The organism is Streptomyces sp. NPDC001135 (assembly GCF_053598395.1).
This window is the reverse complement of sequence record NZ_JBSFKD010000031.1, coordinates 56,070-112,910: the sequence shown is the minus strand read 5'-3', so window position 1 is coordinate 112,910 and position 56,841 is coordinate 56,070. Positions and strand designations below refer to the sequence as shown.

Genomic DNA, 56,841 nt, shown 5'->3' with positions numbered 1-56,841 from the left:
GCAGGATCTGTTCCTCGTCAGTCTCGACGTGCCCGGCGATCAACCCGTCGAACAGGGTGATCTGTCGCTGGCGCTCGCGGGGGCCGAGCTGATCGATCTGCTCGGCGCACGGGCTCTCACCCTGGACGGTGGGCGCATCGTGCCCGGCCCGGTCCTGACCACGGGTGACCGGATGCTGGACGAGGCCGGGGCGGCGCTGGTGCGGGAGGAACCGTACGAGACGGTCGAGGACTGGCTGTGGCGCCGGGGGGAGGGACTGGCCGTGGCCTACCGCGACGTGCTGGACGCCGAGGGGCAACTCTCCGGGAAGCGGCACCGCTGGCCGCACCGTGCCGACAAGGCAGCGGCGGCCGACACCCCGGCCCGGCGGCACGCCGCCGACCGCTGGTGGTCCCGTGAGCCGGTGCTCGCCGGGCTCGGCGCCACCCTGGGCATCCGGGGCGAGGGGCCGCCCGAGGAGGAGCCCGGCGACGAGGCGGTCCTCACCGTCCTGGTGGCGGTCGGTGACGCGGTGACCGAGCTGGAGGCGGTGCGCGAACGGCGGCGCATCGAGAACGTGGCCTTCGACAACATCTGGCGGGCGCCCTGAACCCCGCAAGACCCGGCTGGGCATCAGAAGACCGGCTGTCCGATGCCCAACAGATTGCCCTCACTGTCCCGGAACCAGGCGGCTCGCTCCCCGCGCGCACCCTTGCTCGGATAGTTGCCCTCGATGTCGGCGATGCCGTCCCGGGTGCGGAAGCCGGGCACGTCCACGTCCTCGAACACCACCCCGCGCCGCCTCAGCTCCGCCACGACCGCGTCCAGGTCGTCGACCTCGAAGCCCATCTGGGTGAAGGTGCCGGGCGAGACCCCGGTGGAGCGGAACACCACGAAGTCGATCCCGCCACACCGGTACAGCAGCCCGCCGGGGCGTTCGTCGACGGGCTCGAGGCCGAGCTTGTCGGCGTAGAAGCGCCGGGCCCGCTCCAGGTCCCCGGCGGGCAGCCGGGTGGCCGGGCGGGCCCGGGACAGCGGATCGGCGTTGTCTGAGGTCATGCCTCCACTGTGACTACTCCGCCGGCTCCACGCCCGCCCGCAGCAGACCGTACGTGTACGCGTCCTCCAGGGCCTGCCAGGACGCGGCGATGACGTTGTCGGCCACGCCGACCGTGGACCACTCGCCGGAGCCGTCCGAAGTGGAGATCAGGACCCGGGTGGTGGAGGAGGTGCCGTGCTTGCCCTCCAGGATGCGGACCTTGTAGTCGACCAGTTCCAGCTTGGCGAGCTGCGGGTAGATCTTCTCCAGGGCCACCCGCAGGGCGCGGTCCAGGGCGTTGACGGGACCGTTGCCCTCGGCCGTGGCCACGATCCGCTCGCTCTTGGCCCACAGCTTGACGGTGGCCTCGTTGGCGTGGGTGCCGTCCGGGCGGTCCTCGACGATCGCCCGCCAGGACTCCACGTCGAAGTACTTCAGCGGGCGGCCCTCGACCTCGGTGCGCAGCAGGAGTTCGAAGGAGGCGTCGGCGGCCTCGTACGTGTAGCCGTTGAGCTCCCGCTCCTTCACGCGCTCGACCACCCGGCCGACCAGCTCACGGTCGCCGCCGAGGTCGATGCCGAGCTCCTTGCCCTTCAGCTCGATCGAGGCGCGGCCGGCCATGTCGGAGACCAGCATCCGCATGGTGTTGCCGACCAGTTCGGGGTCGATGTGCTGGTACAGGTCCGGGTCGACCTTGATCGCGGAAGCGTGCAGGCCGGCCTTGTGCGCGAAGGCGGAGACCCCGACGTAGGGCTGGTGGGTGGACGGGGTGAGGTTGACGACCTCGGCGATGGCGTGCGAGATCCGGGTCGTCTCGCGGAGCCTGCCGTCGGGCAGCACCTTCTTGCCGTACTTGAGCTCCAGGGCGGCGACGACCGGGAAGAGGTTGGCGTTGCCGACGCGCTCGCCGTAGCCGTTGGCCGTGCACTGCACATGGGTGGCGCCCGCGTCGACGGCGGCGAGTGTGTTGGCGACCGCGCAGCCGGTGTCGTCCTGGGCGTGGATGCCGAGCCGGGCGCCGGTGTCGGCGAGGACGGTGGAGACGACGGCGTGGATCTGGGCGGGGAGCATGCCGCCGTTGGTGTCGCACAGGATGACGACGTCGGCGCCGGCCTCCGCCGCCGTACGGACGACCGCCTTGGCGTACTCGGGGTTGGCGCGGTAGCCGTCGAAGAAGTGCTCGCAGTCCACGAACACCCGGCGGCCCTGGTCCTTCAGGTACGACACGGTGTCGCGGACCATGTCCAGGTTCTCGTCCAGGGTGGTGCGCAGCGCCAGCTCCACATGCCGGTCGTGCGACTTGGCGACCAGGGTGATCACCGGGGCGCCGGACTGCAGCAGGGCCCTGACCTGGGGGTCCTCGGCGGCTTTGGCGCCGGCGCGGCGGGTGGCACCGAAGGCGACCAGCTGGGCGTGCTTGAAGTCGATCTCCGCCTGCGCCCGGGCGAAGAACTCGGTGTCGCGCGGGTTCGCGCCGGGCCAGCCGCCCTCGATGAAGCCCACGCCGAAGTCGTCCAGGTGCCGTGCGATGGCGAGCTTGTCCGCGACGGTGAGGTTGATGCCCTCGCGCTGCGCGCCGTCGCGCAGCGTGGTGTCGAAGACGTGGAACGAGTCGTCGAGCTCGCTGGTTGCCGTCTCGGTCATGGTCTCAAGGCTCCTGTTGTGAATCTTCGGTCTTACCGGAATGACCGGCTCCACCGTCCCCCCAATGGTCCCTCGCGCTGCGCTCCCGGCTGTAGGTGGGCCGGAAAACGAAAAAACCCCTCGCGGGTGCGAGAGGTCTGCGCGCGGGTCGAGGACGACGGTGGCCACCCGCACCTGTTCGTACGAGGTGGTCACTGCGGACCGGCGCGCCTGCTGCCCATAATCATGGCGAACGAGAGCACGGGGGCAGTCTGGCACAAACCCGCCCCCGGCTCGTCGCCCGTCTCAGGATGCGGGCGTCAGGCTGGACTCCCCGGAGCCCGCCGCGGCTTCCTGGCCGGCCTTCACCCGGGTCAGATCCAGGTCCCTCGTCTCCCGCATGGTGACGTACACCACGAGGGACACGGCGGCACAGCCCGCCACGTACCAGGAGAAGCCGGACTCGGTCCCGGCCTTCTTGAACCACAGGGCGATGTATTCCGCGGTGCCGCCGAAGAGGGCGTTGGCGAGGGCGTACGGCAGGGCCACGCCGAGCGCGCGGACCCCGGTCGGGAACAGCTCGGCCTTCACGCAGGCGTTGATCGAGGTGTAGCCGGTGACGACGACCAGCGCGAGCAGGGCGAGCCCGAGGGCCGGCCAGTAGCCGTCCACGTGCTTGAGCAAGGTCATGACCGGCACCGTGAGGAGGGTGGAGCCGACCGCGAAGGCGATCAGCAGCGGGCGCCGGCCGATCCGGTCGGAGAGGGCTCCCGCGAGGGGCTGGAGGGCGGCGAAGACGATCAGCGCGGTGAACGAGACGAGCGTGGCGGTCTGCTTGGACAGGCCGGCCGAGTTGGAGAGGTACTTGGTCAGATAGGTGGTGTACGTGTAGTACGCGACCGTGCCGCCCATGGTGAGGGCGATGACGAGGAACGCCTCCCGCCTGTGCGCCCACAGCGCGCGCAGGGTGCCGCGCTCCTCGGCGTGCGAGGCGTCCTCCGCGTACACCTCGGTCTCCAGCATGGTGCGCCGCAGGTAGAAGACGACGGCGGCGCCGAGGGCGCCCACGACGAACGGGATGCGCCAGCCGTAGCTGTGCAGGGCGCTGTCGGACATGGTCCGCTGCAGGATGATCTGCAGGCCGAGGCCGGCGATCTGGCCGGCGGTCATGGAGACGTACTGGAAGCTGGAGGCGAACCCGCGCCGCTTCGGGTCCGAGGCCTCCGTCAGATAGGTGGCGCTGGCCGCGTACTCGCCGCCCACCGACAGGCCTTGCAGCAGACGGGCGACGAGCAGCACGAGCGCGCCGCCGTAGCCGGCGACCGTGTAGGTGGGGGCGACCGCGATGAGGATCGCCGACGCCGACATCAGCGTGACGGTCAGCGTCAGCGCCGCCTTGCGGCCCTTGCGGTCGCCGACCCTGCCGAGCACCCAGCCGCCCACGGGCCGCATGAAGAATCCGACGGCGAAGATGCCGGCGGTGTTCATGAGCTGGGCCGTGGGATTGCCCTTCGGGAAGAACGCGCCGGCGAAGTAGGTGGCGAAGCTCGCGTACACGAACCAGTCGAACCACTCGACCATGTTGCCCGCCGAACCGACCCAGATCCTCTTCCACTGTTGTCGTCCCATGGGCCGGTACATGCCCGGCGGTGGAGGAAACGATTCCTTTACCCGGCGCGGGAGTTGGGGCCCGTTACGAGGACCGGCTCAGCGGCGGATGACGCCGAGGTCGGTGGCGGTGGCGACGGCGGCGGTGCGGGACTCGACGCCGAGCTTGGCGTACACCCGGGCCAGATGGGACTTGACGGTGCCCTCCGTGAGATGCAGCCGGGCACCGACTGCCTGGTTGGACAGGCCCTCGGCGACCAGGGTGAGGACCTCGGTCTCGCGCCGGGTCAGGGCGGTCGCAGGGGCGCGCAGCCGGTCCATGAGCCGGTCGGCGACCACGGGGGCGAGGATGGTGCGGCCGGCCGCGGCGGTGCGCACGGCGGCGGCCAGGTCCTCGGGCGGGGCGTCCTTGAGGAGATAGCCGGTGGCCCCGGCCTCGATGGCGGCCAGGGTGTCGGCGTCGGTGTCGTACGTCGTCACGATCAGGACGCGGGGAGCGCCCGGCCGAGCGGTGATGGCGGCGGTGGCCGCGGCGCCGTTCATGCCCTTGCCGAACTGGAGGTCCATCAGGACGACGTCGATCCCGCCCGCGGCGGCACGGGCCACGGCGTCCTCGGCGGTGGCCGCCTCGGCCACCACGGTCATTCCGGCCTCGGTCTCCAGCACGGCACGCAGCCCGGCTCGCACCACCGGGTGGTCGTCGGCGAGGAGCAGTCGGATGGAGGTCTCGGTCACGGGCGGCCCTCGGATTCGGGGTGGGTGCGGATGTGGGTGCGGGTGCCGGTTCGGGTGCCGGTGGACGGGGCGAGGCGGGACGCGGCCCGGGGAGCCGGGCTCGCGGGGAAACCGGCGGTCAGCGCGGTACCGCGGCCGGGGGCGGAGTCGAGCGTCAGGGTGCCGCCGAGGCTGTGGATCCGGGTGCGCATCGCCCTCAGGCCGAAGCCGCCGCTGTGCGGGTCGGGTTCGGGGAGACACGAGGGGTCGAATCCCCTGCCGTCGTCGGTGATGTGCACGGCGACCCGGTCGGCGAACTGGTCGAGGCCGACCACGGCGGTCGTGGCGTCGGCGTGACGGACGGTGTTGGCGAGGGCCGACTGGGCCGTGCGGAGCAGTGCGACCTCCTGGGCGGTCGGCAGTGGCCGCGGGTCGCCGGTGAGGCGGAAGCGGACGGCGATCCCGTGCCGGGCGGCGGTGGTCGCGCACAGCCGCTCCAGCGCGTCGGCCAGGGTGCTGCCCTCAAGGGCGGGCGGGGTGAGGGCGGCGACGAAGCGGCGGGCCTCGGCGAGGTTGTCCACGGACGCCTGCCGGGCCTGGCCGACGAGGCGGGCCGCGTTCTCCGGCGCCTGGGGCAGGGCGCGTTCGGCGGCGCGCAGCAGCAGCTGGATGCTGGTCAGGCCCTGGGCGAGGGTGTCGTGGATCTCCCGGGCCAGCCGCTCCCGCTCGGCGAGCACCCCGGCCGTGTGCTGGGCCTCGGCCAGGTCGGCGCGGGTGGCGGTGAGTTCCTCGATCAGCCGGCGGCGCTGTTCGCTCTCCCGGTACAGGGCCTGGTAGCCCCACACCACGGCCACCGCGACGGCGGCGCCGAGCGCCGGGCCGATGGCCATGGCGGGGGCGAAGGACCCGGTGTGGAAGGCATAGGCCGTGATCGCGGCGAGCGCGGTGGTGGCCACGGCGGTCAGTGCGCCGCGGCGCGGAAGCAGGTGCAGTTGGAGGAAGTACAGCGGGAAGGCGACCCAGACCCCGTCGGCGGACAGGGCCAGCAGCACCAGCCACGTCGCGCCCGCGGCGGCCAGCCACCAGGCGGCGGCCGGGCGCGAGGCGCGGACGCGGGGCAGCAGGGGGCCGGCCGCGTACACCGCCGCGCAGGCCGCCGCGACGACGACGATCCACCCGGTGTGCGGCAGGCCGTCGACGACGGCCCGGACGGCGGCCAGCACCAGCAGGCCCGCGATCAGCAGGTGCAGGCACCACGCCAGGGCCCGGGTGGTCGGGGTCGGGGAGAGGGTGTTCGCGTTCACGGTCCTCCCAGACTAAGGAAGCGAGCGGCGGCCCGGCCTCTGCCGAAAGTTGGAAGCCGCGGGCTCCCTTTCGATCCGGGAAGTACGGTCCCCCGCCAGATGTCCGGGCGGGGGCCCGGCGGCGACGGTGGAGACCGACCGTTTCCCCCGCGCAGAAAGCAGGCCGAGCCGTGTTCGTCGCCTTCCGGGACCTCAGGTTCGCCAAGGGCCGCTTCGCCCTCATGGGCACGGTGATCGCACTGATCACCCTGCTGGTCGGGTTGCTGTCCGGGCTGACCGCCGGGCTCGGCCGGCAGAACGTCTCCGCGATCACCTCTCTGCCCGCCGACCGGATCGCCTTCGAGGCGCCCGGCGGCGGGCAGGACCTGGCGTACGCGCACTCCACGGTCACCGAGCGGCAGTGGCGGCGGTGGGCCCGCACGCCGGGCGTCCGCAGCGCCGAACCGCTGGGCATCACCACCACCGAGGCCACCGCCGGAACCAGGAGCACCGGGGTGTCCGCCTTCGGCGTGCGGCCCGGTTCCCCGCTGGCTCCCGACAGCGGCCGGATCGAGGACGGTTCGGCGGTGCTGACCGTCCCTGCCGCCGACCGCCTCCGGCTGCGGACCGGCGACACCTTCACCCTGGCCGGTCGGAAGCTGACCGTGGCCGCCGTACGGGGTGACGCCTCCTTCAGCCACACCCCTGTGGTCTGGATCAGTCTCGGCGTGTGGCGCAGGACAGCACCACCGGCCGGCCCCGGCACCGCCCCCGGCGCGAGCGTGATCGCCCTCGACACCGCCCCCGGCACCGACGTACGGGCCGCCGACCGGGCCGCGCACACCAGAACCGTCACCAGGGACGACTCGCTGTCCGCGATCGGCTCCTACACCTCCGAGAACGGCTCGCTCCAGCTGATGCGCGGCTTCCTGTTCGCCATCTCCGCCCTGGTCGTCGGCGCGTTCTTCACCGTGTGGACGATCCAGCGCAGTGCCGACGTCGCCGTGCTCAAGGCGCTCGGCGCGTCCACCGCCACCCTGCTGAAGGACGCGCTCGGTCAGGCGGTCGTCCTGCTGGTCGGCGGCACCCTGGTCGGCACCGGCATCGCGGCGGCGCTCGGTGCCGGGCTCGCCGGGGGTGCGGTGCCGTTCCTGCTGACGCCGTCGACCGTTCTGCCACCGGCCGTCGTGATGGTCGTGCTGGGGATGCTCGGCGCCGCGCTGTCCATCCGCCGCATCACCTCCGTCGACCCGCTGACCGCCCTGGGGAGTGCCCGATGAGCCTGAACCTGACCGCCGTCACCCTCACCTATCCCGACGGCGAGGACCGGCTGACCGCCCTCGACCAGGTCACCCTGGACGTCCCCCGGGGCAGCCTGACCGCGGTGGCCGGGCCCTCCGGCTCGGGCAAGTCCAGTCTGCTCGCGGTCGCCGCCACACTGGTGACGCCCGACTCCGGCACCGTCACCGTCGACGGCACCGGCACGACCGGGATGAGCCGCCGTGAACGCACGGAACTGCGCCGCCGCGCGATCGGCATCGTCTTCCAGCAGCCGAACCTGCTGGCCTCACTGACCGCTGTGGAACAGCTCCAGGTCATGGCTCGGCTCGACGGCCGCCGCCCGGCCCGGGCCCGCGGCCGGGCGATGGAGCTGCTGGAGGCGGTGGGCCTGTCCCCCCAGGCCGGGAGGCGCCCGCACCAGCTCTCCGGTGGCCAGCGGCAGCGCGTGAACATCGCCCGCGCCCTGATGAACGACCCCGCCGTGCTGCTCGTCGACGAGCCGACCAGCGCCCTGGACCACGAACGCGGGGCCGCCGTCATCGGCCTGCTCGCCCGGCTCACCCACGAGCGGGGCACGGCCACGGTCCTGGTCACCCACGACCGCGCCCACCTCGCCGCCGCCGACCAGGTCGCCGAGGTCGAGGACGGCCGACTGACCCGGTCCGCGCTCAGGCCCCCGGTACCAGCAGCGAATCGGCGATGAACTCCCGTACGTGGGTGAGGACCTGCTCGCGGTCCGTGCCGCGCAGGCCCACGGCCACGTGGATGGAGAAGCCGTCGAGGAGCGCGCGCAGGCGGGCGGCGAAACGGTCGGCGTCGACGGGGCGGAACTCGCCGCGCGAGACGCCCTCGGCGAGCAGGGCGACCAGGTCCCGGTGCCAGGCGCCCTCGATGGCGGCCTGGCGTCCGCGGGCGTCGTCGTCGGCGTTCTGCGAGCGGCTCCAGACCTCCAGCCACAGCGTCCAGTGCGGATCGCGGTGGCCGTCGGGGACGTACAGGTCGACGTAGGCCTCGAGGCGTTCGCGGGAGGTCCCCGCGCGGGTGAGGAGCCGGCCGCGCTCCGCGCCGAGCCTGCCCTCGCTCCACTCCAGGGTCCGCAGCAGCAGCTCGTCCTTGGAGCGGAAGTAGTAGAGCAGATGCCCGCTGCTCATCCCGACCTCGCGGCCGAGCGCCGCCATGGTGAGCTTCTCCAGCCCGCGCTCGGCGATCATGTCCATGGCGGCGGCGAGCACCTCCTCGCGCGGCGGGGCGGGGCTGCGGCGGCGGGGGGACGGGGTCGCGCTCATGCCGGCACCGTCCGTACGGCGCCGGGCGGGAAGGGGGTCTCGCCGGGGCCGGTGCACGCGTCGGGCCGCGCCGCCGCTGTCACCCCGCAGCCGGGGACGGACGGCTCGGGCCCCACCGCGTACATGCCGCGCGGCACGGCCGACGGGGCCTGCCGCGCACGGTCCCGCCCGTCGCGCTCCGGGCGTTCGGGCAGCTCGGGCAGCGGCCGCGGCGGCGGGCTGAGACGGCGGCCGCGGGCCGCGCACACCAGGACGTTCACCCGTATGTTCTACCCGACGCCCGGACCTCAGCGGACCTTCGGCTGCTGCTGGGTGATGCAGTGGATGCCGCCCCCACCCGCGAAGATCGTACGCGCGTCCACCAGGGTGACGGTCCGCTCGGGGAACAGGCGGCGGAAGATCCCGGCGGCGATCTCGTCGCGCGGGTCGTCGAAGCCGCACAGGACGACGCCGCCGTTGCAGAGGTAGTGGTTGATGTAGGAGTAGTCGGCCCAGTGGCCGTCGGCCTCCAGGACGGTCGGGGCGGGGACCTCCACGACCTCCAGGCGGCGTCCGCGCGCGTCGGTCGCCGACTTCAGGAGGCCGATGACCTCCTTGGTGACCTCGTGGTCGGGGTGGGCGGGGTCCGGCTGGGAGTGCGCCACGACGACGCCCGGCCGGGCGAAGGCGGCCACGATGTCGACGTGGCCGAGGGTGCCGAATCCGTGGGGAGGGTAGTCGCCGGTCAGGCCGCGCGGCAGCCAGATCGCCCTGCTGGTGCCGAGGTGGGCGTGGATCTCGGCCTCGACCTCCGCCTTCGACCAGTGCGGGTTGCGCTCGGGGCCGAGCTGCACGGTCTCGGTGAGCAGCACGGTGCCCTCGCCGTCGACGTGGATCGCGCCGCCCTCGTTGACCAGCTTCGAGGCGTACGTCTTCGCGCCCGCGAGGTCGGAGACATACGCGGCGATCTTGGAGTCGTGCTCCCAGCGGGCCCAGTCCTGCGCACCCCAGCCGTTGAACGTCCAGTCCACGGCGGCCAGTTCGCCCTTGCCGTTGGTGAGGAAGGTGGGTCCGGTGTCCCGCATCCAGGCGTCGTCCAGCTCGCGCTCGACCGTGTCGATGCCGGGGCCGAGCAGCGCCTGCGCGTCCGCCGACTGCCCGGGGCCGCACACGACCGTCACCGGTTCGAAGCGCAGGACCGCGCGGGCCACCGAGGCCCAGGCCATGCGGGAGAGGCGGAGGTCGTCCGGGTCGTCGAAAGTGGGGTTGGGGCCCGGCCACGCCATCCAGGTGCGCTCGTGCGGGGTCCACTCGGCGGGCATACGGAAGCCGTCGGCGGCGGGGGTGGTCATGTGAGGTCCCTGAGGGTTAGAGGAAGTACAGGCGGTTGAGGGAGACGGAGTCGGCTGGCTCGGAGCGCAGCGGGGCGCCGTCGAGGGTGACCAGACCGGTGCGCCGGTCGACGTCCACCGCTCCGAGACGGGCGTTCAGCCGCAGGTCGGCGGGGCCGATGCCCCGGGTGCCGCGCACGGCGACCCGGCGGCGCCGGGTGGGCATGGTGTCGTTGCCCTGGTCCACGGCCGCCCGGGCGACGAACGCGACGGAGATGTCGGCGGCCGTGGCGCCGTACGAGCCGAACTGCGGGCCCAGGACGAGGGGTTCGCAGGTGTCGGTGGCCGCGTTGGGGTCGCCGGTCACGCCGTACGCCGGGAAGCCGGACTTCAGCACCAGCTGCGGCTTGGCGCCGAAGTACTCCGGGCGCCACAGCACGATGTCCGCCAGCTTGCCGGTCTCGATCGAGCCGACCTCGTGCGCGAGGCCGTGGGCGATGGCCGGGTTGATCGTCAGCTTGGCCATGTAGCGCAGGACGCGGGCGTTGTCGTCGCCCTCGCCGTCACCCTCCAGGGGCCCCAGCTCGGCCTTCATCTTGCCGGCCATGGCGAACGTACGGCGGACGGTCTCACCGGCCCGGCCCATGCCCTGGGCGTCGGAGGAGGTGATGCCGATCGCGCCCAGGTCGTGCAGCACGTCCTCGGCGCCCATCGTGCCGGCCCGGATGCGGTCTCGGGCCATGGCGGCGTCGCCGGGCAGGTCCGGCTTGAGGTCGTGGACGGAGACGATCATGCCGTAGTGCTCGGCGACCGCGTCCCGGCCGAAGGGCAGGGTGGGGTTGGTGGAGGAGCCGATGACGTGGGGGACACCGGCCATCTTCAGCACGTTCGGCACGTGTCCGCCGCCGCAGCCCTCGATGTGGAAGGCGTGGATGGTGCGGCCCTGAAGCACCTTCAGGGTGTCCTCGACCGACAGGCACTCGTTCAGGCCGTCGCTGTGCAGGGCGACCTGGACGTCGTGCTCCTCGGCGACCCGCAGGGCGGTGTCCAGGGCGCGGGTGTGGGCGCCCATGTCCTCGTGCACCTTGAAGCCGCTCGCCCCGCCCTCGGCCAGCGCCTCGATCAGGGGAGCGTCGCGCGACGACGACCCCCGGCCCAGGAAGCCGATGTTGACCGGCCAAGCGTCGAAGGCGTTGAAGGCGTGGCGCAGCGCCCAGGGCGAGTTGACGCCGACGCCCCACACCGGGCCGAACTCCTGCCCGATGACCGTGGTCACGCCGGAGGCGAGGGAGGCCTCCATGATGCGCGGCGACAGCAGATGGACATGGGTGTCGACGGCGCCGGCGGTGGCGATGAGCCCCTCGCCGGACACGATGGAGGTGCCGGTGCCGACGACCACGTCGACGCCGTCGAGGGTGTCGGGGTTGCCGGCGCGTCCGATGGCGCAGATCCGGCCTTCCCGGATGCCGATGGACACCTTCCGGATGCCCTGCACCGCGTCGATCACGACGACGTTGCTGATCACGACGTCGCAGGTCTCGCGGACGGCGGCGGCCTTGAGGTGCAGTCCGTCGCGGGCGGTCTTGCCGAAGCCGGCCAGGAACTCGTCGCCGTAGCGCTGGGAGTCGGACTCGACGCGGATGGTCAGGCCCGAGTCGCCGAGGCGGACCCGGTCGCCGGCGCGGGGGCCGTGGGTGGCCGCGTAGGCGTGCGGGTCGATGTGGATCGCCCGGCTCACCTCTCGCCCCTTCGAGCGGCTCATCGCGTGTCGCCTCCGTCCGTCGTCGCTCCCAGGTATCCGCATGCGGCGGCCCTGCGCAGGGCCTCGTCCTTCGCGCCGGGCGCGTCCAGCGGCCCGTCGACCAGTCCGGCGAAGCCGATCGCGATGCGGTCGCCGCCGAGGGGGACGAGACCGACCTCCTCGCACTCCCCCGGCCCGAACCGCACGGACGACCCGGCGGGTACGGCGAGCCGCATGCCGTAGGCCTTGTGGCGCTCGAAGTCCAGGCGGGGGTTGGCCTCGAAGAAGTGGAAGTGGGAGGTGACGGAGACCGGCACGGTCGCGGTGTTGGTGACCGGCAGCCGGAGGACCGGTGCGGGGTCGGTGTGCTGGGGTCCGGGCAGCAGCGCGCCCGGTGCCCGCTCGCCGAGGCCGCCGCCGATGGGGTCGGAGACCACGGCGAGCCGGGAGCCGTCGTCGAAGACGGCCTCGACCATCACCTCGGTGACGACGTCGGCGACGCCCGGCAGCACGTCCCCGGGGCCGAGCACGGAGCGGGCCGCCTCGATGGCCTCGGCGAGCCGCCTGCCGTCCCGGGCCGCCTCGCACACGGTGTCCGCGATCAGCGCGGTGGCCTCCGGCACGTTCAGTCTGAGGCCGCGCGCCCGGCGGGCCCGGGCCAGCTCGGCGGCTCCGAAGAGCAGCAGCCGGTCACGTTCCGTGGGGGTGAGTCTCACGTCGCGGCACCTCCTTGCCATCACCCGGTTAGAGCACCACTCTAAACACAGGATTCGTGAAACAGAAGCATTGACTGCGGGCGAGGCTTCACGGACATTGAACGTCGCTCTAACTCTCTGGCGGTAGTCGAAGGAGACCAGCCATGCCGATAGAACAGCGCGGAGTCGACACGATCCCGGACGCGGAGCGGACCAGCGGTCCGCGCGACCTCGTCTCGATCCTGCTCGGCTCCAACCTCTGCCTCGGGGTGATCATCTTCGGGTGGCTGCCGCCGTCGTTCGGGCTCGGCTGGTGGGCGTCGGTGAGCGCGATCGTGGCGGGAACGGTGGTCGGTACGGCCGTCACGGCCCCGCTCGCCCTCATTTCCCTGCGCACCGCCACCAACCTGTCCACCTCCTCCGGCGCCCAGTTCGGCGTCCGGGGCCGGCTGGTCGGCTCGGTGGTCGGTCTGCTGCTCGCCCTCGGCTACACGGCGCTGACCGTGTGGATCGGCGGCGATGTGATGCTGAGCGTGCTCGGCCGGCTCTTCGGGGTGCCGGCGGACGGGGTGTCGTACGCCCTCGTCTACGCGGTGCTCGCGGCGGCGACCGTCACCGGCGCGGTGTACGGGTACCGGGTGCTGCTCGCCATGTCCCGCGTCCTCGCCATCGGCATGACGGCCCTGCTGGTCCTCGGGATCGTCGCCTACGCCCCGCACTTCACCACGGCCGCGCTGCCCGACGCCGGCGGCTATCTGCTCGGCTCGTTCTGGCCGACGTGGTTCCTGGCGGCGGTGGCCGCCGGCCTGTCCGGCCCCATCGCCTTCATCACCCTGCTCGGCGACTACACCCGCTACATCTCGCCGCGGCGGCACTCCAGCCGCCGGGTGCTGCACGCCACCTGGCTCGGACTCGTCCTCGGCCTGCTGGTGCCGCAGCTGTTCGGCACCTTCACGGCGTACGCGGCCCACTCGGCCACCGACTACGCGGGCCCGCTGGTGGTGGTCTCCCCCACCTGGTACCTGATCCCGCTGCTGCTGTCCGCGTCCGCCGGCTCGGTCGGCAACGCCGGTCTGATGCTGTACTCCATGGGCCTGGACCTGGACGCGATCCTGCCGAGGGCCTCCCGCGCCCGGGCCACCTACACGGTCGCCGTCGTCGCCACGGCCTGCGTCTTCGTCGGCCACTACGCCTGGAACGCGCAGTCCGCGATGACGTCCTTCGTGCTGCTGCTCACCGCCATCGGCACCCCGTGGGCCGTCATCACCCTCATCGGCTTCGCCCGCTGCCGGGGTGTGTACGACGCCGACGCCCTGCAGGTCTTCAACCGCCGCTCGCGGGGCGGTGTCTACTGGTACCGGGCGGGCTGGAACGTACGGGCGACCGTCTCCTGGGCGCTGGGCGCCGTGGTCGGCCTGCTGGCGGTGTCCCTGCCGACGTACCAGGGCCCGCTGCTGCGCCTGACCGGCGGGGTGGACTGCAGCTTCTTGCTGTCGGGGGCGGTGGGCGGGGTGGCGTACCTGCTGCTGACGCTCACGGAACGCGCCCAAGGGGCGCGGGGAACCGTGCGACCAGCCACAGCTGACGCGCGGACGCCCGACACCCCTTCACGGCCATACGAACCGCGCGCTTAACCGATCCTGTGCATCCAGCCGTGCTTGTCCTCCGTCACGCCCCGCTGGATGCCCAGCAGAGCGTCCCGCAGCCGAAGGGTGACCTCGCCGGGGGTGCCGTCGCCGTGGCTCCAGGCGTCCGTCTTGGTCTTGACGTGACCGATGGGCGTGACCACGGCGGCGGTGCCGCAGGCGAAGACCTCGGTGAGGGCGCCGGAAGCGGCGTCCGCGCGCCACTGCTCAAGGGTGACCACGCCCTCCTCGGCGGTGTACCCGAGGTCGCGGGCGACCTGGAGCAGGGAGTCGCGGGTGATGCCCTCCAGGATCGAGCCGGTCAGCTCCGGGGTGACGATCCGGTCGCCGTAGACGAAGGCGACGTTCATGCTGCCGCTCTCCTCGACCTTGGTGCGGGTGACGGCGTCGAGGTAGACGACCTGGTCGCAGCCGTGCGCGGCGGCCTCGGCCTGCGGGAGCAGGGAGGCGGCGTAGTTGCCGCCGGTCTTGGCGTCACCGGTGCCGCCGGGGACGGCACGGACGTGGTCCTCGGAGACCCAGATGGTGACCGGCTTGACCCCACCGGCGAAGTAGGCACCGGAGGGCGAGGCGATGAGCATGAACAGGTACTCGTTCGCCGGGTGCACGCCGAGCGCCGCCTCCGTGGCGAACATGAACGGGCGCAGGTACAGCGCCTTCTCGCCGCCGTGCGCCGGGACCCAGTCGGCGTCCTGGGTGAGCAGGGCGTCCAGCGCGGCGATGAACAGTTCCTCGGGCAGCTCGGCCATGGCCATGCGGCGGGCGGAGGTGCGGAAGCGGCGGGCGTTCGCCTCGGGGCGGAACAACGCGATCGAGCCGTCGGGCTGGCGGTAGGCCTTGAGCCCCTCGAAGATCTCCTGGCCGTAGTGCAGGACGTGGGTGGAGGGGTCCAGGGAGATCGGGCCGTACGGGACGAGCTGGGCGTCGTGCCAGCCGCGGCCCTCGGTCCACCTGATCGTCACCATGTGGTCGGTGAAGTGGCGGCCGAACCCGGGGTTGGCCAGGATCGCCTCGCGCTCGGCGGCGGCGAGGGGGCTGGCGGAGGGCTTGAGCTCGATCGTGGGCGTCGTCATGTGTTGTCCTTCACCGGTTGTAGTGACAGGCCGCTTAACCGCCCCGCACACGGCCGGTGGCCGGTTTTAGGACGTCCGAGCATTCCCTCATACCGCGGCTCCGCGTTCGATTATCGCGCGGGGGCTGCGGCCGACGGAATGGGGGTGAAAGCGACCCAAGGGTTGATGGTGGCACCCGGCGAGGCACAGGAAAAGCCGCCGGGTGCGGATGCGACCCGGCGGCTTCGAGGAGTGGCGCGGGTCAGCCAGCTACTCGTACGGCGAGCGCGTCGCCGATCTGCGAGGTGCTGCGGGCACCCAGCCCGGCGCGCTCGGTGAGGTCGGCGGTGACGGCCGCGTCGATGCGGTCCGCCTCGGAGTCGTAGCCGAGGTGGCGCAGCAGCAGGGCGACGGACAGCACCGTGGCGGTGGGGTCGGCCTTGCCCTGGCCGGCGATGTCCGGGGCCGAGCCGTGCACGGGCTCGAACATCGAGGGGAACTCACCGGACGGGTTGATGTTCCCGCTCGCGGCGACGCCGATGCCGCCGGAGACGGCCGCGGCGAGGTCGGTGATGATGTCGCCGAAGAGGTTGTCGGTGACGATGACGTCGAACCGGCCCGGGTCGGTGACCAGGTAGATCGTGGCCGCGTCGACGTGGATGTAGTCGGTGGTGACCTCGGGGAACTCCTGGGCCACCTTGTTGAAGGTGTTCGTCCACAGGTGCCCGGCGAAGGTCAGCACGTTGTTCTTGTGGACCAGCGTGAGCTTCTTGCGCGGGCGGGCCTGGGCGCGGGCGAAGGCGTCGCGGACCACACGCTCGACACCGAAGGCCGTGTTGACGGACACCTCGGTGGCGACCTCGTGCTCGGTGCCCTTGCGGATGGTGCCGCCATTGCCGGTGTACGGGCCCTCGGTGCCCTCGCGGACGACGACGAAGTCGATCTCCGGCTGGCCGGCGAGCGGGGTCGCGACACCGGGCAGCAGCTTGCTCGGCCGCAGGTTGACGTGGTGGTCGAAGGCGAAGCGGAGCTTGAGCAGGAAGCCGCGCTCCAGGACGCCGGACGGCACCGACGGGTCGCCGATGGCGCCGAGCAGGATGGCGTCGTGCTGCTTCAGCGCGTCGAGGTCGGCGTCGGTGAGGGTCTCACCCGTGGCGTGGTAGCGCTGGGCGCCGAAGTCGTACTCCTTGGTCTCCAGCTTCACATCCTGCGGCAGGACGGCGGAGAGGACCTTGAGACCTTCGGACACGACCTCCTGGCCGATGCCGTCACCCGGGATCACTGCGAGATTGATGCTGCGAGACATGCGTGCACCCTACTCCTCGTCCCAGGTACTGACATGACCCTTCCACCATCCGGACAACCGGAGGGGTGTGCTCCGCGGGTGGGATCCGCGGGCGGCACTCAGTGGCCGGTCTCGCCGCCGTTGTCGCGGCGGTCGAGGGCGCGCTGGAGGGCGGCGGCGGCGTTCTTGCGGTCGGACTCGCTCGTGCGGGACACGTGGCGGACGCGGCGGCGGACGGTCGTCTCGGCCATGGGAATCGACTCCTTCGGCACAGGGAGGATTACGAGACGCCGGAGGGGCGGGGAGCCTGAGGGCCGCAGGGGTTGCCTGCGCGGATGCCCGGCTCACGACCGCCATTCGCTGGATCGAGCGAGACGTTCGGCTCCTACAAAACTAAGGGAGCGGCCCGCTCCTGTCTGCACAATTACTCGGACTTCCTACTATCTGAGACGCTGCACGCCGTCACACCGCTCTGAGCTGGGCTTTCGTGCGTTCGGGTGAGGCCGCACCGAGGGAGCGCAGGGTCCGGATCAGGGCCCGTACGGCGGTGGTGGTGGCCAGTTCCGCCGTCGTGACGTAGCCGACGGAGCGGTACGGCCGGTCCGGCCCGAGGTCGGTGATCTCCACGGCGGGCGGCGCCCCGGTGAGGGAGAGCGCCGGCATGATCGCCATGCCGAGCCCGCTGCCCACCATGGACAGCACCGCGCCGTCGTCCTCGGCGCTGACGGTCGCCGCCGGGATCCAGTCCTGGGCAGCCCACCAGGCGCGGGTGTACGAGCCGCAGTTCTCCGCCCAGTCGACGAGCGGCAGGGCGCGCGGATCCGGCCGCCCCGCCGGATGGACCAGGGAGTACGGCTCCTCCAGCAGCACCCCGCCGACCAGTCCGGCCGGCGGCGGCCCGTTCAGGGTGGCGATCCCGAGGTCGGCCCGTCCGGCGGCGACCTCACCCGCCGTACCGGCACCCAGTTCGCGTACGACGGTGACGGTCACCTCGATGCCGGGGTGCCGCGCGGTGAGCCGTTCCAGGGCGGGCGGCAGCAGATGCAGGGCCGCGCTGCGGAAGGCGGCGATCCGCAGCGGCCCGGAGACCTCGCCGGTGTGCGCGGCGCGGACGTCCGCGGCCAGGGCCTGGAGCATGCCCAGGACCCGCCGTGCGTGGGCCGCGGCCCGCTCCCCCGCGGGCGTCGGCCGTGCACCGAACCGCCCGCGTTCGAACAGCACCGCGCCCAGCTTCCGCTCGATCCCCCGCACGGCGTGGGAGACCGCCGACTGGGTGGCCCCGAGCCGGGCGGCCGCGGCGGAGAACCCGCCCTCGTCGGCCACGGCGACCAGGATCCTCAGCTCCTGAGGGGCAAGGTCGTCTGCTGTCACTCGGGGGCTCCCACCTGCGCATATGAGGCCGGTTCATGGATCGGCCCGTTCCATGAGCCCAACCCTCTGCCCGTCCCCGGCATTCCTCCCTACCGTCCCCTCCATGACCGAGATCGCGCTCACCGTGCAGCAGACCGCCCGCCCCACCGGCTTCCCGACCGAGGAGCACTTCCGCTTCGCCGAGTCCCCGGTGCCCGAACCGGCGCCCGGTACGGCCCTGGTGGAGAACCTCTACTGGTCGGTGGACCCGTACCACCGCGAGATGATGGACGGCGACTTCGCGCTGCACGCCCCGCTGGAGGGCCGCACGCTGGGCCGAGTGGTGGCGTCCCGCAGCCCGGAGCTGCCCGAGGGTGAGATCGTCTTCCACCGCCGGGGCTGGCGCACGCACGCCGTGGTGGGCCCCGAGGAGGTCCGCCGGCTGCCGCACCACCCGGGTGTGCCGCTGTCGGCGTACCTGAGCGTGCTGGGCGGCACCGGTCTGACGGCGTACGTCGCCCTGACCCGGATCGCCCGGCTGCGCGAGGGGGAGGACCTGTTCGTCTCCGGGGCGGCGGGCGGGGTCGGCACGGCGGCCGGCCGCTTCGCCCGGCTGCTCGGCGCCGGCCGTGTGATCGGCAGCGCGGGCAGTCCGCAGAAGGTGAAGTACCTGACGGAGCAGGTCGGTTACGACACGGCCTTCGACTACCGCACGGCACCCGTCGGCGAGCTGCTCGCCGCAGCCGCCCCCACCGGCGTCGACGTCTTCGTGGACAACGTCGGCGGCGACCACCTCGGCGCGGCGATGGGCGCGCTGCGCGAGAGGGGCCGGGTGGTCCGGGTCGGCACGATCAGCCAGTACAACACCCCCGACGCCCCGCCGGTCGTCTTCAACCATTCCGACGTCGTGGAGAAGAGCCTGCGCATCGAGGGCTTCCTGGTGCGCGACCACCGGGACGCGCAGGAGGAGTTGTACGACTTCGCCGTACCGCATCTGCGCAGCGGGGCACTGATGGCGGACGAGACGGTGGTGGACGGGTTCGAGCGGATCGTGGAGGCGTTCCTGCTGATGCTGCGCGGCGGCAACACAGGCAAGATCCTGGTCCGCGCCGCATGACGGCGCGTCAGGTCACGTCCCCTTCGCGCCAGTCGAAGACCAGCTCGGCACCGGACCCGACCGGCCCGGCGAGCCCGGGCCAGAGGTAGACGCCCCCTTCCTCCTCCGGCAGCCGCACGATCCCGTCCGGCGAGAGGGCGTGCACCTGCCCGGCCCACCGCTGCCAGCCCCGCGCCGCGTACAGCAGGGCCCCCTCATCGCTCGCCGCGAGCGCACCGAGGTCGTACGCCCGGCCGATCACCCGCTCCAGCTCCCCCATCACCCGGCCGCCGAACCCGGTGCGCCGTACGTCGCTCCGTACGGCGACGGCTTCGACGTACCCCGTGCGCAGCCAGCGCCCCCGGTGCCGGATGCGCCGCATCACGACGGCTCCGTGCGCGGCGAGCCCGGTGTCGTCGTGGACGAGGACGTGCAGGCCGCCGCACCCGTGATCCCAGTCGTCGTCGGAGAGGTCCCCGGCGAACGCCTCGTCCAACAGGGCGCGGGCGGCGGCGAGTTCGGCGGGTTCGAGGTCGGCGGTGTGGGCGAGACGCAGTCGGACGGTCATGGGTCCGACTATCCCCCGACCCACCCCGCCACCGCCTCCCGGAAGCCGTCCGGGTCCTCCACCCACGGCAGGTGCCCGGCATCCGGCAGGCTCACCCGGAGACGGGGGAATGGAGACGGGCCGGGAAGCCTGCCCGGTGGCAGGCTTCCCGGCCCGTGTTCAGGGGGCCGGGGGTCAGCCCATGTGCGGGTAGGTGTAGTCGGTCGGGGCGACCAGGGTCTCCTTGATGGCGCGGGTCAGGGTCCAGCGCAGGAGGTTCTGCGGGGCACCGGCCTTGTCGTTGGTGCCGGAGGCGCGGCCGCCGCCGAAGGGCTGCTGGCCGACGACGGCGCCGGTCGACTTGTCGTTGATGTAGAAGTTGCCCGCGGCGAAGCGGAGCTTCTCCATCGTGTGGGCGGCGGCGGCGCGGTCGTTGGAGATCACCGAGCCGGTCAGGGCGTAGTCCGACACCGACTCCATCTGCTCCAGCATCTCGTCGTACTTGTCGTCCTCGTAGACGTAGACACCGAGGACCGGGCCGAAGTACTCCGTGCGGAAGACCTCGTTCTCCGGGTCGGTGGAGACGATCACCGTAGGACGGACGAAGTAGCCGACCGAGTCGTCGTAGCTGCCGCCCGCGATGATCTCGCAGGTCGGGTCGGACTTCGCGCGGTCGATCGCGGCCTTGTTCTTGGCGAAGGCGCGGTCGTCGATGACGGCGCCGATGAAGTTCGACAGGTCGGTGACGTCACCCATGGTGAGGTAGTCGACCTCGGCCGCGAACTCCTCCTTGAAGCCCGAGTTCCAGATGGAGGCCGGGATGTAGGCGCGGGAGGTGGCGCTGCACTTCTGGCCCTGGTACTCGAAGGCACCGCGGGTCAGCGCGGTCTTCAGCACCGCGCGGTCGGCGCTCGGGTGGGCGACCAGGAAGTCCTTGCCGCCGGTCTCGCCGACCAGACGCGGGTACGAGCGGTACTTCTCGATGTTGGCGCCGACCGTCTTCCACAGGTACTGGAAGGTCCTGGTCGAGCCGGTGAAGTGGATGCCGGCCAGGTCGCGGTGCTCAAGAGCGACCTTGGAGACCTCGATGCCGTCGCCGGTGACGAGGTTGATGACGCCCTTGGGCAGGCCCGCCTCCTCCAGCAGCTGCATGAGCAGGACGGCGGCGTGGGTCTGGGTCGGGGACGGCTTCCAGACGACGACGTTGCCCATCAGCGCGGGGGCCGTCGGCAGGTTGCCCGCGATGGCGCTGAAGTTGAACGGCGTGATCGCGTAGACGAAGCCCTCCAGCGGGCGGTGGTCCAGACGGTTCCACACGCCCGGGGAGTTCGCCGGAGGCTGCTCGGCGAGGATCTGGCGGGCGTAGTGGACGTTGAACCGCCAGAAGTCGACCAGCTCACACGGCGTGTCGATCTCCGCCTGCTGGGCGGTCTTCGACTGGCCCAGCATGGTGGAGGCGGCGATCGTCTCGCGCCACGGGCCGGCCAGCAGCTCGGCGGCGCGCAGGATGATCGCGGCGCGGTCGTCGAAGGACATCGCGCGCCAGGCCGGCGCGGCGGCCAGGGCCGCGTCGACGGCGTCCCGCGCGTCCTGCTGGGTGGCGTGGCGCAGGGTGCCGATGACGGCCTTGTGGTTGTGCGGCTGCACCACCTGGAACGGCTCCCCGCCGCCCATCCTCTTCTCGCCGCCGATGGTCATCGGCAGGTCGATCGGGTTCTCGGCCAGCTCCTTGAGCTTGGCCTCCAGCCGGGCGCGCTCGGGCGAACCAGGGGCGTAGCCGTGCACCGGCTCGTTGACGGGGGTGGGGACCTGGGTCACAGCGTCCATGAGATCCGGACTCCTTGTACGTGAGCGGGTGTGGGGCGTTGGGGGGCTCAGCCCTTGCTGACCATCGAGCGGAGGAAGAACCGCAGGTTGGCGGGCTTCTCCGCGAGACGGCGCATGAAGTAGCCGTACCAGTCGGTGCCGTAGGCGGTGTAGACGCGCATGCGGTGGCCCTCGGCGGCCAGCCGCAGGTGCTCCTCGCTGCGGATGCCGTACAGCATCTGGAACTCGTATTCGTCGAGCTTGCGGCCGGCCTTGTGGGCCAGCTCCTGGGCGATGGCGATCAGACGCGGGTCGTGCGACCCGATCATCGGGTAGCCCTCGCCCTCCATCAGCGTCTTCAGGATACGGACGTACGCCTTGTCGATCTCGTGCTTCTGCTGGTAGGCGACCTCGGCGGGCTCCTTGTAGGCGCCCTTGACCAGGCGGACACGGCTGCCGGCGGCGGCGAGGCGGCGGGCGTCGGCCTCGGTGCGGAAGAGGTAGGCCTGGATGACGCAGCCGGTCTGCGGGAAGTCCTTCCGCAGCTCGTCGTGGATGGCGAACATCGAGTCGAGGGTGGTGTGGTCCTCGGCGTCCAGCGTCACGGTCGTACCGATGGCGGCGGCGGCCACGACGACCGGGCGGACGTTGGCGAGGGCCAGCTCGTGGCCGTTCTCGAGCGCCTGGCCGAACATGGACAGCTTGACGGACATCTCGACCTTCTCGCCGAGCTCCAGCTCCTTGAGGTGGTCGATCAGCGCCAGGTAGGCGTCCCGGGCGGCGGTGGCCTGCTCGGGGGTGGTGATGTCCTCGCCGACGACGTCCATCGTCAGCTCCAGGCCCTTGGCCGTCAGGTCCTTGATGATCGGCACGATGTCGGCCACGGTCTCGCCGGGGATGAAGCGGTCGACGACCTGCTTGGTCACCGGGGCCGCCGAGATCAGGCGTCGCATCCGGTCGCTGCGCGACGCGGCGAGAATCACGGGACCCAGCACGGGGCACCTCCACAGACAAGCACCAAATACGGCCGTCACCCGACGATTCGGGTACGGCGCGGAGAACCACCGTGAAACCTAAGGATCTCTCCGATCGTGAGCCATCGACAGCTGTCACGCATCCGTGCACTGGATCTCAGACAGATGTATGAAGGCGACCGGGAAATGAGGGACAATGCCCGAGTGGCGGCGGATTTCAAGGCTTTCAAGGGTGACTACCAGGAGCTGGTGGACGAGATCTCGGAGCTGCTGGGCGTCCCGGCGACCCTGGAGAACCGCGACTTCGAGCTGATCGTCTTCGGCGCCTACGACAGCGAGGGCGAGCTGGATCCCTCCGCTCTGGACCCCGTGCGCACCCGCTCGATCCTGACCCGGCGCTCCACGGCGACGGTCCGGACGTGGTTCGAGGGGTTCGGCATCACCCGCGCGACCGGCCCGGTGCGGATCCCGGCGAGCCCGGAGGCCGGGGTGTACCGCGGCCGGATCTGCCTCCCCGTTCGCCATCGGGGTGTCGTCCTCGGTTACGTGTGGCTGCTGGAGAGCGACCCGGGACCGACGGACGCGCAGCTGGCCGCCGCGATGCGGGTGGCCGGCCGGATCGGCGCGCTGCTCGCGGACGAGGCGGAGGCCGGGGCCGGGCTGAGCCGGGAGCTGCGGGCGGTGCTCACCGCGGAGAGCGGGTGGCAGCGGGACATGGCGGTGGCCGAGCTGCGCACCGCGCTCGGCGCCCGCGCGGACGGCCCGGTCACCCTGGTGTGCGTCGCGCCCTGGCCGTCGGCCGACCCGGACGACGCCCCGGCCGCCCGTACGATCCCGCACACGACGGCGCTGTGCACACTGCCGTGGGGGGCGTCCGGGCAGAGTCTCGCGTTGCTGATCCGGCTGCGGACCCCGGACACGAGCACACCCGCGCTGGCGGCCGCCACGCGGGTGCTGAAGGAGGCCGAGGGGGCCCGGGGGGCGTCGGGAGGCGCGGGGCACGGGGCTGGAGCAGTGGCGGGAGCGGCCGGGGCCGGCGCCGGGGCGGCCGGGGCCGGAGCCGGAACGGCCGCTGCCGCCGAGGGATTGCCCGGGTCGGCCCGGGGCACCGCGGGGGCGACCGGGCCGGGACGAACCGCCGCGGGTGCCGTCGGCGGCGCCGCTGCGGGGGCGACCCGGCCGGGACGAGCCGCCGTGGGCGCCGGGTGTGCCGCCGGGGTCGGTGAACCCCGCGTCGGCCTCGGTGATCTGGGGACGGTGTGGCAGGAGGCCGCCGCCGCGGCGCGCGCCGCGCTGGCCGAGCCACGGTTCGGGCCGGTCGCCCAGTGGGCACACATCGGGCCGTACCGGCTGCTGACGTCCCTGCCGCCCCAGGCCGCGCACGATCCCGTGGTCGGCCCGCTCCTCACTCCCGCCCACCGCGAACTGGCCCGCACCGCCGAGGTCTACCTCGACTGCGCGGGCCAGGCGGGCCGCACGGCGGCGGAGCTGGGCATCCACCGCCAGACCCTGTACTACCGCCTCTCCCGGGTGGAACAGCTGACCGGTCTCGACCTGGACGACGGCGAGGACCGACTGCTGCTGCACATGGCGCTGAAACGGGCCAGGCTGTAGCCGGCCGGGGTGTCACGGGCGGTCGGTGAGGGCGGCGAGGGCCTCGCGGAGGGTGGTCGCGGTGGGCGGGCCGTCGGACCACCGGGCGGCGATGTGACCGTCCGGGCGGACGAGCAGGGCGCCGCGCGGGCCCAGGCCGCAGAACTCCGCCGGCTCCCGGGGCAGGGGCTCGACGCGCAGGGGCCAGGGCGCGGCGGTGTGGGGTGTCCAGGCGGCGGGGTCAGGGGTGAGCAGGGTGAACCATTCGCCGAGGGCGTCGAGTGTGGAGCGGTCGCGGGTGAGCCAGAGGTGGGGCATGCGGTGGCCGGGCTCGGGGGTGGGCACGTAGTCCGTGGCCGGGGCGAAGTCCGGGCCGGGAGCCGGCTTCGCGGCGGGGGCGGAGTCCATGGCGGGAGTGGGCGGCTCAGCCGGGGCGGGCGGGGTGGGGCCTTCGGTGAGGACCGCGGCGGAGTCGTAGGCGACGCCGAGCACCAGGCCGAGTTGCGCGAAGAACCGTTCCGACCAGGGAATTTCACTCCCTCCAGGCGGTACTTCACCGGCTTGGAGCTGTGCGCGTCGTCGGCTCTGCGCCTCACGCAGGTGCTGGGCGTTGGCCACTGCCTGGCGGAGCGTCTCGCGGGCGACGGGATGCCGTTCCGGCTCATAGGTGTCCAGCAGCCCCGGCCCTGCCCAGCCCTGGAGCACGCCCGCCAGTTTCCAGCACAGGTTGTGCACGTCGGCCACGCCGGCGTTCATGCCCAGGCCGCCGATGACGGGAACGGCGTGCGCGGCGTCGCCGGCCAGCAGGGTCCGGCCGTGCAGGAGCCGCTCGGCGACGAACGCCTCCATCACCCAGTGCTGGACCCGCAGCACGTGCCGTACGCCGGTGCCGGAGCCGAGGGCGTACGCCACCAGGTCGCCCCAGTCGGTGCCGTCGGTGTCCGCGGGCGTGGGACCGAACCAGGCCCAGCCTCCCTCGGGATACAGCGGCATGAAGGAACCGTGCGCGGTGAAGTAGACGCCGGCGGGCCGCCCGGCACACCAGCGGTCGAGGTCGGCGTCGAACACGACCGTGGTCACCTCCCCCAGGGCGCCGGGGCCGGTGGTGCCGATGCCCAGCAGCCGCCGCACGGTGGAGTGCGCGCCGTCGGCGGCGAGGACGTAACGGGCCCGGACCCGTGTCCGGTCACCGGTCCGGCGGTCGGCCAGAACGGCGAGGACACCGTCCTCCGTCTCGCTCAGGCCGGTGAGTTCGGCCCCGAACCGCACCGGCGCGTCCGCCGCGGCGAGGAGTACCGGTTCCAGCCGGTCCTGTGAGGTGACGACGCCCAGCGCGGGGCTCTCCGGCACCGGCGCGTGCACCCCGGCCATCGCCGCCGCCGCGAAGTCGTCGCCGGTGAGGGTGTCACGGAAACGGACCCGGCCGTACCGCGGCGCGAACGCCCCGGCCGTGATCCGGCCGGTGAGCCCGAGCCCGCGGAAGATCTCCATCGAGCGTACGTTGACCAGCCGGGACCGGGGGAAGGGCGACAGCTCCCCGTGTTTCTCCACCAGCAGGGCTCGCACGCCCCACCTTTCCAGCAGCGCCCGGGCGGTGAGGCCGACGGGTCCCCCGCCGACGATCAGCACGGTCTCCTCGGCATCGGCTAAGGCCATGTCGAGCGGGGTTCCGGGAGCGGGATCCGGCACATGTGGCCAATCTCCCGTACCCGTCGGGCGACCGCAATCCGTGCCCCCGGGACCGGCGGTGCGCGGCCGGCGGGCGGATGACGCTCCTACGCGCGCGGGGAGGGCCCGGGGTGCTCGCCCGGTCGGACTCCGCCGGTGGCAGGCCGCTGCCGCTGTTGCCGGTGATCCGCACGGGCCCCGTCACCGTGTTGCCGTCGACCTCGGTGCCCCTGGTGTCGGCGTGCACGGTCAGCAGGCCGTGGACGGTGTCGCCGGGGCAACGCGCCGGACCGCCGCCGAACCGTACGTCACCGGTGCTGCCGCCCGATGCGCGGTGAAGGAGTGTGACGCTGTCCAGGGCGGCGCCGGGACCGGCGGACCGGCCCGGACGGGTGACCCGCGGTCCTCGACCGGGTCGGCCCGGTCCCCGCGCTCGGCATCCGCTCCCCGCACGAGCCGTCCGGCGGTCCGCGCCAACGCGCCGGAAACGCGAGGGGGTTGACCTCCGACCCCGGCTCCTGGCCCTGGACGGCCCGGGCTCGGCCCTGGGCCCCTCCGGCCGGGCCGGCGTGCCGAACCCGACGGCCGGTCTCCAGGAGGGACCGGGCCCGGCCTGTCCGCTGATCCGCCACCGCCGGGCGGCCGTACGGCACCGCGCGGACCGGGCGCCGCGGGTGCGGGACGGGCGGATCAGCTCGTGCCGAGTCCGTCGATCACCCGCCGCAGACCCTGCGTCAACTGCTCGGCGGTGGTCGCCGAGTCCGGGTCGAAGAGCCACTGGACCATAAGGCCGTTGAGCAGCGTCTGGTAGAGGCGGCCCTCGGTCTCGACCGCCTCCGGGTCGATGTCCGCCTCCGGGACACCGCTGAACATGGCGGTGAGCCCCGCGCGGCCCTCCTTCTGCGCCTCGGCGAGGAGCTTGCGCACCTCCTCCAGCCGCTCGTCCTGGAACATCAGCTCAAAGCTGAGCAGCCAGATCGCCCGCGACTCGGGCACCGTGCGGATGATGCTCGTCCACACCTCCTGGAAGCGCTCCAGTGACCCCGGAGGCTGCGTCACCGTCCCGCCGAGCCCCGGGTCGAACCGCTCCCCCACGCCTTCGATCAGCGAGATGTAGGCCTGCACCAGCAGCGCGTCCTTCGAGCCGTAGTGGTAGCCGATCGACGCCAGGTTGGTGCCCGACTCCTTGACGACGTCCCGCGCGGTCGTGCGCAGGAACCCCTTCTCCAGCAGGCAGCGCTTGGCGCCTTCGAGCAGATCCTCACGATGTCCCATGCGCACCACCCTACCCCCGATCCATACGACCGTCCCAGACAGATGACTTATACAATTGTTCTAGACAAGCGTTTAAGACGCCCGTACAGTCACTGCCATGACGACGAACCCGACGAGCACCACCCCCTCCGGCCGCGCCGACGGCGCCGCCCCCGCCCGCGCCGGACGGCGCGAGTGGACCGCCCTCTCCGTGCTGATGCTGCCGCTGCTGCTGGTCTCGATGGACGTCTCGGTCCTGTACTTCGCGACCCCCGCCATCAGCGCCGACCTGCACCCCAGCGGCACCCAGCAGCTGTGGATCTTCGACGTCTACGGCTTCGTCCTGGCCGGCCTGCTGATGACGATGGGCTCGCTCGGCGACCGCATCGGCCGCCGCAAGCTCCTCCTCATGGGCGCCGCCGCCTTCGGCACCGCCTCGCTCCTCGCGGCCTACGCGAACAGCGCCGAGACGCTGATCGCGGCCCGCGCGATCCTCGGCATCGGCGGCGCGACCCTGATGCCGTCCACGATGGCGCTGGTGCGCACGATGTTCACCGCCCCCGGCCAGCGGGCGAAGGCGATCGGCCTGTGGTCCGGCGTGATGACCGGCGGTATCGCGCTCGGCTCGGTGATGAGCGGCATCCTCGTCGAGCACTTCTGGTGGGGCTCGGTCTTCCTGGTCAACCTGCCCGCGATGGCGCTCCTGCTGCTCCTCGGACCGGTGCTGCTGCCGGAGTCCAAGGACCCGAACCCCGGGCGTTTCGACTGGCTGAGCGTCCCGCTGTCGATGGCCGCCGTGCTCCCCGTGATCTACGGCCTGAAGGAGATCCCCTCCGAGGGCTGGCACCCGCTGTACGTCGTCTCCGTCACCGTCGGCCTGCTCTTCGCGGCCCTGTTCGTCCACCGGCAGCGCACGGCCGCCTCGCCGCTGGTCCCGCCGGCCCTGCTGAAGGGCCGGGGCTTCGCCCCGGCCCTGGTCCTCAACCTCGTCGCCGCCCTCGCCATGATGGGCTCGGCCATCTTCACCACGCAGTACCTGCAGGCGGTCCTCGGCAAGAGCCCGCTGGCGGCGGCCCTGTGGAGCCTGCTGCCCTCGGTGTTCATCGGATTCGCCGGTCCGGTCACCGCACAGCTCGTCCAGCGGGGCGTCAACCGGGGCTACGTCGTCGCCGGCGGCTTCGCGGCCATGGCGGCCGGTTACTCGACGATGGCCTTCATCGGCACCGACTCGCTGTGGCTGGTGCTGACCGGGGCCGGCGTCCTCGCCTGCGGGATGGTCGCCATCTCGTCCCAGCTGGTCGACCTGGCCATGAGCAGCGCTCCGGTGGAGCGGGCGGGCTCGGTCTCCTCACTGCTGGAGACCGGCACCGAGTTCGGCGGCGCGCTCGGCATGGCGGTCCTCGGCTCCATCGGTACGGCGATCTACCGCCACGAGATGCCGTCCACCGCTCCGGCGGGTGCCCGGCAGACCCTGGGTGACGCCCTCGCCACGGCCGCCCACCTGCCCGGCCCGGCCGGCGCGTCCCTCCTCGCCGCGGCCCGCGAGGCGTTCACCAGCGGGATGCAGGGCGCGGCGATCGCCGGCGCGGCCGTGGTGGCGCTGGCGGCGGCGGGGGCGGCGGTGAGCCTGCGCCGGATCGAGATCAGGTCCGAGGAGTAGGGCACAGAAAAACGCCGGGCGGGCTGACGAGAGTCAGCCCGCCCGGCGTTTTCGGGATGCGTCAGACCAGGTTCACCGAGCGGGCGGACGCCGCACCGATCTCGGAAGCCACCTCGGCCAGCACACCGGCGGTGACCGTGTCGTCGACGGTGAGCACCGCCAGCGCCTCGCCACCCACCGCCGCGCGGGCGACCTGCATGCCGGCGATGTTGATGCCCGCCTCACCGAGGATGCGGCCGACGGTGCCGACGACACCGGGACGGTCCTCGTAGCGCAGGACGACCATGTGGTCGGCGAGCGCGAGGTCGACGTCGTAGTCGCCGACCGCGACGATCTTCTGGAGGTGCTTCGGGCCGGCCAGCGTGCCGGAGACCGACACCTCCTCGCCGTCCGCGAGCGTGCCGCGCACGGTGACGACATTGCGGTGCTCGGCCGACTCGGAGCTGGTGGTCAGCCGGACCTCGACGCCCCGCTCCTGCGCGAACAGCGGCGCGTTGACGTAACTCACCGTCTCGTCGACGACGTCCTCGAAGACACCCTTGAGCGCGGACAGCTCCAGGACCTTCACATCGTGCTGGGTGATCTCGCCGTAGACCTCGACGTCGAGGCGGTGCGCGACCTCGCCCGCGAGTGCGGTGAAGATCCGGCCGAGGCGCTCGGCGAGCGGCAGACCGGGCTTGACGTCCTCGGCGATGACACCGCCCTGGACGTTCACCGCGTCGGGCACCAGCTCACCGGCGAGGGCGAGACGGACGGACTTGGCGACCGCGATGCCCGCCTTCTCCTGCGCCTCGTCGGTGGAGGCGCCGAGGTGCGGGGTGCACACGACCTGGTCCAGTTCGAACAGCGGGGAGTCGGTGCACGGCTCCTTGGCGTACACGTCCAGGCCGGCGCCGGCGACCCGGCCCTCCTTCAGCGCCGCGTACAGCGCCGCCTCGTCGACGATGCCGCCGCGCGCGGCGTTGACGATGCGCACGCTCGGCTTGACCTTGCGCAGCGCCTCGTCACCGATGAGGCCGAGGGTCTCGGGGGTCTTGGGCAGGTGGACGGTGATGAAGTCGGAGACCTCCAGCAGCTCGTCCAGGGACAGCACCTTCACGCCCATCTGCGCGGCCCGCGCGGGCTGCACGTAGGGGTCGTAGGCGACGACCTTCATGCCGAAGGCGGACATGCGCTGGGCGACCAGGGCGCCGATGCGGCCGAGGCCGACGACGCCGAGGGTCTTCTCGGCCAGCTCGACACCGGTGTACTTGCTGCGCTTCCACTCGCCGTTCTTGAGCGCGGCGTTGGCCTGCGGGATGTTGCGGGCGGAGGCGAGGATCAGACCGCAGGCCAGCTCGGCGGCGGTCACGATGTTGGAGGTCGGGGCGTTGACGACCATCACGCCGGCCTTGGTGGCGGCGGAGACGTCGACGTTGTCCAGGCCGACGCCGGCGCGCGCGACGACCTTGAGCTTCTTCGCCGCGGCGATGGCCTCGGCGTCGACCTTGGTCGCGGAACGGATCAGGATCGCGTCGACGTCGGCGATGGCGGGGAGCAGTTCGGCCCGGTCCGCTCCGTTGGTGTGCCGGATCTCGAAGTCCGGGCCGAGTGCGTCGACGGTCGCGGGCGACAGCTCTTCAGCGATGAGTACGACGGGTTTCGAGCTCACGTGAGTCCTCACAAGTCCAATGCGGACGGCCGTCCCGACGGCCGCAGGCGGTGGAGGGGGCTAGCCGCGGAAGACGCACGACGCTGTGGGCCTGACGCGTGTTGTGCAGCAGTCTAGTGGCGCCGCGGTCGTCGGTTTACGCCACCGCGGAAGTATCACCCGGACGAGAAACTACATTTTGTAGTCCCGTCGGCGGTTGTGGAACAGGGGGCCGGAGCGGCATGCTCCGGCCCCCTGACGTGAGGCTTACGCCTCCTCGTTCACCCAGCTCATCAGCTTGCGCAGCTGCTTGCCGGTGGTCTCCAGCAGGTGCTCGGAGTCCTGCTGCTTGTACGCGTTGTACTTCTTCAGGCCGCCGTGGTACTCGTCCATCCAGTTGGTGGCGAAGGTGCCGTCCTGGATCTCGGCGAGGACCTTCTTCATCTCGGCCTTGGTGGCGTCGGTGATGATGCGCGGGCCGGTGACGTAGTCGCCCCACTCGGCGGTCTCGGAGATGGACCAGCGCATCTTCTCCAGGCCGCCCTCGTACATGAGGTCCACGATCAGCTTCAGCTCGTGCAGGCACTCGAAGTAGGCGATCTCCGGCTGGTAGCCGGCCTCGGTCAGGGTCTCGAAGCCCGCCTTGACCAGCGCGGCCGTACCACCGCAGAGGACGGCCTGCTCGCCGAACAGGTCGGTCTCGGTCTCCTCGGTGAAGGTCGTCTTGATGACGCCGGCGCGGGTGCCGCCGATGCCCTTGGCGTACGACAGGGCCAGCGCGAAGGCGTTGCCGGAGGCGTCCTGCTCGACGGCGGCGATGCAGGGAACGCCGCGGCCCTCCTCGTACTGACGGCGGACCAGGTGGCCCGGGCCCTTCGGGGCGACCATGCAGACGTCCACGCCGGCCGGGGGCTTGATGAAGCCGAAGCGGATGTTGAAGCCGTGGCCGAAGAACAGCGCGTCGCCGTCCTTCAGGTGCGGGGCGATGGACTCCTCGTACACCTGGGCCTGGATCGGGTCCGGGACCAGGATCATGATGACGTCGGCCTCAGCGGCGGCCTCGGCGGGGGTCACCACGCGCAGACCCTGCTCCTCGGCCTTGGCCTTGGACTTCGAGCCCTCGTGCAGACCGACACGCACGTCGACACCGGAGTCACGCAGCGACAGCGCGTGGGCGTGGCCCTGGCTGCCGTAGCCGATGACCGCGACCTTGCGGCCCTGGATGATGGACAGGTCGGCGTCAGCGTCGTAGAACAGCTCGGCCACTTTGGGTTCTCTCCTTGGTGTGCAGGTTGTGCGTCCCACCGTATGCCGGTGAGGGGAAGGGAAGTTTCTCAATCTCGGCATCCGGGCGGACCGATCGTCGCCGACCGCCCGGTTCCAGCCTTGCGCGGCGCGCTCGAGTTCAGCTTTACGCGGTTCGGTCGAGCGCGCGAAGCGAACGGTCGGTGATCGAGCGGGCGCCGCGGCCGATCGCGATGGTGCCGGACTGCACCAGCTCCTTGATGCCGAACGGCTCGAGCATCTTGAGCATGGCGGACAGCTTGTCACCCGATCCGGTGGCCTCGATCGTGACGGCCTCCGGGGAGACGTCGACGGTCTTGGCGCGGAACAGCTGGACGATCTCCACGATCTGCGAGCGGGTCTCGTTGTCGGCGCGCACCTTCACGAGGACGAGTTCGCGCTGGACGGCCTGTCCGGGCTCCAGCTCGACGATCTTCAGCACGTTGACGAGCTTGTTGAGCTGCTTGGTCACCTGTTCCAGCGGCAGGTCCTCGACGTTCACCACGATGGTGATGCGGGAGATGTCGGGGTGCTCGGTGACACCGACGGCGAGCGAGTCGATGTTGAAGCCGCGCCGCGAGAACAGGGCGGCGATGCGGGCCAGGATGCCCGGGGTGTTCTCCACCAGGACGGAGAGCGTGTGCTTGGACATGGTCTTTTACGTCTCTCTCGCTCAGTCGTCTTCGTTGTCGCCGAAGTCGGGGCGGACGTCCCGGGCGGCCATGATCTCGTCGTTGGAGGTGCCGGCGGCGACCATCGGCCACACCATCGCGTCCTCGTGGACGATGAAGTCGACGACGACCGGGCGGTCGTTGATGGAGTTCGCCTCTTCGATGACCTTGTCCAGGTCCTCCGGGCGCTCGCAGCGCAGGCCCACGCAGCCCATCGCCTCGGACAGCTTCACGAAGTCCGGCACGCGCGTGCCCTTGGCCTCCGGGTTGATGTCGTCGGGACCGCTGTGCAGCACCGTGTTGGAGTAGCGCTGGTTGTAGAAGAGGGTCTGCCACTGGCGGACCATGCCGAGGGCGCCGTTGTTGATGATGGCGACCTTGATCGGGATGTTGTTCAGCGCGCAGGTGGTCAGTTCCTGGTTGGTCATCTGGAAGCAGCCGTCGCCGTCGATCGCCCAGACGGTCTGCTCCGGCTGTCCGGCCTTCGCGCCCATGGCGGCCGGGACCGCGTAGCCCATGGTTCCGGCGCCGCCGGAGTTCAGCCAGGTGGCCGGCTTCTCGTACTGGATGAAGTGCGCGGACCACATCTGGTGCTGGCCGACGCCCGCCGCGAAGATCGTGCCCTCCGGGGCCAGCTGCCCGATGCGCTCGATGACCTGCTGCGGGGAGAGCGAGCCGTCCTCGGGCTGGTCGTAGCCGAGGGGGTAGGTCTCGCGCCAGCGGTTCAGGTCGCTCCACCAGGCGGTGTAGTCGCCCTTGTGGCCCTCGCTGTGCTCCTTCTGCACCGCCTGGACCAGGTCGGCGATGACCTCGCGGGCATCCCCGACGATCGGCACGTCCGCGGCGCGGTTCTTGCCGATCTCCGCCGGGTCGATGTCGGCGTGGACGATCCTGGCGTAGGGGGCGAAGCTGTCCAGCTTGCCGGTGACACGGTCGTCGAAGCGGGCACCGAGGGCGACGATCAGGTCGGCCTTCTGCAGCGCGGTGACGGCGGCGACCGCACCGTGCATGCCCGGCATTCCCACGTGCAGCGGGTGGCTGTCGGGGAACGCGCCGAGCGCCATCAGGGTGGTGGTGACGGGCGCTCCGGTGAGTTCGGCGAGGACCTTCAGCTCGGCCGTGGCGTGCGCCTTGAGGACGCCGCCGCCGACGTAGAGGACGGGCCGCCGGGCGGAGGTGATCAGCTTGGCGGCCTCGCGGATCTGCTTGGCGTGCGGCTTGGTCACCGGGCGGTAGCCGGGCAGGTCCATGGTGGGCGGCCAGGAGAACGTCGTCTTCGCCTGCAGGGCGTCCTTGGCGATGTCGACCAGGACCGGGCCCGGGCGGCCGGTCGAGGCGATGTGGAACGCCTGCGCGATGATCCGCGGGATGTCCTCGGCCTTGGTGACCAGGAAGTTGTGCTTGGTGATCGGCATGGTGATGCCGACGATGTCCGCCTCCTGGAAGGCGTCCGTACCGATCGACTTCGAGGCGACCTGGCCGGTGATCGCGACCAGCGGCACGGAGTCCATGTGCGCGTCGGCGATCGGCGTGACCAGGTTGGTGGCACCGGGACCACTCGTCGCCATGCAGACGCCGACCTTGCCGGTGGCCTGCGCGTAGCCGGTGGCCGCGTGGCCGGCGCCCTGCTCGTGGCGGACCAGCACATGACGGACCCGGGTGGAGTCCATCAGGGGGTCGTACGCCGGGAGGATCGCACCGCCGGGAATGCCGAATACCGTGTCCGCGCCGACCTCCTCGAGGGAGCGGATGAGGGACTGCGCACCCGTGACGTGCTCGACGGGGGCGGACTGCTGTCCTCCGGATCGGGGCCGCGGCTGCGGATGGGCCCCGGTGGCCTGCTCGGTCATCGGCATTCTCTTCTCGATGCTGAGGGTTTTTGCGAGGTTTGTACGGAGTTCACGTGCTGTACGAGCGGCACTCGTGCAACAAAAAACCCCTCGTGCCGCAAGGCAAGCGAGGGGAGCGCGCCGGTGAGGTCGCTGGGCATTCCGGATCGTCCTCCGGTGGGTCCCAGCTCAGCCGACGCGCTGTCCAAGTACGAGAATTCGGGTGCGCATGGCACTGACCCTCCCCCCGGCACGCACCACGTGTCAAGTGGGTGGGACGGGCGTCTCATTATGTGAGCGGCAGGCACGGCCACCTCCCAGGACGGCGGGCACCCTCCCTGTGTACACCCCCGCGCCCCTCTCCGTGGCCCGTTCACCCACGGGGCGCACCGGTCGGTGTGCGCGCGCCCGCTCCCTCCGCCCCGACGCGTCCCTGCGGTTCGCGCACGACGCCCGCGAACGCCGGTTCGGCCGATGCGTGGGGCACCGGATAGTGGCCGGATCCGAGCGCCCGGCGCAGCCGGTACTCGTCCAGTGGCCCCGCGAACGCCGTGCCCTGTCCGTGCGTACAACCCATCGCGCGGAGCGCCACGGCCTGCTCCGGCAGGTCCACGCCCTCGGCCACGGACTGCAGCCCCAGATCGCCGGCGATCCGCAGCAGACCACTGGTGATCTTGTGCAGCCGCGCGGACTCCACGACGCCCTCGACCAGACTGCGGTCGAGTTTCAGCACGTCCACGGGGAGCCTTCTGAGCGCCGTGATGGCCGCGTGGCCGCTGCCGAAGCCGTCCAGCGCGATCCGCACTCCGAGACGGCTGAGGGCGGTCAGCCGGCGCTCCAGCTCGTCCAGGGAGATACACGGATCGGTGTCGGACAGCTCCAGCACCAGCGCGCCGGGCGGCAGCCCGTGCCGGGTCAGCAGCGCCTCCACGGAGCCGAGCGGCATCGACCGGTCCAGCAGCCGCCGGGCGCCCATCCGGACGGCCACCGGTACGACGAGCCCGGTCGCGGCCCGCTCGGCGGCCTGCTCGACGGCCTCCTGCAGGATCCACCGCTCCAGCTCGGCCGTCTTGTCGCCGTCCTCGGCCACCCGCAGGAACTCGGCCGGGGTGAACAGCACCCCCTGCGAGGAGCGCCAGCGCGCCTGCGCGGAGACCGCCGTGATCCGGCCGCTCTCCAGGCACACCACCGGCTGGTGCAGCAGGGCGAACTCGCCGTCGTGCAAGGCGGCACGCAGCCGGGTGGCCAGCTCCGCCTTGCGTACGACGTCCTGCTGCATCTGCGGCTTGTACAGCTCGACCCGGCCCTTTCCGGCCGCTTTCGCGCGGTACATCGCGAGGTCGGCGTTGCGCAGCAGCTCGCCCGCGCCGAGGCCCGGTTCGGCGAAGGCGACGCCGATGGAGGCGTTGACCCGCACGTCCTGGCCGTCGATCGCGTACGGCTGGGAGAGGGTCACCCTGAGGCGGTCGGCGAGTTCCAGGATGTTCCGCTCCCGGGCGGCGCGGTCACGGGTGCCGTCCCCGACGATCAGGGCCGCGAACTCGTCGCCGCCCAGCCGGGACGCGGTGTCCCCCTGCCGGACCGCGTCCTGGAGCCGCCGGGCGGCCTGGACCAGCAGTTCGTCCCCGGCCTGGTGGCCGATGGTGTCGTTGACGGCCTTGAAGCCGTCCAGGTCGATGAAGAGCACGGCCGTGTTGCGCAGGGCGGCGCCGCGGTCGGTGGCACGGCGGCCGGACAGGGCCTGCTGCACACGCCGGGTGAACAGCGCGCGGTTGGGCAGGTCGGTCAGCGGGTCGTGCTCGGCGTTGTGCTGCAGCTGGGCCTGCAGGCGCACTCTTTCGGTCACGTCCCGGCTGTTGAAGATCAGCCCGCCGTGGTGGCGGTTGACCGTGGACTCCACGTTGAGCCAGCCGCCGTCGCCGGACCGGAAGCGGCACTCGATGCGGGTGGTGGGTTCCTCCAGCGGGCTCGCGGCGAGGAAGCGGCGCACCTCGTGCACCACACAGCCCAGGTCCTCCGGGTGGATGAGACCGGCCAGCTCGCTGCCCACCAGGTCCTCGGCGGGCCGGCCGTAGACCCCGGCGGCGGCCGGGGAGACGTACCGCAGGACGCCGTTGGGCGCGGCGATCATGATGACGTCGCTGGAGCCCTGCACCAGGGAGCGGAAGTGGTTCTCCTTCTGGGCCAGCTCCTGGGTGAGGGTGATGTTGTCCAGCAGCATGATGCCCTGCCGGATGACCAGCGCGAGCACGACGGCACCCGCGGTGATCAGCACCACGTGGTCGGGTCGGCGCCCGTTGAGGACGTTGTACAGGATGCCCAGGGTGCACACGGCGGCGGCGAGGTAGGGGGTGAGGGCGGCGAGGGAACCGGTCAGCGGACGGCCGGCCGGATACCGGCTGTGCTCACCTCCCGGGCCGGGCGCGGGCAGGGGGTGGTGGACCGTGCCACGCTGTCCGGGCAGGTGCTCGTGGACCACGCGCGTGTGCCCGTCCGGTACGTGCGCCTCCTGGGCGCCCTTGCGGCGGGGTGCGGCCCAGGGGGCGTAGGCGAGCAGCAGCGAACCGGCGAACCAGCCGGCGTCCAGCAGCTGCCCGGAGCGGTAACTGCTGTGCAGCAGCGGCGAGGTGAACAGGGCGTCGCACATCACGGTGACCGCGAGCGCGCCGATCGCCGTGTTCACGGCGGTGCGGTTGCCCGGGGTGCGGCGGAAGTGCAGCGCGAGCACCATGCTGACGAGGGCGATGTCGAGCAGCGGGTACGCCAGCGACAGCGCGGTGTGCGCCACGCTCGGTCCGTCGAACCGGGCCGCCTGGGCGAGCGCGAGGCTCCACGACAGCGTGAGCAGCGAGCCGCCGATCAGCCAGGCGTCCAGCGCCAGGCAGATCCAGCCGGCCTTGGTCACCGGCCGTTTGGCGAGCACCAGCAGGCCCACGATGGCGGGCGGCGCGAAGCACAGGAAGAACAGGTCGGCGTAGCTGGGGCTGGGCACGGGCTGCCCGAGGACGACCTCGTACCACCCCCAGACCGCGTTGCCGAGGGCCGCCATCGCCGAGGAGAGCGAGAACAGCAGCCAGGCCGAACGGAAGCGGACCCGCGGGCTGCGGGCGTACAGGAAGCACGAGACGGCGGCGGCGCCCGCCGCCGCGCTCAGCCCGAAGTCGCCCATGAACAGCGCGACTTCGTCCGCGCCCCAGTCGCACGCGGCCCCGACGGCGTAGGCCGCGCAGACCAGGGCCAGGACGAGCTGCTCCATCGCGCGTGTGCCCTCGCCGGCGGCCGGCCGGCGGCGCGGCGGCGCCTGCTGCGGATGCGGGGCCCGCACCGCTGCGTCCAGGGCGGTCGTCACGGAGGGCGGCGCACTCACCGGGGCCTCCCGGTCCGCGCCGCTCCCGCGTCCCGACGGTACCGGTGCGCTGGGTGCGCATGCCTCCGGCGCCCGCTGTGCCTGCGCTGGTGGTGGCTGTGGTGGCTGGTGTGGTGGCCGCGTCTGCGCGTGGCCGTGCGCCAGGGTCGCCGTCGGCGGCTCCGCCGCGTCGGATCGTTCGTCCATAGGCCGTGCATCGCCCGTCGCCCCCCTCACGAATCTGAACTGTGCATCCCCGGCGCCGAACGTTCGGCGGCGCAGCCCCTGTCGGGACGATACACCAGGATCGTCACTCAGGGACATAGCTTCTCTACGCTCCGTGACGACCAGCGGGGATGCCGGTACGCGCCGCGTCCGAGGGGTTGCGGAGGGTGCCGGAAGCGGTCCTACGACCCCGTCGTCAGGACCACGTTCCGCAGCGGCTCGTGGTTCACGAACCGGGTGAGCTGGTCGGTGAGCAGCCGCTTCGCGCGGGGCAGGAAGGCCGAGGAGGGGCCGCCCACGTGCGGGCTGATGAGCACGCCGGGGGCCTGCCAGAGCGGGTGCCCGGGCGGCAGCGGCTCGGGATCGGTGACGTCCAGGGCCGCCGTGAGGCGACCGCTCTCCAGCTCCGCGAGCAGCGCCTCGGTGTCGACGACGGGACCCCGCGCGACGTTCACGAGCAGCGCCCCGTCCTTCATTCCCGCCAGGAATTGCTCGTTGACCAGCCCACGCGTCTCCTCCGTCAAGGGCGTGGAGAGGATCACGACATCGGCGTGTGGGAGCAGTTCCGGCAAATCGGTGAGCGGGTGCACCGGACCGCGCGCCGTGGTGCGCGGGGAGCGCGCCACGCGCGCCACCCGCGCGAGCTCGAAAGGCGCGAGCCGGTCCTCGATGGCGGCGCCGATGGCGCCGTAGCCGACGATCAGGACGGACTTGTCGGCGAGCGCGGGGTGGAACGCGCTCTGCCAGCGCTCCTCCTGCTGGGCGCGCACGAAGCCGGGGATGCCGCGCAGGGAGGCGAGGGTCAGGGTGAGCGCCAGCTCGGCGGTGCTCGCCTCGTGCACGCCGCGCGCGTTGCACAGCCGCACGCCCGGCCGGATGACCGACAGCCGGGCGGTGACGTCGTCGACACCGGCCGTCAGTGTCTGGATGACCTGCACGTTGGTCAGATGCTCCAGCGGACGCACCCTGACCGACCACCGCTTCATGTAGGGCACCACGTACAGGACGCAGTCCGCCGGGTCGCCCGGAAAGGGCTGGTCACCGTCCTCGCCCCCGTCCCAGAACAGGTACCGGGGCCCCTCGGGAAGTCCCTCGATCTCCTCCGGCGCCATGGGGAGCCACACGTCAGCAGTCATGGCAAGGAGGCTATGTCAGGTACGCGCGCGTGCAGAGGTTAGGTTGGGGGCCTGGCAGAGGGAGGTTCACGAGCAGGTGGAGCGCAGGACGATCGGCGCGGGGGCGCTCGGGGTGGGGGCCGTCGGACTCGGGTGCATGCCGATGAGCTGGGCGTACAGCGGGTCGCGGCAGCGGGGCGACGAGTCGCACAGAACCGTGCACCGGGCGCTGGACCTGGGATCGAACCTCCTCGACACGGCTGACATGTACGGCCCGTTCACCAATGAGCTGCTGCTGGGCCGGGTGCTCAAGGAGCGGCGCGCGGACGCCTTCGTGTCCACGAAGGTGGGGCTGCTGGTGGGCGAGCAGCACATCGTGGCCAACGGCCGCCCCGGGTACGTGAAGCGGGCCTGCGACGCCTCGCTGCGGCGCCTGCAGACGGACGTGATCGACCTCTACCAGCTGCACCGCGCCGACCCGGAGGTCCCCGTCGAGGAGACCTGGGGCGCGATGGCGGACCTCGTCCGGGCGGGCAAGGTGAGGGCACTGGGTCTGTGCGCGGTCGGCGCGCGCGGTGGCCGGCGCTCGGGGGCCGGGCTGTACGACGGCACGCTGCGCCAGCTGCAGCGGGTGCAGCAGGTGTTCCCGGTGGCCGCGGTGGAGGCGGAGCTGTCGGTGTGGTCGCCGGAGGCGCTGCAGGCGCTGCTGCCGTGGTGCCAGGCGCGGGGTGTGGGTTTCCTCGCGGCGATGCCCCTGGGCAACGGCTACCTGACCGGCACGCTGAGGCCGGGCGAGGGCTTCGAACCGGACGACCTGCGGGCTCGCCATCCCCGTTTCACGGCGGAGATGATGGCGGCCAACCAGCCGATCGTCGCGGGACTGCGCCGCATCGCCCGCCGCCACGGCGAGCACGTCACCCCGGCCCAGGTCGCCCTGGCCTGGGTCCTGGACCAGGGCCGCCACGTGATCGCCCTCCCAGGCACGAAGCAGGAACGCTGGGCCGCGCAGAACGCGGCGGCGGTCGACCTGCACCTGACCGAGCAGGACCTGACAGAGGTGTCCCGCCTGCCGGCGGCACGGGGGTCGTGGGACTGAGGGGACGGTGCGGGCGGGGCCGGTGAGAGGGTGGGGGCTGCTCGGATCCGGGGGCGTCGGCCGCGTTCGGTGCGGGGGATCGGGAACCCGGGGTGGGCGGTGTATGAGAAGGAGCACCTGCTGCTGGATCACCGCGTCGAAGGGATCATGATCGTGCAACGTCGAGCTGTTTCGGCCGCGTTGGCCGTAGCCGCCCTCCTGCTGACGGCCGGCTGCTCCTCCGACGGAGGGGGGTCACCGAGCGGCGCCGGACGGACGTCCACGGGTACGGCATCGGGGACACCCCCCTCCGGCCGGGCCACCGAGTCGGCCCCGCCGGCCAAGGGCTCGGTGAAGGTACTGCGCACCGTGGCCGAGGGCCTGAGGACACCATGGGGGCTGGCCCCGTTGCCCGACGGTGGTCTGCTGGTCTCCTCCCGCGACGACGGGACGCTCACCCGGATCGACGAGAAGACGGGCCGCAAGACAGAACTGGGCAAGGTCTCCGGTGTCTCCCCGGCCGGCGAGGGCGGTCTGCTCGGCATCGCCCTCTCCCCCGACTACGCCTCGGACCACATGATCTACGCCTACTTCACCTCCGCATCGGACAACCGCATCGTCCGTGTGCTGTACGACGAGCGAAAGCCGGCCGGTGAGCAACTGGGCGCTCCGGACACGGTGTTCAAGGGCATCCCCAAGGGCCACATCCACAACGGCGGCCGGATCGCCTTCGGTCCGGACGGCATGCTGTACGCGGGCACCGGTGAGAGCGGCGAGCGGGGCCTGGCCCAGGACAAGAAGTCCCTGGGCGGCAAGATCCTGCGCCTGACCCCGGAGGGCGAACCGGCTCCGGGCAACCCCTTTCCCGACTCCCCGGTGTACTCGTACGGCCACCGCAACGTCCAGGGTCTGGCCTGGGACGGCAAACAGCGCCTGTTCTCCTCGGAGTTCGGCCAGGACACCTGGGACGAGCTGAACGCGATCAAGCCCGGCGGGAACTACGGCTGGCCGAAGGCCGAGGGCAGGTCCTCCGATGCCGCCTTCCAGAACCCGGTGGCCCAGTGGCACACCGACGACGCCTCCCCCAGCGGCATCGCCTGTGTGAAGGGCGTGATCTGGATGGCCGGTCTGAAGGGCCAGCGCCTGTGGCGCGTCCCGCTGCGGGGCACGGAGGCCTCGGCGGCACCGCAGGCCTTCCTCACCGGGACGTACGGCCGGCTGCGGACGGTGGTCGCGGCGGGCGGCGACAGGGTGTGGCTGGTGACGAGCAACACGGACGGCCGCGGACGGCCGAGGAAGGGGGACGACCGGGTGCTGGAGGTGCAGGTGGGATAGCGCTCGGCGCCCGCCGGACCGCTCACGCCTCTCCACGTCCGCGTTCCGGTCCGTCATCCGGTCGGGCTTGGGGTTCGTCTCCAGGTCCGTCTTCGGGGCCCGCTTCCGGCCCGGGTCCCGCCTCCGGCCCCCTCTCCGGCTCCGCCGCGGCCGGCGGCGGTCCCGGCAGCCGTATGACGGCCTTCCCGGACGCCAGGTCGATGGCTCCCCGGCCGGGGTCGTTGTCGCCGACGTCCTCGCGGGTCAGCTCCAGCCGGTTCTGTTCGTCCCGGGTGTGTTTGCGGCCGGGTGCGAACAGTTCCTCGAAGGCGTTGAACACGGCCTCTCCCCCCGTTTCTCCCCGCACGGCTTTTCCCCAGCCTAGGTCTCAGCCCGTCGATCCGGCAGTGAGCGTCCGGGCCGGGAAAAGGCCCAGCCGATGCGCCACCGCGGCTGCCTCCCCCCGGCCCGAGACGCCGAGCTTGCTCAGGATGTTGGAGACGTGGACGCTCGCGGTCTTCGGTGAGATGAACAGTTCCTCGGCGATCTGGCGGTTGGTGCGGCCGGCCGAGACCAGGCGGAGGACGTCCCGCTCCCGGCTGGTGAGTCCGAGGTCCGCGGCCGGGTCGGCCGGGCCGAGGGCCTGCCGTGGGGCGCGGGTCAGGGGGAGGCGGGCGCGCTGGGCGAGCCGGGTGACGGCGTCGGCGAGAGACCGGGCGTCGAGGTGGGCGGCGACCGCCTCGGCCAGCCGGAGCAGTTCGCCCGCGCGGTCGCGTTCGTCCTCGCCGCCGTCGGCGAGAAGGGCTCCGGCGAGGCGGTGGCGGACCCGGGCGAGTTCGTAGGGGCGGTCCAGGCACTCGAAGGCGGTGACCACCGGCGACCAGTCGTCGGCGGTGTCGGCGCCCTGGGCCCGGCGCAGTTCGGCGCGGGTCCACTGTTCGTAGGCCTGCCAGAGCGGGGCGGCGGTGGTGAGTGTGCGTACGGCTTCGTGGAGGCGGTCGAGGATCTCGGCGCGGCCGGGCTGGGCGGCGGGCAGGGTGCGGGCTTCGGCCTCCGCGGTGGCGGCGGCCCGCAGCAGCGTCCAGCCGTAATGGTGGCAGCCGGGCGGGAAGCCGGCGTCGAGGGCCTGGAGCAGTTCGGCGCGGGCGTCGGCGAGGCGGCCCTCCTCGGCGGCGACCACGAGGGAGACCCGGGCCAGCGGCAGGAGGTGCTGGAGCATGGGGTCGTGGGTGCCGTAGTGGGCGCGGGCGGCGGCGAGTTGCCGGCTCGCCTCGGCGAGGTCGCCGCGGGCCAGGGCGAGGTCCGCCAGGCGCAGGGCGCCGGCGCCGCGGGGTTTGGCGCTGTGAGCGCCGCGGGGTTTGCCGCCGGGGGCGCCGCGGGTCGCGTGTGCGGCGGCCTCGGCGGCCTCCGCCCACTGGCCGAGCGAGTACAGCGCCTCGGACAGGTTGCCCCATATCCAGGCCTCGGAGTCCAGCAGGCCGTACCGACGGGCGAAGTCGATGCCTTCGCGCTGGAGTGCGGCGGCCTCCCGATCGCGGCCGAGGCTCTGCAGCTCGCACGGCAGGTTCACATAGGCGCGGCCGGTGACATGGTGCACTCCCTCCGCGAGGGTGTCCCGCAGCACCTGCCGCATCTCCGCCAGGCCGGTCCCGGGATCGCCCGCGTCCACCTTGAGGCCGCCGAGGGTGAGGCGGGCGTGCAGTTCGATGTCGCGGGCGCCGACCATGCGCGCGTACTCCACGGCGCGCTCGGCGGCGGCGAAGGCCTCGGGCCCGGGCCGGTGCAGCATGGACCAGCTGGCGACGAGGGCCAGCACCTCGGCGTGCACCTCGGACGGGGGCAGGCCGCGCACCAGGTCCTGGGCGGTGGCCAGTTCCTGCCATCCGTCGCCGCGTGCCAGGGACTGGACCACCCGGGAGCGCTGCACCCAGAACCAGGCGGCGCGCAGGGGGTCCGGCTCGTCCTCGAGGAGGCGCAGCGCCCGCTTGATGATCTTCAGGGCGCGTTCGCGTTCGCCGCCGAAGTGGCCCGCGACGGCGGCCTCGGCCATCAGGTCGAGGTAGCGCAGTGGAGTGGTGGCGGGGTCGCAGCCGCACGGGGGGTAGACCTCGGTGTAGTCGACCGGGCGCAGGGCGGAGCGCACCTCCTCGGGGGCGCTGTCCCACAGCTCCATCGCCCGTTCCAGGAGCCTGAGTTGCTCGGTGTAGGCGTGCCGGCGGCGGGCCACGACGGACGCGTCGAGGACGGCGGGAAGGGCCTTGGCGGCGTCGTGGGCGTGGTACCAGTAGCTGGCCAGGCGCATCACGCGCGCGTCGGCCGGGACGAGCGTGGGGTCGGCCTCCAGGGCCTCGGCGTAGCGGCGGTTGAGCCGGGAGCGTTCGCCGGGCAGCAGGTCGTCGGCGACGGCCTCGCGGACCAGGGAGTGCCGGAAGCGGTAGCCGTCGCCGGTCCGCGAGGCGGTGAGGATGTTGGCGCCGACGGCGGCTCGCAACGCCTCGATGAGGTCGTCCTCGCTGAGTTGGGCGACGGCGGCTATCAGCCGGTACTCCACGGTGGAGCCGCCCTCGGCGACGACCCGGGTGACCCGCTGGGCGCTGTCGGGCAGGGTTTCGACCCGGACCAGGAGCAGGTCGCGCAGGGAGTCGGTGAGGCCGGCGCCGCAGCCGTCGCAGCCGGCGACGGCGAGTTCCTCGACGAAGAAGGCGTTGCCGTCGGAGCGTTCGAAGATCTCGTCCACCTGGGCGGGGTCGGGTTCGGCGGCGAGGATGCCGGCGATCTGGCGGCCGACCTCCTCGCGGGTGAAGCGGGCGAGTTCGATGCGGCGGACGGTGCGCAGCCGGTCGAGCTCGGCGAGCAGGGGGCGCAGCGGGTGACGGCGGTGGATGTCGTCGGAGCGGTAGCTGGCGAGGACCAGGAGCCGGCCGGCGCGCAGGGTGCGGACGAGGTAGGCGAGGAGGTGGCGGGTGGAGGCGTCGGCCCAGTGCAGGTCCTCCAGGACGAGCACGACCGGCTGGGCGGCGGCGATCCGTTCGAGCAGCCGGGCGGTGAGTTCGAACAGGCGGGCCGTGCCCTGTTCGTCGTGGCGGCCGGCGCCGGCCTCGCCCAGGTCGGGCAGGAGGCGGGCCAGTTCCTCCTCCTGGCCGCGCGCGGCGGCGGTGAACTCCTCGGGCAGGGCGTCGTACAGGGCGCGCAGCGCGGTGGAGAAGGGGGCGAACGGCAGCCCGTCGGCGCCGATCTCCACACAGCCGCCGACGGCGACGACCGCGTGCCGGCCGGCGGCCGTGGCGAACTCCTCGACGAGGCGGGTCTTGCCGACCCCGGCCTCTCCGCCGAGCAGCAGCGCCTGCGGCTCGCCGGCGCGGGCGCGGGCGAGCGCGTCGTTCAGGGTGTCCAGCTCTTCGGTGCGGCCGACGAACACGGGACTGACGGACCTGGTCTCCACGGGCCCGAGCATCGCACGAGGTGGGGACGGCAGGGCACCGGTTTTCCACAGTTGCGGTGCGATCGTCGTACCGGTGGTCGGGAGGGTCGTAGCAACGGACGGAAGGGTCGTACGACTGGGGTGGGCAGTCGTACGACCCTGGTCCGTACGGTCCGGAAGGCGGCCGACCCCCGTACGGCCACCCTCCGTCCCGGCCCGGTCCGCCGGTGCGGTGTTCACGCGGTGCGCGGGATCCGCTGCCGGCGGGGGCGGTCGGTATGGGACTCGGCGGCGGCGGCGCGGCCGGCCGAGCCCTCGTCGCGGGCGGCGCGGTTCACCCGGGCGACCTCGCGGGCCAGGCGCTCCCGCTCGGCCTCGCGGATCAGCTGGGCGGAGCGCATCTTGTGGTACTCGAACTCGATCACGGCGGGTCCTTCGAGGAGAGTCGGTGTCGTGCGTCGCGTTCTGCGATGCCTCCACCTTCGTCTCCCAGGGGGGTGCGCCACATCGGGAGAGTTCCGCATCTTCGGGCGGCGTACGGACCGTCACGCGCGCGTAAGGGGCCTTAGGGAGTCCGTAAGGTGCGCGTGGACTTCCTAAGGCCCCTGGGATCCGTGCCCTTCTCAGCCGGTCGAGGGCAGGGCGAGCAGGGCGTCGGAGTACTTCAGAACCGCCAGCAGCAGGCCGATGACGCCCAGCGAGACACCCGCCCAGGCGACCGACCTGATCCAGGGGGCCTGCGGCCGGCCGGGGGCGCCGAAGGCGGGCCGGACGAGCACCACCACGCCGGTGAGCAGCGCGGCGAGGGCGAACAGGCCGGCCCACAGGGCGGTGCTGTGCCAGGCGTTGCCGTAGACCGCCTTGATCTGGGTGGCGACGCTCGCGGTGGAGGACGTCCGCAGCTGGCCGATGAGCTGCTCGCGGGCGCCTGCGACGGTGCCGATCCAACCGCCGCTGAGCGAGACGAGGCCCAGCGCGGCGGAGACGACGGCCCCGGCGCCCTGGCCGACCCCGGAGGGCGCCTCGTCCTTTACGGGTTCCCGCTCCCCCGCGGCCTCCTCCCCCGCGGCCTCCCCCTCGACGGCCTCTTCCTCGGCAGCCTCCTCATCGGCGGCGTCCGCCTGGGCGGAGCCCTCCCCAAGGGTCTCCGCCTGAGCGGCTTCCTCCTCGGTGGTGGCGGCCTCCACCGCCGTCTCGTCGCCCTGCGCCTCGGTGCCGGCCTCGGCGCCTTCCTTTGTCTTCGTAGCCATGCCCGGCACCGTACGGACGCTGTCTGAGAGGTCCCTTAATGATCGTTGTGCGCGGTACGCGCGCGTGCCGTACGCCACTCGGCGGCCAGCACCGACCAGATCTCGGTGCTGGTGCGCACGCCCCGGTGCGGGTAGTTCTCGCGGAGCACACCCTCGCGGGTCATGCCGAGCCGCCGGGCCACGCTGACGCTGGGCTCGTTGGCGGAGGACGCGTACCACTCCACGCGGTGCATGCCGCGCTCCTCGAAGGCCCAGTCCAGCAGCACCCGCATGCTGCGCGTGACCAGTCCGCGCCCGGCCGCCGCCGGCTCCAGCCAGCAGCCGGCCTCGCACACCCCGCTTCGGGTGTCCCACACGCGGAACAGCACACCGCCGACCAGCTTGCCGTCCAGCCAGATGCCGTGCAGGCCGCCGGCGTCGACGGCACGCTTGTCGGCGTACGACTTCAGCCAGCTGTGGGCGCCGTCCAGGTCGGACACGGCGTCCGGCAGCCCGATGTGCCGGCCGATGAAGTCCCGTCCCCGGTCGATGTTGGCGAGGAGCTCCTCGGCGTGCCAGACCTCCAGGGGCCGCAGCTCGGCTCCGTCGTCACCCAGGGATATCGCGTACATCGCGCTGCTCGTCCTTCCGCAGTTCGTCGACCGAGACCCTGCCGAGCCTCTCATGCGCGGCACGGCACTCGGGCGGTTCGATGCTGATGCGGGGCAGCAGACGCTCCAGCCGGGCGGGCAGCCACCAGTTGGCGGCGCCGAGCAGATGCATCAGCGCGGGGACGAGCAGGGTGCGCAGCACGAAGGCGTCCAGGGCGACGGCGGAGGCCAGCGCGATGCCGAACATCGCGATCACGCGGTCGCCGCTGAGCACGAAGGCGAGGAAGACCGAGATCATGATGACGGCGGCCGAGTTGATGACCCGGCTGGTCTCGGCGAGGCCCACACGGACGGCGCGCCGGTTGTCGCCGGTCTCCAGCCACTCCTCGTACATCCGGCTGACCAGGAAGACCTGGTAGTCCATGGAGAGTCCGAAGAGGACGGACACCATGATCACGGGGAGGAACGGCTCGATGGGTCCGGCGCGGCCGAGGCCGAGGAGTTCGCTGCCCCAGCCCCACTGGAACACGGCGACGACGATGCCGAAGGCGGCGGCCACGGCGGCGATGTTCATCACGGCGGCCTTCAGCGGGATGCCGAGCGAACGGAACGCGACGAGCAGCAGCAGACAGCCGAGCCCGATCACCGCGCCGACGAACAGCGGAAGTTTGCCGATGATCACATCCGCGAAGTCGTCGTAGCCGGCGGTGACCCCGCCGACCTGGATGTCGAGGGAGGTGCCGGTCTCCGCGCGGGGCAGCACCTCGGTGCGCAGCCGGTCCACGAGGTCGCTGGTGTCCTGCGACTGAGGGGCGGAGTCGGGGACCACGGTGAGGTAGGCGGTGGTGCCGCCGGTGGCATGGACGACCGGGGTGACGGAGGCGACGCCACGGGTGGCGCGCAGGTCGTCCTCGAGGTTGTCCAGGGCGAGCTTGTCGGCGCCGCCGTCCACCCGGGTCACCAGGGTGAGCGGTCCGTTCACGCCGGGCCCGAAGCCGTCGGCGAGCAGGTCGTAGGCCTTGCGGGTGGTGGAGGCGCGGGGGTCGTTGCCCTGGTCGGAGGTGCCGAGGTGGAGGGAGAGGGTCGGCAGGGCGAGCAGCGCGACGACGGCGGCGGCGAGCGAGGCGAGCAGCTTGGGACGGCGTTCGACGAGCGCCGACCAGCGGGCGGCGAGGCCGGTGGGCAGCTCCGGGCCCGGCCCGTGCTCGGCGAGCCGGCTCCGCTCACGGCGGCTGAGGGCCCGGTGGCCGATGTACGACAGCAGGGCGGGCAGCAGGGTGACCGAGGCCGCGACGGTGAGCACCACCGTCAACGAGGCGGCGACGGCGACCCCGTCGAGGAAGTCCAGCCGCAGGGTCAGCATTCCCAGCAGGGCTATGCACACCGTCGCACCCGCGAAGACGACGGCGCGTCCGGTGGTGGCCACGGCGTTCACGGCGGCCTCGGTGACGCTCAGTCCGCGTTTCAGTCCGCGCCGGTGCCGGGTCACGATGAACAGCGCGTAGTCGATACCGACACCGAGGCCGATCAGCATGCCGAGCATGGGCGCGAAGTCGGCGACGGTCATGGCGTGTCCGAGCAGCCCGATACCGGCGTAGGCGGTGCCCACGCCGACCAGTGCGGTGGCGATGGGCAGCGCCGAGGCGGCGAGCGAACCGAAGGCGAGGAAGAGCACGACGGCCGCGACGAGCACGCCGACCACCTCGGCGGTGTGCTCGCGCGGGGACGCGGTGAGCCCGATCGCGCTGCCGCCCAGCTCCACCTGGAGTCCGTCGCCCTGGGCGGCCTTGGCGGTGCGCACCACGGCCCGCGCCTCGGACGCGCCGATGTGGTCGGCCGGCTGGGTGAAGGTGATGGTGGCGTAGGCCGTGTGGCCGTCGGCGCTGATCCGGTGCGCGCCGTGGTCGCCGTGGGGGCCGGTCACCGAGGCCACGCCGGGCAGTGCGGCGATCCGGTCCAGGGTGCGGGTCATGGTCTGTTCGACGTCGGCGGCGCGGACGGTGCCGGCTTCGGTGTGCCAGACAACGGTGTCGCTGTCCCCGCCCAGGCCCGGGAAACCGTCCTCGATCAGCTGCGCCGCGCGGCCGGACTCGGTACCGGGGACCTCGTAGTCGTTCGAGTACGCCGTACCGGCCACCGCGGCGGCCGCGGTGACCCCGCCGAAGGCGAGGAGCCACAGCAGCACGGCGGTCAGCCGATGCCGGACACACCAACGGGCGAGGTCTGCCACGGACGTGCTCCCAGATGACGATGTGTGGATCTTTGACCGGGAACGATCGTCCATGAGGTGAACAGCCCGCAAAGAACATATGAGTAAGCGCAGGACACTCTTGCAGGCGAAAGTGATCGTTTGCGGTGATCGTGGGCTTATTCACAAGAGTGCGAGGGACGTCACAGGACACTTCCGCGAACCCTGTCGCCCCGGGCGGAACTTCGCCACCGTCAGTCGGACTGGTCTCCGAGCGCCATGACCATGGTCCCCGCGACCAGCAGCCACAGAGCCCTGCGGGTACGGCCCTTGGCCCCGAGCGCCGCGGCGAGCGCGCACACGACGGCGCCGAGGGCATAGGCGGTGGGGACGCGGGGCGGTGCGGAACCGGTGAACCGGACCAGGGCGGCGGCCAGTCCGGCGAGTGTGAGCAGGACCCCGGTGGCGGCCGCGGTCCAACGGGCCCGACGGGCCTTTCCGATCGGCTGCTCCGCGTCCTCTTCGGCTATCGCGGGTCCGGCATCGGAATCGGTGCGTCCACTCATGGCGGGCGAGCGTAGCGCGTCCGGCGGCGCGCGTGGGGAGCGGGGCGCCCTCAGATGCGTACGGCCCCGGAGGACGTGCCTTCCGGGGCCGTACCGAGCGATGGGGCTCAGCCCTCGCTCACGCCCAGCTTCTCCAGGATCAGTTCCTTGACGCGGGCCGCGTCGGCCTGACCCCGGGTCGCCTTCATGACCGCGCCGACCAGGGCACCGGCCGCGGCCACCTTGCCACCGCGGATCTTGTCCGCGATGCCCGGGTTCCCGGCGATGGCCTCCTCGACGGCGGCGGTCAGCGCGCCCTCGTCGGAGACGACCTTCAGACCGCGCTTGTCGACGACCTCGTCCGGGGTGCCCTCGCCCGCGAGGACGCCCTCGATGACCTGGCGGGCCAGCTTGTCGTTCAGGTCACCCTTCGCGACCAGCTCGGCGACCCGGGCCACCTGCTGCGGAGTGATCGCCAGCTCGTCCAGCGCCTTGCCGGACTCGTTGGCGCTGCGCGCCAGTTCGCCCATCCACCACTTGCGGGCGGAGGCCGCGTCGGCACCGGCGTCGATCGTGGCGACGATCGGGTCCAGCGCACCGGCGTTCAGGATCGCCTGCATGTCGGTGGCGGAGATGCCCCACTCGGCGAGCAGCCGGGTGCGGCGGGCCAGCGGCATCTCCGGCAGGGCCGCGCGGATCTCCTCGACCCACGCGCGCGAGGGCGCGACCGGGACGAGGTCGGGCTCCGGGAAGTACCGGTAGTCCTCGGCCTCTTCCTTCACGCGGCCCGAGGTCGTGGACCCCGTGTCCTCGTGGAAGTGGCGGGTCTCCTGGACGATCGTGCCGCCGGACGAGAGCACGGCCGCGTGCCGCATGATCTCGAAGCGGGCCGCACGCTCCACCGAACGCAGCGAGTTGACGTTCTTCGTCTCGCTGCGCGTGCCGAACTTGTCGGAGCCCTTGGGCATCAGCGACAGGTTGACGTCGCAGCGCATCTGGCCCATCTCCATGCGGGCCTCGGACACGCCGAGGGCACGGATGAGCTCGCGCAGCTCACGGACGTACGCCTTCGCCACCTCGGGGGCGCGCTCGCCGGCGCCGACGATCGGCTTGGTGACGATCTCGATCAGCGGGATGCCGGCACGGTTGTAGTCCAGCAGGGAGTGGGACGCGCCGTGGATTCGGCCGGTGGCGCCGCCGACGTGGGTCGACTTGCCGGTGTCCTCCTCCATGTGGGCGCGCTCGATCTCCACGCGGAAGGTCTCGCCGTCCTCCAGCTGTACGTCGAGGTAGCCGTTGAAGGCGATCGGCTCGTCGTACTGGGAGGTCTGGAAGTTCTTCGGCATGTCCGGATAGAAGTAGTTCTTCCGGGCGAAGCGGCACCACTCGGCGATCTCGCAGTTCAGCGCGAGACCGATCTTGATCGCGGACTCGACGCCGGTCGCGTTGACGACCGGGAGCGCGCCGGGCAGGCCGAGGCAGACGGGGCAGGTCTGGGTGTTCGGCTCGGCGCCGAGCGCCGTCGAACAGCCGCAGAACATCTTGGTCTTGGTGCCGAGTTCGACATGGACCTCGAGGCCCATGACGGGGTCGTACGACGCCAGCGCGTCCTCGTACGACACCAGGTCGGTCGTGGTGGTCACGGTGAAAACTTCCCTCTCAGCCCAGCAGGACGTCGTCGTCGCCCAGCCGCTTCAGCTCGCGGTAGAGGATCGCGAGGCCGGTCACGATCGCCACGGCGGAGACCGTGGCGTCGATCAGCCGCAGCGTGTCGTGCTCGGCGCGGGCCTTCTTGATCTGCTTGGTGACACCGATCGCGCCGAACGCGGTGGTGGCCATCGACAGGTACGTACCGGACTTGGACTTCTTGAAGTCCTTGGCCTTGGACAGCTTGCTCACAGCGACGGAGCCTCCTCCAGCAGCGGGTGTCCCCACTTTTCCACGAAGGCGGCCTCGACGGCGGCGCCCACCTTGTACAGCCGGTCGTCCTGCATCGCCGGGGCGATGATCTGCAGGCCCACCGGGAGGTTGTCCTCCGGGGCGAGACCGCAGGGCAGGGACATGGCCGCGTTGCCCGCCAGGTTGGTCGGGATGGTGCACAGGTCCGCGAGGTACATCGCCATCGGGTCGTCGGCACGCTCGCCGATCGCGAAGGCGGTGGTCGGCGTCGTCGGCGAGACGATGACGTCCACCTGCTCGAAGGCCTTCTCGAAGTCGCGCGTGATGAGCGTGCGGACCTTCTGGGCGGAGCCGTAGTACGCGTCGTAGTAGCCGCTCGACAGGGCGTACGTGCCGAGCATGACGCGCCGCTTGACCTCGGGGCCGAAGCCGGCCTCGCGGGTCAGCGAGGTGACCTCCTCGGCCGATCGGCCGCCGTCGTCGCCGGTCCGCAGGCCGTAGCGCAGGCCGTCGAAGCGGGCGAGGTTGGAGGAGCACTCGGACGGCGCGATCAGGTAGTACGCCGACAGGGCGAGGTCGAAGGACGGGCAGTCCAGCTCGACGATCTCGGCGCCCAGCTCCTTCAGCAGCTCGACGGACTCGTCGAAGCGCTGGATGACACCGGCCTGGTACCCCTCGCCGCGGAACTGCTTGACCACGCCGACGCGCATGCCCGCGACGCTGCCGTTGCGGGCGGCCTCGACGACCGGCGGGACCGGGGCGTCGATGGAGGTGGAGTCCAGCGGGTCGTGCCCGGCGATGACCTCGTGCAGCAGGGCCGCGTCCAGGACCGTACGGGCACAGGGGCCGCCCTGGTCGAGGGAGGAGGAGAACGCCACCATGCCGTAGCGGGACACCGCGCCGTACGTCGGCTTCACGCCGACCGTGCCGGTGACGGCGGCCGGCTGGCGGATGGAACCGCCGGTGTCGGTGCCGATGGCGAGCGGGGCCTCGAAGGAGGCGAGCGCGGCGGAGGAACCGCCGCCGGAACCACCGGGGATCTTGGTGAGGTCCCACGGGTTGCCGGTCGGGCCGTAGGCGCTGTTCTCGGTGCTGGACCCCATGGCGAACTCGTCCATGTTGGTCTTGCCGAGGATGACGACGTCGGCGGCCTTCAGCCGCTTGGTGAGCGTCGCGTCGTACGGCGGGATCCAGCCTTCCAGGATCTTCGAGCCGACGGTCGTGGGTACGCCCTCGGTGGTGAAGATGTCCTTGAGGGCGAGCGGGACGCCGGCCAGCGGACCGAGCTTCTCGCCTCGGGCCCGCTTCTCGTCCACGGCACGGGCCTGCGCGAGGGCACCCTCGCGGTCGACGTGCAGGAAGGCGTGCACCTTCTCGTCGACGGCCTCGATGCGGGCGAGGTGGGCCTCGGTGACCTCGACGGCCGTGAGCTCGCCGGAGGCGATCCTCTCGGCGATCTGCGCGGCCGTGAGCTTGATGATGTTGCTGTCCGTCATGGCGGTCACTCCTCCCCCAGGATCTGCGGCACCTTGAAACGCTGCTGCTCCTGGGCGGGGGCGCCGGAGAGCGCCTGCTCGGGGGTGAGCGAGGGACGGACCTCGTCCGGCCGCATGACGTTCGTCAGCGGGAGCGGGTGCGAGGTCGGCGGTACGTCTTGGTCGGCGACCTCGCTGACGCGGGCGACCGCGCCGATGATGTCGTCCAGCTGTCCCGCGAAGTGGTCGAGTTCTTCGGGCTTCAGCTCCAGACGCGCCAGCCGGGCGAGGTGGGCGACCTCCTCGCGCGTGATGCCAGGCATGCAGCGATCCTCTGGGGTGAGTGTGTGTGGTTTGGGGCCGGGGGTCGGCGCCACATTTCTGCCGTCCGCCCGGAGGGCGGGCCGCGCGGCGTCCGGCGCGTGCGATCGCAAGGCGCCGGAGCGCCCTCGTGGCGGAGCCACGTGGGCGATTCGGCAACGCGGCGAGCGTGCGTGCCAGGCGTCACGGCGGCAGGCGGAAATGTGATGCCAGTCCCCAATCCTATGGGGCGGGGCCCGGTGCCCGTGAAACGGTTTCGCCGGGCTCCGCCGTCAGCGGTGCCGCCCGTCCCAGGCGTCGCTCTTCAGGAAGTGGTTGTCGTACAGCTCCTGGACCTCCAGCAGGCTCTCCGGGGTGACCTCGCCGAGGCGGATCCGCTGCAGATGGCGGAAGTACTCGAAGCGCTCGACGCCCGGGGCGATGACGATCAGGATGTCGGCCGGGCTGCCGGGGGCGGCGGCGAAGGCATGGGGCCGGTCCGGCGGGACGATGACCAGGTCACCACGCTGGGCGGTGACCACGTCCTCACCGGACAGCAGCTCGGCCTCGCCGTCGAGCAGGAAGAACATCTCGGCGGAGTTGTGGTGCACGTGCGGGCGGGCTCCGTCGGCACCCTCGGCGAGGGTGACCCGGACGGTGGACAGCGCGCCTGCGCTGGCGCTGCTGTCGGCGAGGAGCTTGACGGTGGTGGGCGCCTGACCGACCACCTCGGCCTCCGCGTCCCTGACCAGCACGGTGTCGTCGAACTTCGGCACGAAAAGCGACATCTTTCGATCTCCCCCTGAGAGCTGTCGTCAGACCGCGAAGAGCAGTCCGGCGCTGATCAGTACAACGATCGCGGTGGCGAAGTGGATCCCGAACGCGACGGCTTTCGTGCCGCCGTTGCGCAGGACTATCACGGTGTCGCCGAACGGTACGAGTGCCACGGCGACCATGAACCACGCCTCCGCGCGGGCTCCGGCGAAGGCCAGCAGGGCCAGGCCCAGCACACCGAAGGTGCCGTCCCTGAGGCCCTTGACGGACAGATAGGCGCGGGCGTCGCCGCGCGGGTCGGCGGGAGCGCCGTAGCCGGCCGCGGCCGGGCCGGGCTGGAACAGGAACCGGTAGCCGAGGAACACGCAGAACAGGTCGAGCAGGACGGCCAGGGTGTAGGCGGTGACAGTCATGTCTCTTCTCCTCGTTGCCCGCTTTTCTAGCAGTGCTAGCGACAAGAGCGAGGCTAACAGAGCACCGGCAGGTTGGCTAGCGCTGCTAGAATTTCAGGCATGACGATCCAGACGCGCCGGGAGCGCGAACGAGCGGAGCGTGAGCGGCTGATCGTGACGGCCGCGCGGGAGCTGGCCGAGGCCGAGGGCTGGGACGCGGTGACCACCCGCCGGCTGGCCGCCGAGATCGAATACAGCCAGCCGGTCCTCTACAGCCACTTCGAGAACAAGGGCGCGATCATGGCGGCGGTCGCGGTGCAGGGCTGCGCCGACCTGGCGACGGAGCTGCGGCAGGCGCGGACGGCGGCGCCGGGAACGCGCGAGGCGCTGGCGGCGGTGGCGGAGACGTACACGTCCTTCGCACGGCGCCGGCCCGCCCTCTACGACGCGATGTTCACCCACCTGGTGGACCTGCCGTTCGCCACGGAACAGGCCCCCGCCCCGCTGCGGGAGGCGTTCGGTGAGCTGCTGGTGGTCGTGGAGCCGATCACCGCCGAGGGAGAGGACCCCGGCCTGCTGACGGAGACGTTCTGGGCGGCGCTGCACGGTCTGGCGACGCTGATGAGGAGCGGACGGTTGCCGGAGGGGGCGCACGAGCGCCGACTCGCGCTGCTGATCGGGCACTTCACGAGGGGCTGAGGGGTGCGCCCCGAAGGTGCGCGGGGCTGTATCGACATGCGGCTCCGCCGCGTGGGCGCGAACGGCCACAACCAGCCCGCACCCGCCGACGGCGGTCAGGCTCCCGCCGAAGACGCGTTATTCGGCGGCAGGCAACGCGGCACGCGGCCGCTGCCACCCCCGGGACCCACGGGCCCGCAACCACGCCGTCGTCTCCTCGGGCGGCATCGCCGCGGCAACGAGCCACCCCTGAACGGCGTCACACCCGAGGTCCCGCAGCCGCTCCCAGGTCTCGTCGTCCTCCACGCCCTCGGCGACCACAAGGAGCCCGAGCGAATGCGCGAGGTCCACCGTGCACCGCACGATCTCCGCGTCCTCCGTGTCGACCGCCAACCGCGCCACGAACGACCGGTCGATCTTCAGCTCGCTCACCGGCAGCCGCCGCAGATGCACCAGCGACGAATACCCCGTGCCGAAGTCGTCCAGCGACATCTTCACGCCGTGCCCGGTCAGACCCGCGAGGGTGTCCGCGGCCCGCTGCGGGTCCTCCAGCAGCACATGCTCGGTTATCTCCAGCTGCAGCGCCCCCGCGGGGACCCCGTGCCGGGCCAGCCGCGCGGCGACCGACCCCGCGAACCCGGGCGTGTGGACGTCGCGCGGGGAGACGTTGACGGCGACCGGGACCCGCAGCCCCTGCGCGCGCCACTTGGCGACCTGGCCGAGCGCGGTCTCCAGGACGTATTCCGTCAGATGGGGCATCAGGCCGGAGGACTCGGCGATCGCGATGAACTCGTCCGGCGGAACCTTCCCTCGCTCGGGATGCACCCAGCGGACCAGCGCCTCCAGCCCGGCGACCTGGCCGTCGAAGCGGACCTTGGGCTGGTAGTGCAGCTGCACCTCGTGCGCGTCCAGCGCCCGGCGCAGATCGCCCAGCAGACCGAGCCGGTCCGGGGTGTTGGAGTCCCGCTTGGACTCGTACACCTCCACACCCGTACGGTCCCTTTTCGCCTGGTACATCGCCACGTCCGCCCGCCGCAGCAGCCCTTCGGCGTCCAGGGCGTGGTCGGGGAAGACGGCGACGCCCGCGCTGGCCTCCAGGACGAGGGTGAGCCCGTCGAGGTCCAGCGGGGAGCTGAGCGCGACGACCAGGCCGCGGGCCACGCGCGTGGCCGACGTGGTGGAGTCGGCGACGGGCAGTAACACGGCGAACTCGTCACCGCCGAGCCGCGCCGCCTCCGCTCCACGCGGCAGGGCGAGCCTCAGCCGGTCGGCTATCTGCAGCAGCAGCCGGTCGCCGGCGAGATGACCCAGGGTGTCGTTCACCGACCGGAACCGGTCGAGATCGATCAGCATGAGGGCAGAACGCGCACCGATGCGTTCGGCGTCGTCGAGAGCCGTCCAGATCCGCTCCAGCAGCCACTGCCGGTTGGGCAGTCCGGTCAGCGGGTCGCGCAGCTGCTCCTCGGCACGCGCGCGGGCCATCCACAGGCTGGAGTCGAGGGCGATCAGGGGGATGGCGAACAGCGGGAGCAGGATCGGCTGGGCTTCGGCGACGACGCACAGCAGCGGTGCGATCCCGAGCAGCGCGACGGCGACCAGACCCTGTCTGACCAGGGCGGTGCGGGCCACGGTGGGCACCTTGCCGCTGCGCGGGGCGTACAGGTACCACTGCAGGCCGCGGCTGACCGCGAGGTAGGCGACCGCGGCGAGGACGACCTCGGGGGCGGTGGCGATGCTCCAGGTGTCCGGCCGCCAGGGCGTCTCGACGCTCGGGACCCGGCCGAACACGCCGAGCAGCAGTGCGCCGGCGGCGATGCCGAGGAGGTCCACGGCGCCGTGCAGCACGCCCTGCCGCCAGCGGTGGCGCCGGGCGACACCGACCAGGACGACGACGGTGAGGCTGACCATGCCGGCGGGCACCCAGCCGTAGAGCAGCAGCACGGACAGGGTGAGGGCGGCACCGGAGCCGGTGCCGCCCCACCAGCGGGCGCGGCCCAGCATGACGAGATGACCGACGATGACGCCGGTGAGCAGGGCCAGCGACCAGCCGACCGTGCCGCTCGGGAAGAGGGCGTGGTGGCCGGTGAAGGCGCGGTAGAAGCCGGCGCCGAGGACGAACGCGGCGGCGGCCACGACGGCCGCCGGCAGCGCGGGCCAGGACAGGTGCCGTTCGGAGTCGGTGTCGGTGTCGGTCAGGCCGGGGGCGGGCTCGATGGCCAGAGGTATGGGCGGGTGGGCGTCGGTGGCGGTGCCCGGTCCGGCCGCACGGGCCTGACCGCCCGAACGCCCGTGGCCCCGCACCGTCCACCGGGTCCCCCGCCAGGCGCCCGCGCGACGGCGCAGGCGCAGC

General features: G+C 72.1%; 49 protein-coding genes (2 of these 49 running past the window's edge). 10 read left to right on the top strand and 39 right to left on the bottom strand.

Annotated features, from left to right (window positions below; all coding sequences use genetic code 11):
• On the top strand, window positions 1-589 hold the 3' portion of the coding sequence (locus ACWC94_RS31475; protein WP_450800675.1) for a GOLPH3/VPS74 family protein. The gene continues 11 nt to the left of window position 1, outside the view; only the last 589 of its 600 coding nucleotides appear in the window; its start codon lies beyond the left edge, outside the window; the stop codon is at window positions 587-589.
• Between the two features lie 23 nt (window positions 590-612).
• On the opposite strand, the gene ACWC94_RS31470 is transcribed toward ACWC94_RS31475, so the two are convergent.
• From ACWC94_RS31470 to ACWC94_RS31450, 5 genes are all read right to left on the bottom strand, one after another.
• Window positions 613-1,038, bottom strand: coding sequence for a VOC family protein (locus tag ACWC94_RS31470; RefSeq protein ID WP_450800674.1), 426 nt, complete (start codon window positions 1,036-1,038; stop codon window positions 613-615).
• 13 nt (window positions 1,039-1,051) lie between these two features.
• Complete coding sequence (gene cimA, locus ACWC94_RS31465; protein WP_450800673.1) at window positions 1,052-2,662, bottom strand: citramalate synthase; 1,611 nt, start codon at window positions 2,660-2,662, stop codon at window positions 1,052-1,054.
• A gap of 285 nt (window positions 2,663-2,947) precedes the next feature.
• Window positions 2,948-4,270 carry an MFS transporter gene (locus ACWC94_RS31460; protein WP_450800672.1) on the bottom strand — a complete coding sequence of 441 codons (1,323 nt, stop codon included), beginning with the start codon at window positions 4,268-4,270 and terminating at the stop codon, window positions 2,948-2,950.
• Between the two features lie 78 nt (window positions 4,271-4,348).
• Window positions 4,349-4,984 (bottom strand): response regulator, encoded by a 636-nt coding sequence (locus tag ACWC94_RS31455; RefSeq protein WP_450800671.1) that lies wholly within the window; start codon window positions 4,982-4,984, stop codon window positions 4,349-4,351.
• Window positions 4,981-6,267 (bottom strand): sensor histidine kinase, encoded by a 1,287-nt coding sequence (locus ACWC94_RS31450; protein ID WP_450800670.1) that lies wholly within the window; start codon window positions 6,265-6,267, stop codon window positions 4,981-4,983. Before ACWC94_RS31450 ends, ACWC94_RS31455 begins: the two co-directional genes overlap by 4 nt.
• A 170-nt stretch (window positions 6,268-6,437) precedes the next feature.
• Here ACWC94_RS31450 and ACWC94_RS31445 point away from each other — a divergent pair, with 170 nt between their 5' ends.
• Window positions 6,438-7,526: an ABC transporter permease gene (locus ACWC94_RS31445; RefSeq protein ID WP_450800669.1), complete on the top strand. Its 1,089-nt coding sequence runs from the start codon at window positions 6,438-6,440 to the stop codon at window positions 7,524-7,526.
• Window positions 7,523-8,230 (top strand): ABC transporter ATP-binding protein, encoded by a 708-nt coding sequence (locus ACWC94_RS31440; RefSeq protein WP_450800668.1) that lies wholly within the window; start codon window positions 7,523-7,525, stop codon window positions 8,228-8,230. The genes ACWC94_RS31445 and ACWC94_RS31440 overlap by 4 nt, the downstream gene beginning before the upstream one ends.
• On the opposite strand, the gene ACWC94_RS31435 is transcribed toward ACWC94_RS31440, so the two are convergent.
• From ACWC94_RS31435 to ureA, 5 genes are read right to left on the bottom strand one after another with little or no spacing between them, the layout of a single operon-like run.
• Window positions 8,196-8,813, bottom strand: coding sequence for a TetR/AcrR family transcriptional regulator (locus ACWC94_RS31435; RefSeq protein ID WP_450800667.1), 618 nt, complete (start codon window positions 8,811-8,813; stop codon window positions 8,196-8,198). The two genes, ACWC94_RS31440 and ACWC94_RS31435, sit on opposite strands and share 35 nt — an antisense overlap.
• Window positions 8,810-9,073: a hypothetical protein gene (locus ACWC94_RS31430; protein WP_450800666.1), complete on the bottom strand. Its 264-nt coding sequence runs from the start codon at window positions 9,071-9,073 to the stop codon at window positions 8,810-8,812. The genes ACWC94_RS31435 and ACWC94_RS31430 overlap by 4 nt, the downstream gene beginning before the upstream one ends.
• A 27-nt stretch (window positions 9,074-9,100) precedes the next feature.
• Window positions 9,101-10,144, bottom strand: a complete 1,044-nt coding sequence (locus ACWC94_RS31425; RefSeq protein WP_450800665.1) for an agmatine deiminase family protein — start codon at window positions 10,142-10,144, stop codon at window positions 9,101-9,103.
• Between the two features lie 16 nt (window positions 10,145-10,160).
• A complete protein-coding gene (locus ACWC94_RS31420; RefSeq protein WP_450800664.1) occupies window positions 10,161-11,885 on the bottom strand; it encodes an urease subunit alpha in 1,725 nt (574 codons plus the stop codon).
• Complete coding sequence (ureA, locus tag ACWC94_RS31415; protein ID WP_450800663.1) at window positions 11,882-12,580, bottom strand: urease subunit gamma; 699 nt, start codon at window positions 12,578-12,580, stop codon at window positions 11,882-11,884. The genes ACWC94_RS31420 and ureA overlap by 4 nt, the downstream gene beginning before the upstream one ends.
• Before the next feature lie 143 nt (window positions 12,581-12,723).
• On the opposite strand from ureA, the gene ACWC94_RS31410 reads away from it, so the two are divergent.
• The gene (locus ACWC94_RS31410) at window positions 12,724-14,193 is read left to right on the top strand and encodes a cytosine permease (RefSeq protein WP_450800662.1); all 1,470 of its coding nucleotides are present in this window, start codon (window positions 12,724-12,726) and stop codon (window positions 14,191-14,193) included.
• Here the strand turns inward: ACWC94_RS31410 and ACWC94_RS31405 are convergent.
• The 4 genes from ACWC94_RS31405 to ACWC94_RS31390 all read right to left on the bottom strand — a co-directional run bounded on the left by ACWC94_RS31405 (window position 14,190) and on the right by ACWC94_RS31390 (window position 17,913).
• A complete protein-coding gene (locus ACWC94_RS31405; protein WP_450800661.1) occupies window positions 14,190-15,278 on the bottom strand; it encodes a branched-chain amino acid aminotransferase in 1,089 nt (362 codons plus the stop codon). The genes ACWC94_RS31410 and ACWC94_RS31405 overlap by 4 nt on opposite strands.
• Before the next feature lie 241 nt (window positions 15,279-15,519).
• The gene (locus tag ACWC94_RS31400) at window positions 15,520-16,563 is read right to left on the bottom strand and encodes a 3-isopropylmalate dehydrogenase (protein ID WP_450800660.1); all 1,044 of its coding nucleotides are present in this window, start codon (window positions 16,561-16,563) and stop codon (window positions 15,520-15,522) included.
• A gap of 98 nt (window positions 16,564-16,661) precedes the next feature.
• Window positions 16,662-16,793 (bottom strand): hypothetical protein, encoded by a 132-nt coding sequence (locus ACWC94_RS31395; RefSeq protein ID WP_015493350.1) that lies wholly within the window; start codon window positions 16,791-16,793, stop codon window positions 16,662-16,664.
• Between the two features lie 211 nt (window positions 16,794-17,004).
• On the bottom strand, window positions 17,005-17,913 hold the full coding sequence (locus tag ACWC94_RS31390; RefSeq protein WP_450800659.1) for a LysR family transcriptional regulator: 909 nt from the start codon (window positions 17,911-17,913) through the stop codon (window positions 17,005-17,007).
• Window positions 17,914-18,016: 103 nt separating this feature from the next.
• On the opposite strand from ACWC94_RS31390, the gene ACWC94_RS31385 reads away from it, so the two are divergent.
• Complete coding sequence (locus ACWC94_RS31385) at window positions 18,017-19,009, top strand: NADP-dependent oxidoreductase (RefSeq protein WP_450800658.1); 993 nt, start codon at window positions 18,017-18,019, stop codon at window positions 19,007-19,009.
• Window positions 19,010-19,016: 7 nt separating this feature from the next.
• Here the strand turns inward: ACWC94_RS31385 and ACWC94_RS31380 are convergent, their stop codons facing one another.
• The 3 genes from ACWC94_RS31380 to ACWC94_RS31370 form a co-directional block, all read right to left on the bottom strand.
• Window positions 19,017-19,556, bottom strand: a complete 540-nt coding sequence (locus ACWC94_RS31380) for a GNAT family N-acetyltransferase (RefSeq protein WP_450800656.1) — start codon at window positions 19,554-19,556, stop codon at window positions 19,017-19,019.
• A 174-nt stretch (window positions 19,557-19,730) separates the two neighbouring features.
• Complete coding sequence (pruA, locus tag ACWC94_RS31375; RefSeq protein ID WP_450800654.1) at window positions 19,731-21,362, bottom strand: L-glutamate gamma-semialdehyde dehydrogenase; 1,632 nt, start codon at window positions 21,360-21,362, stop codon at window positions 19,731-19,733.
• Between the two features lie 47 nt (window positions 21,363-21,409).
• A complete protein-coding gene (locus ACWC94_RS31370) occupies window positions 21,410-22,336 on the bottom strand; it encodes a proline dehydrogenase family protein (RefSeq protein WP_450800652.1) in 927 nt (308 codons plus the stop codon).
• A 165-nt stretch (window positions 22,337-22,501) separates the two neighbouring features.
• On the opposite strand from ACWC94_RS31370, the gene ACWC94_RS31365 reads away from it, so the two are divergent.
• Window positions 22,502-23,929 (top strand): PucR family transcriptional regulator, encoded by a 1,428-nt coding sequence (locus ACWC94_RS31365; RefSeq protein WP_450800650.1) that lies wholly within the window; start codon window positions 22,502-22,504, stop codon window positions 23,927-23,929.
• A 12-nt stretch (window positions 23,930-23,941) separates the two neighbouring features.
• On the opposite strand, the gene ACWC94_RS31360 is transcribed toward ACWC94_RS31365, so the two are convergent.
• Both ACWC94_RS31360 and ACWC94_RS31355 read right to left on the bottom strand, forming a co-directional pair.
• A complete protein-coding gene (locus ACWC94_RS31360) occupies window positions 23,942-25,564 on the bottom strand; it encodes an FAD-dependent monooxygenase (RefSeq protein ID WP_450800648.1) in 1,623 nt (540 codons plus the stop codon).
• A gap of 702 nt (window positions 25,565-26,266) precedes the next feature.
• On the bottom strand, window positions 26,267-26,851 hold the full coding sequence (locus ACWC94_RS31355) for a TetR/AcrR family transcriptional regulator (protein ID WP_450800646.1): 585 nt from the start codon (window positions 26,849-26,851) through the stop codon (window positions 26,267-26,269).
• 97 nt (window positions 26,852-26,948) lie between these two features.
• Here ACWC94_RS31355 and ACWC94_RS31350 point away from each other — a divergent pair, with 97 nt between their 5' ends.
• The gene (locus tag ACWC94_RS31350) at window positions 26,949-28,490 is read left to right on the top strand and encodes an MFS transporter (protein WP_450800644.1); all 1,542 of its coding nucleotides are present in this window, start codon (window positions 26,949-26,951) and stop codon (window positions 28,488-28,490) included.
• A 61-nt stretch (window positions 28,491-28,551) separates the two neighbouring features.
• On the opposite strand, the gene serA is transcribed toward ACWC94_RS31350, so the two are convergent.
• From serA to ACWC94_RS31320, 6 genes are all read right to left on the bottom strand, one after another.
• The gene (gene serA, locus ACWC94_RS31345; RefSeq protein ID WP_450800642.1) at window positions 28,552-30,141 is read right to left on the bottom strand and encodes a phosphoglycerate dehydrogenase; all 1,590 of its coding nucleotides are present in this window, start codon (window positions 30,139-30,141) and stop codon (window positions 28,552-28,554) included.
• 246 nt (window positions 30,142-30,387) lie between these two features.
• Window positions 30,388-31,386 carry a ketol-acid reductoisomerase gene (ilvC, locus tag ACWC94_RS31340; protein ID WP_450800640.1) on the bottom strand — a complete coding sequence of 333 codons (999 nt, stop codon included), beginning with the start codon at window positions 31,384-31,386 and terminating at the stop codon, window positions 30,388-30,390.
• Between the two features lie 145 nt (window positions 31,387-31,531).
• Window positions 31,532-32,056: an acetolactate synthase small subunit gene (gene ilvN, locus ACWC94_RS31335; protein ID WP_217461712.1), complete on the bottom strand. Its 525-nt coding sequence runs from the start codon at window positions 32,054-32,056 to the stop codon at window positions 31,532-31,534.
• 21 nt (window positions 32,057-32,077) lie between these two features.
• A complete protein-coding gene (locus ACWC94_RS31330) occupies window positions 32,078-33,925 on the bottom strand; it encodes an acetolactate synthase large subunit (protein WP_450800637.1) in 1,848 nt (615 codons plus the stop codon).
• A gap of 352 nt (window positions 33,926-34,277) precedes the next feature.
• A complete protein-coding gene (locus ACWC94_RS31325) occupies window positions 34,278-37,457 on the bottom strand; it encodes a putative bifunctional diguanylate cyclase/phosphodiesterase (RefSeq protein ID WP_450800635.1) in 3,180 nt (1,059 codons plus the stop codon).
• 200 nt (window positions 37,458-37,657) lie between these two features.
• Window positions 37,658-38,611, bottom strand: coding sequence for a 2-hydroxyacid dehydrogenase (locus ACWC94_RS31320; protein WP_450800633.1), 954 nt, complete (start codon window positions 38,609-38,611; stop codon window positions 37,658-37,660).
• Window positions 38,612-38,687: 76 nt separating this feature from the next.
• On the opposite strand from ACWC94_RS31320, the gene ACWC94_RS31315 reads away from it, so the two are divergent.
• The gene (locus ACWC94_RS31315; RefSeq protein WP_450800631.1) at window positions 38,688-39,686 is read left to right on the top strand and encodes an aldo/keto reductase; all 999 of its coding nucleotides are present in this window, start codon (window positions 38,688-38,690) and stop codon (window positions 39,684-39,686) included.
• A gap of 147 nt (window positions 39,687-39,833) precedes the next feature.
• A complete protein-coding gene (locus tag ACWC94_RS31310; protein WP_450800629.1) occupies window positions 39,834-41,000 on the top strand; it encodes a PQQ-dependent sugar dehydrogenase in 1,167 nt (388 codons plus the stop codon).
• Between the two features lie 22 nt (window positions 41,001-41,022).
• Here the strand turns inward: ACWC94_RS31310 and ACWC94_RS31305 are convergent, their stop codons facing one another.
• The 13 genes from ACWC94_RS31305 to ACWC94_RS31245 all read right to left on the bottom strand — a co-directional run bounded on the left by ACWC94_RS31305 (window position 41,023) and on the right by ACWC94_RS31245 (window position 53,834).
• Entirely contained in the window at window positions 41,023-41,319 is a 297-nt protein-coding gene (locus ACWC94_RS31305) for a DUF6191 domain-containing protein (RefSeq protein ID WP_450800627.1), read from the bottom strand.
• 48 nt (window positions 41,320-41,367) lie between these two features.
• Window positions 41,368-44,433 (bottom strand): helix-turn-helix transcriptional regulator, encoded by a 3,066-nt coding sequence (locus ACWC94_RS31300; protein WP_450800625.1) that lies wholly within the window; start codon window positions 44,431-44,433, stop codon window positions 41,368-41,370.
• 203 nt (window positions 44,434-44,636) lie between these two features.
• A complete protein-coding gene (locus tag ACWC94_RS31295; RefSeq protein ID WP_450800623.1) occupies window positions 44,637-44,825 on the bottom strand; it encodes a hypothetical protein in 189 nt (62 codons plus the stop codon).
• Between the two features lie 198 nt (window positions 44,826-45,023).
• Complete coding sequence (locus ACWC94_RS31290) at window positions 45,024-45,650, bottom strand: hypothetical protein (protein WP_450800621.1); 627 nt, start codon at window positions 45,648-45,650, stop codon at window positions 45,024-45,026.
• A 35-nt stretch (window positions 45,651-45,685) separates the two neighbouring features.
• Window positions 45,686-46,261: a GNAT family N-acetyltransferase gene (locus ACWC94_RS31285; protein ID WP_450800619.1), complete on the bottom strand. Its 576-nt coding sequence runs from the start codon at window positions 46,259-46,261 to the stop codon at window positions 45,686-45,688.
• The gene (locus tag ACWC94_RS31280; RefSeq protein ID WP_450800617.1) at window positions 46,239-48,470 is read right to left on the bottom strand and encodes an MMPL family transporter; all 2,232 of its coding nucleotides are present in this window, start codon (window positions 48,468-48,470) and stop codon (window positions 46,239-46,241) included. The genes ACWC94_RS31285 and ACWC94_RS31280 overlap by 23 nt, the downstream gene beginning before the upstream one ends.
• A 212-nt stretch (window positions 48,471-48,682) precedes the next feature.
• Window positions 48,683-48,994: a hypothetical protein gene (locus tag ACWC94_RS31275; protein WP_450800615.1), complete on the bottom strand. Its 312-nt coding sequence runs from the start codon at window positions 48,992-48,994 to the stop codon at window positions 48,683-48,685.
• Between the two features lie 107 nt (window positions 48,995-49,101).
• Entirely contained in the window at window positions 49,102-50,616 is a 1,515-nt protein-coding gene (gene gatB, locus ACWC94_RS31270; protein WP_450800613.1) for an Asp-tRNA(Asn)/Glu-tRNA(Gln) amidotransferase subunit GatB, read from the bottom strand.
• Window positions 50,617-50,632: 16 nt separating this feature from the next.
• Window positions 50,633-50,872 (bottom strand): hypothetical protein, encoded by a 240-nt coding sequence (locus ACWC94_RS31265; protein ID WP_053662973.1) that lies wholly within the window; start codon window positions 50,870-50,872, stop codon window positions 50,633-50,635.
• The gene (gene gatA / locus ACWC94_RS31260; protein ID WP_450800611.1) at window positions 50,869-52,368 is read right to left on the bottom strand and encodes an Asp-tRNA(Asn)/Glu-tRNA(Gln) amidotransferase subunit GatA; all 1,500 of its coding nucleotides are present in this window, start codon (window positions 52,366-52,368) and stop codon (window positions 50,869-50,871) included. Before gatA ends, ACWC94_RS31265 begins: the two co-directional genes overlap by 4 nt.
• A 5-nt stretch (window positions 52,369-52,373) precedes the next feature.
• Window positions 52,374-52,670, bottom strand: coding sequence for an Asp-tRNA(Asn)/Glu-tRNA(Gln) amidotransferase subunit GatC (gatC, locus tag ACWC94_RS31255; protein WP_004925108.1), 297 nt, complete (start codon window positions 52,668-52,670; stop codon window positions 52,374-52,376).
• 270 nt (window positions 52,671-52,940) lie between these two features.
• Window positions 52,941-53,435, bottom strand: coding sequence for a cupin domain-containing protein (locus ACWC94_RS31250; RefSeq protein ID WP_450800609.1), 495 nt, complete (start codon window positions 53,433-53,435; stop codon window positions 52,941-52,943).
• A gap of 27 nt (window positions 53,436-53,462) precedes the next feature.
• The gene (locus ACWC94_RS31245; RefSeq protein ID WP_450800608.1) at window positions 53,463-53,834 is read right to left on the bottom strand and encodes a DUF4267 domain-containing protein; all 372 of its coding nucleotides are present in this window, start codon (window positions 53,832-53,834) and stop codon (window positions 53,463-53,465) included.
• 99 nt (window positions 53,835-53,933) lie between these two features.
• Between ACWC94_RS31245 and ACWC94_RS31240 the strand changes: the two genes are divergently transcribed.
• Window positions 53,934-54,512 (top strand): TetR/AcrR family transcriptional regulator, encoded by a 579-nt coding sequence (locus ACWC94_RS31240; protein WP_450800606.1) that lies wholly within the window; start codon window positions 53,934-53,936, stop codon window positions 54,510-54,512.
• Window positions 54,513-54,629: 117 nt separating this feature from the next.
• Here ACWC94_RS31240 and ACWC94_RS31235 read toward each other — a convergent pair whose 3' ends face one another.
• Window positions 54,630-56,841, bottom strand: partial view of a putative bifunctional diguanylate cyclase/phosphodiesterase gene (locus ACWC94_RS31235; RefSeq protein WP_450800605.1) — the 3' portion only. 35 nt of this gene lie beyond the right edge of the window; only the last 2,212 of its 2,247 coding nucleotides appear in the window; the start codon falls outside the window, past its right edge; it ends in the stop codon at window positions 54,630-54,632.

Excerpts from the sequence above, each read along its gene's own strand:
- cimA (WP_450800673.1), bottom strand. The coding sequence starts at position 2,662 with ATGACCGAGACGGCAACCAGCGAGCTCGACGACTCGTTCCACGTCTTC.
- ACWC94_RS31330 (WP_450800637.1), bottom strand. The coding sequence starts at position 33,925 with ATGACCGAGCAGGCCACCGGGGCCCATCCGCAGCCGCGGCCCCGATCC.
- pruA (WP_450800654.1), bottom strand. The coding sequence starts at position 21,362 with ATGGACGCTGTGACCCAGGTCCCCACCCCCGTCAACGAGCCGGTGCAC.
- ACWC94_RS31460 (WP_450800672.1), bottom strand. The coding sequence starts at position 4,270 with ATGGGACGACAACAGTGGAAGAGGATCTGGGTCGGTTCGGCGGGCAAC.
- ACWC94_RS31355 (WP_450800646.1), bottom strand. The coding sequence starts at position 26,851 with ATGGGACATCGTGAGGATCTGCTCGAAGGCGCCAAGCGCTGCCTGCTG.
- ACWC94_RS31310 (WP_450800629.1), top strand. The coding sequence starts at position 39,834 with ATGATCGTGCAACGTCGAGCTGTTTCGGCCGCGTTGGCCGTAGCCGCC.
- gatC (WP_004925108.1), bottom strand. The coding sequence starts at position 52,670 with ATGCCTGGCATCACGCGCGAGGAGGTCGCCCACCTCGCCCGGCTGGCG.
- ACWC94_RS31380 (WP_450800656.1), bottom strand. The coding sequence starts at position 19,556 with ATGACCGTCCGACTGCGTCTCGCCCACACCGCCGACCTCGAACCCGCC.
- ACWC94_RS31470 (WP_450800674.1), bottom strand. The coding sequence starts at position 1,038 with ATGACCTCAGACAACGCCGATCCGCTGTCCCGGGCCCGCCCGGCCACC.
- ACWC94_RS31405 (WP_450800661.1), bottom strand. The coding sequence starts at position 15,278 with ATGACGACGCCCACGATCGAGCTCAAGCCCTCCGCCAGCCCCCTCGCC.
- ACWC94_RS31420 (WP_450800664.1), bottom strand. The coding sequence starts at position 11,885 with ATGAGCCGCTCGAAGGGGCGAGAGGTGAGCCGGGCGATCCACATCGAC.
- ACWC94_RS31365 (WP_450800650.1), top strand. The coding sequence starts at position 22,502 with ATGAGGGACAATGCCCGAGTGGCGGCGGATTTCAAGGCTTTCAAGGGT.
- ACWC94_RS31290 (WP_450800621.1), bottom strand. The coding sequence starts at position 45,650 with ATGGCTACGAAGACAAAGGAAGGCGCCGAGGCCGGCACCGAGGCGCAG.
- ACWC94_RS31400 (WP_450800660.1), bottom strand. The coding sequence starts at position 16,563 with ATGTCTCGCAGCATCAATCTCGCAGTGATCCCGGGTGACGGCATCGGC.
- ACWC94_RS31395 (WP_015493350.1), bottom strand. The coding sequence starts at position 16,793 with ATGGCCGAGACGACCGTCCGCCGCCGCGTCCGCCACGTGTCCCGCACG.
- ACWC94_RS31440 (WP_450800668.1), top strand. The coding sequence starts at position 7,523 with ATGAGCCTGAACCTGACCGCCGTCACCCTCACCTATCCCGACGGCGAG.
- ACWC94_RS31425 (WP_450800665.1), bottom strand. The coding sequence starts at position 10,144 with ATGACCACCCCCGCCGCCGACGGCTTCCGTATGCCCGCCGAGTGGACC.
- ACWC94_RS31275 (WP_450800615.1), bottom strand. The coding sequence starts at position 48,994 with ATGAGTGGACGCACCGATTCCGATGCCGGACCCGCGATAGCCGAAGAG.
- ACWC94_RS31360 (WP_450800648.1), bottom strand. The coding sequence starts at position 25,564 with ATGGCCTTAGCCGATGCCGAGGAGACCGTGCTGATCGTCGGCGGGGGA.
- ACWC94_RS31245 (WP_450800608.1), bottom strand. The coding sequence starts at position 53,834 with ATGACTGTCACCGCCTACACCCTGGCCGTCCTGCTCGACCTGTTCTGC.
- ACWC94_RS31240 (WP_450800606.1), top strand. The coding sequence starts at position 53,934 with ATGACGATCCAGACGCGCCGGGAGCGCGAACGAGCGGAGCGTGAGCGG.
- ACWC94_RS31320 (WP_450800633.1), bottom strand. The coding sequence starts at position 38,611 with ATGACTGCTGACGTGTGGCTCCCCATGGCGCCGGAGGAGATCGAGGGA.
- ACWC94_RS31350 (WP_450800644.1), top strand. The coding sequence starts at position 26,949 with ATGACGACGAACCCGACGAGCACCACCCCCTCCGGCCGCGCCGACGGC.
- ACWC94_RS31435 (WP_450800667.1), bottom strand. The coding sequence starts at position 8,813 with ATGAGCGCGACCCCGTCCCCCCGCCGCCGCAGCCCCGCCCCGCCGCGC.
- ACWC94_RS31285 (WP_450800619.1), bottom strand. The coding sequence starts at position 46,261 with ATGTACGCGATATCCCTGGGTGACGACGGAGCCGAGCTGCGGCCCCTG.
- ACWC94_RS31325 (WP_450800635.1), bottom strand. The coding sequence starts at position 37,457 with ATGGACGAACGATCCGACGCGGCGGAGCCGCCGACGGCGACCCTGGCG.
- ilvN (WP_217461712.1), bottom strand. The coding sequence starts at position 32,056 with ATGTCCAAGCACACGCTCTCCGTCCTGGTGGAGAACACCCCGGGCATC.
- ACWC94_RS31410 (WP_450800662.1), top strand. The coding sequence starts at position 12,724 with ATGCCGATAGAACAGCGCGGAGTCGACACGATCCCGGACGCGGAGCGG.
- ACWC94_RS31385 (WP_450800658.1), top strand. The coding sequence starts at position 18,017 with ATGACCGAGATCGCGCTCACCGTGCAGCAGACCGCCCGCCCCACCGGC.
- ACWC94_RS31300 (WP_450800625.1), bottom strand. The coding sequence starts at position 44,433 with ATGCTCGGGCCCGTGGAGACCAGGTCCGTCAGTCCCGTGTTCGTCGGC.
- gatA (WP_450800611.1), bottom strand. The coding sequence starts at position 52,368 with ATGACGGACAGCAACATCATCAAGCTCACGGCCGCGCAGATCGCCGAG.
- ACWC94_RS31250 (WP_450800609.1), bottom strand. The coding sequence starts at position 53,435 with ATGTCGCTTTTCGTGCCGAAGTTCGACGACACCGTGCTGGTCAGGGAC.